At 57.0% G+C, this 56,553-nt stretch carries 55 protein-coding genes, 2 tRNA genes and 2 pseudogenes (1 of these 59 only partly in view); 35 read left to right on the forward strand and 24 right to left on the reverse strand.

Annotated features, from left to right (window positions below; translation table 11 throughout):
* Window positions 1-140: 140 nt before the first annotated feature.
* Window positions 141-671: a GIY-YIG nuclease family protein gene (locus ACIQAL_RS06430; RefSeq protein WP_401143778.1), complete on the forward strand. Its 531-nt coding sequence runs from the start codon at window positions 141-143 to the stop codon at window positions 669-671.
* A gap of 145 nt (window positions 672-816) precedes the next feature.
* Here ACIQAL_RS06430 and ACIQAL_RS06435 read toward each other — a convergent pair whose 3' ends face one another.
* The 3 genes from ACIQAL_RS06435 to ACIQAL_RS06445 form a co-directional block, all read right to left on the reverse strand.
* Window positions 817-2,400 carry a hypothetical protein gene (locus ACIQAL_RS06435; RefSeq protein WP_401143781.1) on the reverse strand — a complete coding sequence of 528 codons (1,584 nt, stop codon included), beginning with the start codon at window positions 2,398-2,400 and terminating at the stop codon, window positions 817-819.
* Window positions 2,401-2,413: 13 nt separating this feature from the next.
* Window positions 2,414-3,514, reverse strand: a complete 1,101-nt coding sequence (locus ACIQAL_RS06440) for a hypothetical protein (RefSeq protein ID WP_401143784.1) — start codon at window positions 3,512-3,514, stop codon at window positions 2,414-2,416.
* Window positions 3,515-3,790: 276 nt separating this feature from the next.
* Window positions 3,791-5,125 (reverse strand): MFS transporter, encoded by a 1,335-nt coding sequence (locus ACIQAL_RS06445; RefSeq protein WP_401143787.1) that lies wholly within the window; start codon window positions 5,123-5,125, stop codon window positions 3,791-3,793.
* 257 nt (window positions 5,126-5,382) lie between these two features.
* Between ACIQAL_RS06445 and ACIQAL_RS06450 the strand changes: the two genes are divergently transcribed.
* Window positions 5,383-6,513, forward strand: a complete 1,131-nt coding sequence (locus tag ACIQAL_RS06450; protein WP_401143789.1) for a DUF3800 domain-containing protein — start codon at window positions 5,383-5,385, stop codon at window positions 6,511-6,513.
* A gap of 577 nt (window positions 6,514-7,090) precedes the next feature.
* Window positions 7,091-8,236, forward strand: a complete 1,146-nt coding sequence (locus ACIQAL_RS06455; RefSeq protein ID WP_401143793.1) for a hypothetical protein — start codon at window positions 7,091-7,093, stop codon at window positions 8,234-8,236.
* Window positions 8,237-8,558: 322 nt separating this feature from the next.
* Here ACIQAL_RS06455 and ACIQAL_RS06460 read toward each other — a convergent pair whose 3' ends face one another.
* Together ACIQAL_RS06460 and ACIQAL_RS06465 are read right to left on the reverse strand one after the other, a co-directional pair.
* Window positions 8,559-8,906 carry a hypothetical protein gene (locus ACIQAL_RS06460; RefSeq protein ID WP_401143795.1) on the reverse strand — a complete coding sequence of 116 codons (348 nt, stop codon included), beginning with the start codon at window positions 8,904-8,906 and terminating at the stop codon, window positions 8,559-8,561.
* A 95-nt stretch (window positions 8,907-9,001) separates the two neighbouring features.
* Window positions 9,002-9,433: a hypothetical protein gene (locus ACIQAL_RS06465; RefSeq protein WP_401143798.1), complete on the reverse strand. Its 432-nt coding sequence runs from the start codon at window positions 9,431-9,433 to the stop codon at window positions 9,002-9,004.
* 405 nt (window positions 9,434-9,838) lie between these two features.
* On the opposite strand from ACIQAL_RS06465, the gene ACIQAL_RS06470 reads away from it, so the two are divergent.
* The 4 genes from ACIQAL_RS06470 (at window position 9,839) to ACIQAL_RS06485 (ending at window position 14,322) form a co-directional block, all read left to right on the forward strand.
* Window positions 9,839-10,633 (forward strand): NYN domain-containing protein, encoded by a 795-nt coding sequence (locus ACIQAL_RS06470; protein ID WP_401143801.1) that lies wholly within the window; start codon window positions 9,839-9,841, stop codon window positions 10,631-10,633.
* 189 nt (window positions 10,634-10,822) lie between these two features.
* The gene (locus ACIQAL_RS06475) at window positions 10,823-11,623 is read left to right on the forward strand and encodes a TIGR02391 family protein (RefSeq protein WP_401143804.1); all 801 of its coding nucleotides are present in this window, start codon (window positions 10,823-10,825) and stop codon (window positions 11,621-11,623) included.
* Window positions 11,624-11,727: 104 nt separating this feature from the next.
* Window positions 11,728-12,561, forward strand: coding sequence for an HNH endonuclease (locus tag ACIQAL_RS06480; RefSeq protein ID WP_401143807.1), 834 nt, complete (start codon window positions 11,728-11,730; stop codon window positions 12,559-12,561).
* 1,308 nt (window positions 12,562-13,869) lie between these two features.
* Complete coding sequence (locus tag ACIQAL_RS06485) at window positions 13,870-14,322, forward strand: hypothetical protein (protein ID WP_401143810.1); 453 nt, start codon at window positions 13,870-13,872, stop codon at window positions 14,320-14,322.
* A 167-nt stretch (window positions 14,323-14,489) separates the two neighbouring features.
* Here the strand turns inward: ACIQAL_RS06485 and ACIQAL_RS06490 are convergent, their stop codons facing one another.
* The 3 genes from ACIQAL_RS06490 to ACIQAL_RS06500 form a co-directional block, all read right to left on the reverse strand.
* Window positions 14,490-14,909 (reverse strand): hypothetical protein, encoded by a 420-nt coding sequence (locus ACIQAL_RS06490; protein WP_401143813.1) that lies wholly within the window; start codon window positions 14,907-14,909, stop codon window positions 14,490-14,492.
* Between the two features lie 76 nt (window positions 14,910-14,985).
* Complete coding sequence (locus ACIQAL_RS06495; protein ID WP_401143815.1) at window positions 14,986-15,675, reverse strand: hypothetical protein; 690 nt, start codon at window positions 15,673-15,675, stop codon at window positions 14,986-14,988.
* A 52-nt stretch (window positions 15,676-15,727) separates the two neighbouring features.
* Entirely contained in the window at window positions 15,728-16,114 is a 387-nt protein-coding gene (locus tag ACIQAL_RS06500) for a hypothetical protein (protein WP_401143818.1), read from the reverse strand.
* Between the two features lie 286 nt (window positions 16,115-16,400).
* Here ACIQAL_RS06500 and ACIQAL_RS06505 point away from each other — a divergent pair, with 286 nt between their 5' ends.
* Both ACIQAL_RS06505 and ACIQAL_RS06510 read left to right on the forward strand, forming a co-directional pair.
* Window positions 16,401-16,748: an XRE family transcriptional regulator gene (locus tag ACIQAL_RS06505; protein WP_401143821.1), complete on the forward strand. Its 348-nt coding sequence runs from the start codon at window positions 16,401-16,403 to the stop codon at window positions 16,746-16,748.
* Window positions 16,749-17,663: 915 nt separating this feature from the next.
* A pseudogene (locus tag ACIQAL_RS06510) lies at window positions 17,664-18,971 on the forward strand (ATP-binding protein); the annotation flags it as partial.
* A gap of 75 nt (window positions 18,972-19,046) precedes the next feature.
* Here the strand turns inward: ACIQAL_RS06510 and ACIQAL_RS06515 are convergent.
* Both ACIQAL_RS06515 and ACIQAL_RS06520 read right to left on the reverse strand, forming a co-directional pair.
* A complete protein-coding gene (locus ACIQAL_RS06515; RefSeq protein ID WP_401143824.1) occupies window positions 19,047-20,069 on the reverse strand; it encodes an alpha/beta fold hydrolase in 1,023 nt (340 codons plus the stop codon).
* 249 nt (window positions 20,070-20,318) lie between these two features.
* Complete coding sequence (locus ACIQAL_RS06520) at window positions 20,319-21,032, reverse strand: SDR family NAD(P)-dependent oxidoreductase (RefSeq protein WP_401143827.1); 714 nt, start codon at window positions 21,030-21,032, stop codon at window positions 20,319-20,321.
* Window positions 21,033-21,338: 306 nt separating this feature from the next.
* Between ACIQAL_RS06520 and ACIQAL_RS06525 the strand changes: the two genes are divergently transcribed.
* The 12 genes and pseudogenes from ACIQAL_RS06525 (at window position 21,339) to ACIQAL_RS06580 (ending at window position 33,534) form a co-directional block, all read left to right on the forward strand.
* Complete coding sequence (locus ACIQAL_RS06525; protein ID WP_401143830.1) at window positions 21,339-22,241, forward strand: HD-GYP domain-containing protein; 903 nt, start codon at window positions 21,339-21,341, stop codon at window positions 22,239-22,241.
* Between the two features lie 52 nt (window positions 22,242-22,293).
* Complete coding sequence (locus tag ACIQAL_RS06530) at window positions 22,294-22,869, forward strand: chlorite dismutase (RefSeq protein ID WP_401143833.1); 576 nt, start codon at window positions 22,294-22,296, stop codon at window positions 22,867-22,869.
* Window positions 22,869-23,696: pseudogene (locus tag ACIQAL_RS06535) on the forward strand (methyl-accepting chemotaxis protein); the annotation flags it as partial. The gene ACIQAL_RS06530 and the pseudogene ACIQAL_RS06535, both read left to right, overlap by 1 nt.
* A gap of 402 nt (window positions 23,697-24,098) precedes the next feature.
* A complete protein-coding gene (locus ACIQAL_RS06540) occupies window positions 24,099-24,806 on the forward strand; it encodes a methyl-accepting chemotaxis protein (RefSeq protein ID WP_401144528.1) in 708 nt (235 codons plus the stop codon).
* 91 nt (window positions 24,807-24,897) lie between these two features.
* Window positions 24,898-25,797: a LysR family transcriptional regulator gene (locus ACIQAL_RS06545; RefSeq protein WP_401143836.1), complete on the forward strand. Its 900-nt coding sequence runs from the start codon at window positions 24,898-24,900 to the stop codon at window positions 25,795-25,797.
* Between the two features lie 298 nt (window positions 25,798-26,095).
* Entirely contained in the window at window positions 26,096-26,428 is a 333-nt protein-coding gene (locus ACIQAL_RS06550) for a DUF485 domain-containing protein (protein ID WP_166595285.1), read from the forward strand.
* 82 nt (window positions 26,429-26,510) lie between these two features.
* The gene (locus tag ACIQAL_RS06555; protein ID WP_401143840.1) at window positions 26,511-28,343 is read left to right on the forward strand and encodes a cation acetate symporter; all 1,833 of its coding nucleotides are present in this window, start codon (window positions 26,511-26,513) and stop codon (window positions 28,341-28,343) included.
* Between the two features lie 23 nt (window positions 28,344-28,366).
* The gene (locus tag ACIQAL_RS06560) at window positions 28,367-29,389 is read left to right on the forward strand and encodes a carbon-nitrogen hydrolase family protein (RefSeq protein WP_401143843.1); all 1,023 of its coding nucleotides are present in this window, start codon (window positions 28,367-28,369) and stop codon (window positions 29,387-29,389) included.
* Between the two features lie 488 nt (window positions 29,390-29,877).
* Window positions 29,878-30,222, forward strand: coding sequence for a DUF485 domain-containing protein (locus ACIQAL_RS06565; RefSeq protein ID WP_401143846.1), 345 nt, complete (start codon window positions 29,878-29,880; stop codon window positions 30,220-30,222).
* Entirely contained in the window at window positions 30,219-31,892 is a 1,674-nt protein-coding gene (locus ACIQAL_RS06570) for a cation acetate symporter (protein WP_401143849.1), read from the forward strand. Before ACIQAL_RS06565 ends, ACIQAL_RS06570 begins: the two co-directional genes overlap by 4 nt.
* Window positions 31,893-31,960: 68 nt before the next feature.
* Entirely contained in the window at window positions 31,961-32,515 is a 555-nt protein-coding gene (locus ACIQAL_RS06575; RefSeq protein ID WP_341964065.1) for a cytochrome b/b6 domain-containing protein, read from the forward strand.
* 2 nt (window positions 32,516-32,517) lie between these two features.
* Window positions 32,518-33,534: an NAD(P)H-dependent flavin oxidoreductase gene (locus ACIQAL_RS06580; RefSeq protein WP_401143851.1), complete on the forward strand. Its 1,017-nt coding sequence runs from the start codon at window positions 32,518-32,520 to the stop codon at window positions 33,532-33,534.
* A 53-nt stretch (window positions 33,535-33,587) separates the two neighbouring features.
* On the opposite strand, the gene ACIQAL_RS06585 is transcribed toward ACIQAL_RS06580, so the two are convergent.
* Complete coding sequence (locus ACIQAL_RS06585; protein WP_401143853.1) at window positions 33,588-34,475, reverse strand: LysR substrate-binding domain-containing protein; 888 nt, start codon at window positions 34,473-34,475, stop codon at window positions 33,588-33,590.
* A gap of 115 nt (window positions 34,476-34,590) precedes the next feature.
* Between ACIQAL_RS06585 and ACIQAL_RS06590 the strand changes: the two genes are divergently transcribed.
* A complete protein-coding gene (locus tag ACIQAL_RS06590; protein WP_401143855.1) occupies window positions 34,591-35,256 on the forward strand; it encodes an MOSC domain-containing protein in 666 nt (221 codons plus the stop codon).
* Between the two features lie 237 nt (window positions 35,257-35,493).
* On the opposite strand, the gene ACIQAL_RS06595 is transcribed toward ACIQAL_RS06590, so the two are convergent.
* Window positions 35,494-35,883, reverse strand: coding sequence for a hypothetical protein (locus ACIQAL_RS06595; RefSeq protein ID WP_401143857.1), 390 nt, complete (start codon window positions 35,881-35,883; stop codon window positions 35,494-35,496).
* Window positions 35,884-36,566: 683 nt separating this feature from the next.
* A complete protein-coding gene (locus ACIQAL_RS06600; RefSeq protein WP_401143859.1) occupies window positions 36,567-36,911 on the reverse strand; it encodes a YggL family protein in 345 nt (114 codons plus the stop codon).
* A 285-nt stretch (window positions 36,912-37,196) separates the two neighbouring features.
* Here ACIQAL_RS06600 and ACIQAL_RS06605 point away from each other — a divergent pair, with 285 nt between their 5' ends.
* From ACIQAL_RS06605 to ACIQAL_RS06615, 3 genes are all read left to right on the forward strand, one after another.
* Window positions 37,197-37,787 carry an NADPH-dependent FMN reductase gene (locus ACIQAL_RS06605; protein ID WP_401143861.1) on the forward strand — a complete coding sequence of 197 codons (591 nt, stop codon included), beginning with the start codon at window positions 37,197-37,199 and terminating at the stop codon, window positions 37,785-37,787.
* A 329-nt stretch (window positions 37,788-38,116) separates the two neighbouring features.
* Window positions 38,117-39,583, forward strand: coding sequence for a D-alanyl-D-alanine carboxypeptidase/D-alanyl-D-alanine-endopeptidase (dacB, locus tag ACIQAL_RS06610; protein WP_401143863.1), 1,467 nt, complete (start codon window positions 38,117-38,119; stop codon window positions 39,581-39,583).
* 222 nt (window positions 39,584-39,805) lie between these two features.
* Window positions 39,806-40,438, forward strand: a complete 633-nt coding sequence (locus tag ACIQAL_RS06615; RefSeq protein WP_401143865.1) for a DUF5666 domain-containing protein — start codon at window positions 39,806-39,808, stop codon at window positions 40,436-40,438.
* Between the two features lie 69 nt (window positions 40,439-40,507).
* Here ACIQAL_RS06615 and ACIQAL_RS06620 read toward each other — a convergent pair whose 3' ends face one another.
* The 3 genes from ACIQAL_RS06620 to ACIQAL_RS06630 form a co-directional block, all read right to left on the reverse strand.
* Window positions 40,508-40,852, reverse strand: a complete 345-nt coding sequence (locus ACIQAL_RS06620; RefSeq protein WP_401143867.1) for a 2-oxoacid ferredoxin oxidoreductase — start codon at window positions 40,850-40,852, stop codon at window positions 40,508-40,510.
* Between the two features lie 93 nt (window positions 40,853-40,945).
* Window positions 40,946-41,503, reverse strand: a complete 558-nt coding sequence (locus ACIQAL_RS06625; RefSeq protein ID WP_401143869.1) for a DUF4174 domain-containing protein — start codon at window positions 41,501-41,503, stop codon at window positions 40,946-40,948.
* Between the two features lie 242 nt (window positions 41,504-41,745).
* Window positions 41,746-41,822 (reverse strand) — tRNA-Val (locus tag ACIQAL_RS06630).
* Between the two features lie 211 nt (window positions 41,823-42,033).
* Between ACIQAL_RS06630 and ACIQAL_RS06635 the strand changes: the two genes are divergently transcribed.
* Window positions 42,034-42,381 (forward strand): hypothetical protein, encoded by a 348-nt coding sequence (locus tag ACIQAL_RS06635; RefSeq protein ID WP_401143870.1) that lies wholly within the window; start codon window positions 42,034-42,036, stop codon window positions 42,379-42,381.
* A 160-nt stretch (window positions 42,382-42,541) separates the two neighbouring features.
* Window positions 42,542-42,766 carry a hypothetical protein gene (locus ACIQAL_RS06640; RefSeq protein WP_256665182.1) on the forward strand — a complete coding sequence of 75 codons (225 nt, stop codon included), beginning with the start codon at window positions 42,542-42,544 and terminating at the stop codon, window positions 42,764-42,766.
* Between the two features lie 88 nt (window positions 42,767-42,854).
* Here ACIQAL_RS06640 and ACIQAL_RS06645 read toward each other — a convergent pair.
* A tRNA-Val gene (locus ACIQAL_RS06645) sits at window positions 42,855-42,931 on the reverse strand.
* A gap of 205 nt (window positions 42,932-43,136) precedes the next feature.
* Between ACIQAL_RS06645 and ACIQAL_RS06650 the strand changes: the two genes are divergently transcribed.
* Window positions 43,137-44,420 (forward strand): NAD(P)/FAD-dependent oxidoreductase, encoded by a 1,284-nt coding sequence (locus ACIQAL_RS06650; RefSeq protein ID WP_401143872.1) that lies wholly within the window; start codon window positions 43,137-43,139, stop codon window positions 44,418-44,420.
* A gap of 247 nt (window positions 44,421-44,667) precedes the next feature.
* Here ACIQAL_RS06650 and ACIQAL_RS06655 read toward each other — a convergent pair whose 3' ends face one another.
* On the reverse strand, window positions 44,668-45,354 hold the full coding sequence (locus ACIQAL_RS06655) for a cysteine peptidase family C39 domain-containing protein (RefSeq protein ID WP_401143874.1): 687 nt from the start codon (window positions 45,352-45,354) through the stop codon (window positions 44,668-44,670).
* A 228-nt stretch (window positions 45,355-45,582) separates the two neighbouring features.
* On the opposite strand from ACIQAL_RS06655, the gene ACIQAL_RS06660 reads away from it, so the two are divergent.
* Complete coding sequence (locus tag ACIQAL_RS06660) at window positions 45,583-45,762, forward strand: hypothetical protein (RefSeq protein WP_401143876.1); 180 nt, start codon at window positions 45,583-45,585, stop codon at window positions 45,760-45,762.
* A 94-nt stretch (window positions 45,763-45,856) separates the two neighbouring features.
* Here ACIQAL_RS06660 and ACIQAL_RS06665 read toward each other — a convergent pair whose 3' ends face one another.
* On the reverse strand, window positions 45,857-46,621 hold the full coding sequence (locus ACIQAL_RS06665) for a TerC family protein (protein ID WP_401143878.1): 765 nt from the start codon (window positions 46,619-46,621) through the stop codon (window positions 45,857-45,859).
* 129 nt (window positions 46,622-46,750) lie between these two features.
* Here ACIQAL_RS06665 and nhaR point away from each other — a divergent pair, with 129 nt between their 5' ends.
* On the forward strand, window positions 46,751-47,647 hold the full coding sequence (gene nhaR, locus ACIQAL_RS06670; protein ID WP_401143880.1) for a transcriptional activator NhaR: 897 nt from the start codon (window positions 46,751-46,753) through the stop codon (window positions 47,645-47,647).
* Here nhaR and ACIQAL_RS06675 read toward each other — a convergent pair.
* Both ACIQAL_RS06675 and ACIQAL_RS06680 read right to left on the reverse strand, forming a co-directional pair.
* The gene (locus ACIQAL_RS06675) at window positions 47,644-48,801 is read right to left on the reverse strand and encodes an MFS transporter (RefSeq protein ID WP_401143882.1); all 1,158 of its coding nucleotides are present in this window, start codon (window positions 48,799-48,801) and stop codon (window positions 47,644-47,646) included. The genes nhaR and ACIQAL_RS06675 overlap by 4 nt on opposite strands.
* Before the next feature lie 189 nt (window positions 48,802-48,990).
* The gene (locus ACIQAL_RS06680; protein ID WP_401143883.1) at window positions 48,991-49,509 is read right to left on the reverse strand and encodes a DUF1993 family protein; all 519 of its coding nucleotides are present in this window, start codon (window positions 49,507-49,509) and stop codon (window positions 48,991-48,993) included.
* 119 nt (window positions 49,510-49,628) lie between these two features.
* Here ACIQAL_RS06680 and ACIQAL_RS06685 point away from each other — a divergent pair, with 119 nt between their 5' ends.
* Entirely contained in the window at window positions 49,629-50,297 is a 669-nt protein-coding gene (locus ACIQAL_RS06685) for a YceH family protein (protein WP_401143885.1), read from the forward strand.
* 327 nt (window positions 50,298-50,624) lie between these two features.
* On the opposite strand, the gene ACIQAL_RS06690 is transcribed toward ACIQAL_RS06685, so the two are convergent.
* Window positions 50,625-51,437, reverse strand: a complete 813-nt coding sequence (locus ACIQAL_RS06690; protein WP_401143887.1) for a shikimate 5-dehydrogenase — start codon at window positions 51,435-51,437, stop codon at window positions 50,625-50,627.
* A gap of 226 nt (window positions 51,438-51,663) precedes the next feature.
* On the opposite strand from ACIQAL_RS06690, the gene ACIQAL_RS06695 reads away from it, so the two are divergent.
* Entirely contained in the window at window positions 51,664-52,017 is a 354-nt protein-coding gene (locus ACIQAL_RS06695; protein ID WP_341964040.1) for a hypothetical protein, read from the forward strand.
* 277 nt (window positions 52,018-52,294) lie between these two features.
* Complete coding sequence (locus ACIQAL_RS06700) at window positions 52,295-52,477, forward strand: hypothetical protein (RefSeq protein WP_341964039.1); 183 nt, start codon at window positions 52,295-52,297, stop codon at window positions 52,475-52,477.
* Window positions 52,478-52,594: 117 nt separating this feature from the next.
* Here ACIQAL_RS06700 and ACIQAL_RS06705 read toward each other — a convergent pair whose 3' ends face one another.
* Window positions 52,595-53,155, reverse strand: coding sequence for a hypothetical protein (locus tag ACIQAL_RS06705; RefSeq protein ID WP_401143890.1), 561 nt, complete (start codon window positions 53,153-53,155; stop codon window positions 52,595-52,597).
* A 284-nt stretch (window positions 53,156-53,439) separates the two neighbouring features.
* Here ACIQAL_RS06705 and pbpG point away from each other — a divergent pair, with 284 nt between their 5' ends.
* Window positions 53,440-54,375: a D-alanyl-D-alanine endopeptidase gene (gene pbpG, locus ACIQAL_RS06710; protein WP_401143892.1), complete on the forward strand. Its 936-nt coding sequence runs from the start codon at window positions 53,440-53,442 to the stop codon at window positions 54,373-54,375.
* Window positions 54,376-54,564: 189 nt separating this feature from the next.
* Entirely contained in the window at window positions 54,565-55,023 is a 459-nt protein-coding gene (locus ACIQAL_RS06715) for a DUF2214 family protein (protein WP_401143894.1), read from the forward strand.
* A 294-nt stretch (window positions 55,024-55,317) separates the two neighbouring features.
* Here ACIQAL_RS06715 and ACIQAL_RS06720 read toward each other — a convergent pair whose 3' ends face one another.
* On the reverse strand, window positions 55,318-56,553 hold the 3' portion of the coding sequence (locus ACIQAL_RS06720) for an Nramp family divalent metal transporter (RefSeq protein ID WP_401143896.1). Its footprint extends 84 nt past the window's final position; the window shows 1,236 of its 1,320 coding nt (coding positions 85-1,320); its start codon lies off the right edge, out of view; the stop codon is at window positions 55,318-55,320.

Consider the following 56,553-nt stretch of genomic DNA (forward strand, 5'->3'; position numbering starts at 1 on the left):
GGAATCTAGGCACGTCCGTGACACTTACTGGGTATGGAGGCGGCAAAATTAGCTCTCTCTCATAAGCTCGCTCACACACCGGCCAATAAGCCCTCAAGGGGGAGAAAGAGAACCGCGACTACGTTTACGAGTATCGGCGCGTGCCGGAATTCGCGGAACTTGAGGGCCGCCTGGTCCTTGATTACAAAAAACCACGGGCCAACTATCTCTTTCTGGAAACCTGCTTGAAAGGCATGACACTCTCGTCGGTGTACGAAACGCCTCTCACGGTAGGCAAGTTTCCTGGTTTCAAGGAAGTGGATGTGACTCATAAGGAGTTGAAGCTAATCGTGAATCAAGGGCTGGAGTCTTGGCAGACGGCCCTCAGCGGCGTCGCTGGCGTGTATCTGATTTCAGACAATACCAAGGGCGAGCAACAGCTCTACGTTGGCTCTGCGACTGGTACAGGCGGTTTGTGGGATAGGTGGGTGACCTATTCCAAGAATGGCCACGGAGGCAACACGCGCATTACCGATTTGCACAAAAAACGCGGTGATGGCGTCGCAGACAATTTCCGCTTCAGCATTCTGGAGATTGTAGACAAGCACACCGGCGTGGATGAGATGAAGCTCAAGGAAATCCACTGGAAGCAGAGGCTTTTGCCTCGCGACAGCGGGCTAAATGGCAACTGAATCTGCACCATCACCTCAAACTGCCCGCCGCACGACCATTCTCGAAGAGAGTTGAATGACATGCTGCGGGCTATCTATTTGTGTCGCCTAGTCCCCGAGATCTGGCTGGTAAACGAAGAGACATGCTGGCCCTACGCGACCTTCTCTACGCCTTGATAAAGTACATTTCGATATCTTGGATGATCGCGAAGGACCGTTCGACGTTCTCATCAATCGTAGCGTTCAAACCCGCGACAACCGCCTTAGAGCGCTCAGTCCTGATGACTCCCAACAGATCCATTTTGTCGATCAGGTAGCAGACGAAGGTCATACAAAATGCCGTCAGAGCGCCAACCAGAACGGCAATTAGGATTGAAGCGATAGGAACAAACATTGGGACGCTAAGTATCAGTTTCTCGACCATCTCCTCCAACGCCACGCCTCCGATCACTACCCCACCAACCGCGAGAAGCTTCATGGCTTCGTGAGCGGCCTGGTCGAAGGTCAGTCCCTCAGGCGGGAATACCATCACCTTGAGAGCCTTGAGGAGGGAGAAAACACCCTCCCGAATCATCCTGACTGCTCTCTTACCAGTCGTTACAAACATGTTGATCAGCATCGTTACGGCGTTGGAAACGAAGCCAGATATGAAACCGCCCGAAAAACCTACGATGAGGTTTTGCCATTTTGCGGCCACCTTTTCACCTACGCTTCTCAGCCGTAGGATCAGTTCATCCAGCACCGTGTCTTTCTGCTTGCCGTTCTGATAAAGATCTTTGATTTCTTCAAATGAGCTGGAAAAAATCTCCACCATCAATATGCCGAACGCCTGCTGACTACCCATTTTCAGGCCTTCGTTGACACCTGTGACAGCCGCATTTTTCGCATAGAACGCCGATTTTTCTGCTAGAGACGGCGCATGCTTTTCTGCTGTCGCCTTCCCCTTTGCTACGGCAGCGTCGAACTGCTCCCGTTTGATTTTGAATTCGACCTCGTTCGTGACTGTACGACCATCAGATTTGCGATCCGCCCATTCAGGCTTGTCATGATCCCGCATCGACTGATTGATCGAACGTGCCGTCGACACCATGTTGTCCGTATCGGTGGCAAAGTCCGCCTTTTCGGTGTCGGAGAGCATGTACCCTCCTCTCTTATGAAACGCAGAATTGGCAATAACGTGGTCTGGACTGGAGTTGGAAGCTTTGATTCTCTCGCCGGTGTACCCATCAGTCAGGTAGGCATCCTGGTCGAGTTGGCTTTTGGTGAAGGTGCTACCAACAGAGTTCTTCCCCTGACCTTCGAATCGCTTGCCATCGCTATTTCGCGATCCTGTGTAATCCGTCCGCCGGTACTCATCCTCAGTTCGGGCGTAAATCTTCTGCTCGGCGTTGTGAATGGTCGTTACGTTCCCGCCCACTTTATCGTGGACCGCGATGACCTTACCAAGCCCTAACGGACCAGCAATAGCACCAATCACATCTCGCTGACATTTACTAAGCATGTCTTCAAGACGAGCTGAGTCAAATCCTGCCTCCAGCTCTTTTAAGAGCTGATCGGCCTCCGCAGAGTTGTCACTGGTTTCGAGAGACAGCGCCGAGAGAAAACTCATGGACGTCAGTCTTGAGAGATCGGCTTCAGCACTTAGCAGCTCAGCAACGGCCTCTGGAGCAGCCGCATTGTGGATTAACGGCCTCCCGCCTACAGCAGATTTAAGCGCTTGCTGCTTTTTGAATAATTCAAGTTTGCTCATTGAGATCCCATCCTTAGGCGGTTTTCAATTGATTCCACGCCTGCATAAAGGCATCTTCCTGGGAGTCGACGGTGCCGTCAGAACGGACTACCAAATTGATAATGTCGTCGAAGATCGACATCCCAATTCCCGACTCTTTCGCCAAGGCAAAAGCTTCAGGCAGCGTCGGAGGAGTCTCGTACAGGCACTTGATGTCGGCGATCACCGAATCGGGCATTTCAGCGGCGGACAGGCCTGAGATGAAAAGCTCAATGCTCTCCTTCTCTTCATCACAAATCACTCCGTCGCAGTTCGCGGCAGATATCGCGACAGCGTGCATCGCAACGACGCTATCAAAAAACCGACCTGCATCGGTCAGCAGTGTGAACACCTGCTCAAGCTTACCCCGCAGCTCTTGGACCACTACTGCGTTCTCGGCTTTCCCCGTTTCATAACCCTTCTGGAATCCCCGCTCCCGAGCGGCGCTTTCATCACCAAGGTGAACCCCAATCACAGCCCCGGCTACGCCTGCCCCTACAGCGGCGGCGACAGCACCACCGCTTGCGAGAGAACCTGCAAGCGTGGCCGCGCCCAACAAAGACCCGCCCCCGGTAAATGGCACCGCGGCCACGGCGGCAACACCTACGACTGCCCCGCCTGCGACGGCCCAATAATTCAGCGAGCCGTCTTCATTCTCAAGCTTCGTAGCGAGATCGCTGACGTAATCATGCGAAGCTTCATAAGCATCCGATGCAGCTTCAGTTACGGACTCAGTTACATTGGATATGGTTTCAGAGGTAGCTGCGTACGCGTCAGTAGCGACATCTACGACCTTGTCGGCTACATCAGAGACGACCTCTCTTGTCGACGAATACGCATCAGATACGATTTCTGCGGCAGACGAAACGGTATCGACAGTAGCGTCATAGGCGTCAGAAATCTTATCTGCCACCTTGTCGCCCGCCTCAACTACGGTTTCCTTGGCAGCGTCGTATGCCCTGGATAGAGCATCACCTATTGAGGAAAAGATATGGGTCGTACCTACTCGGACAAACAGGTCAGGAGTGGCATCCTGCTCACACAAAGCGCTGTAAAAATTTTCTGCCGTCTGACAATAAATCCTTCTAAACATCATCAACCTTCCTTCACAGCATTGGCCTGAGTGAGCAACAGCGCGAGACGCGATTAGGACCGGGTCGAACGCGCGAGCGATTACCAACGAATCGGCAGAAGGCTGAAAAGATTTAGGGATGATGAAGCAAATTGCTATCAGTAAAAGACGATGGTGCAGGTTGTATGCTGGTCACCACTCGCCGGCGCTTGGATCTATGAATCAGAGCGTAGGATTGGCAAGCCGCAGAGGGCCTACTAGCATCATTTCGTACCCCGCTCCCATCTAGTTGATCGTCGACTAAGGGACCCTAAGCTCAACGTTCTCTGCCGTAGTAGACGGCGCTTCTTTGCTGGGCGCGCGAGCGAGGTACAGCCCTAGCAACCCGCCAACAAACAGAGCTACCGCAACCATTAACAACGCTGAGTCGTAGCTCTGAGTAGCGTCCTTGATCCACCCCATCACAGGTGGCAGACCTAGCCCGGCGATATTGGCGATCGAGTTGATGAGAGCGATCGACGCCGCAGCCGCAGCTCCAGATAGGTACTCGGTCGTAGTGGCCCAGAAAACTGGCGTGGCCGCCCAATTTAAGCCTACCGCGATTACCAACATTGCATAGGCCAGCCACGAACTACTCGTGGCTACCGCAGACGCCAGAAGCGCACCTGCGATCATGAGTGGCAGCCCCAGATGCCAGGCACGCTCGCGCTTACGATCGGAATGAGTGCCGTTGAAGTACATGAAGATGCATGCAAACAGAAATGGCAGCGCAGACAGAGCGCTGACGGTAAAAGACTCTTGGCCGGAAACTGACTTCACAATTAACGGCAGAAACAGGGTTATGCCGATCGTGCCGAATGCTTGGAGTAGCCAGAAAAGGCTCAATAGCCAAACCTGCCGACTACGGAACGCTGCTGACCAGCCCGCATGGTGCGAGATCGGAGTTGCGGCCTGCTCGGCAGCGATTGTCTGGCTCAACCATTCCTTCTGGTCGTCCTGAAGCCAGTGCGTTGTCGCCGGACTATCTGGCAGGTAACGCAGAACAACGATCCCAAGAATGACAGCTGGCAACCCTTCCAATAGGAACAGCCAACGCCAGCCACTGATGCCGAAATATCCGTCTAGATGTAAAAATGCGCCTGAAAGCGGCAGCCCAATCACAGAGGCCAAAGCAGCACCGATGTAGAAGAAGGACATTGCTTTTGCGCGGTCGCTGCGCGGGTACCACTGTGAGAGATAGTAAATGATCCCTGGCGTGAAGCCAGCTTCTGCCGCGCCCAATAACAGTCTCATCCCGTAGAGCTGATTGGCACTCTGGACGAATGCAAGTCCTGCGGCAACGATGCCCCAAGTGATCATGATTCGCGCGATCCAACGTCGGGCCCCGACCCTGGTAAGGATCACGCTGCTAGGCACTTCGAAAATGATGTAGGTGAGGAAGAACAGCCCTACCCCGATGCCATACATTCTGGCGGTTAGCCCCAGCTCGGCGTTCATTTGAAGCGCAGCAACTGAGATGTTCGATTTGTCGATATAAGCGACCATGTAGAGCAACATCAAAAATGGAATGAGCTTGATGTTGAGTCGTTTCATGGTGCTGGCATGCAGGCCTGAATTCACGGACGGCTGTTGCATATCGCCTCTCTGTTTTTGTTATGAGACTTCTGGGTCGTGTGGCTCCACCATAGACGACCAATCGCAGCAACTCAACATATGACTATTAATCCCATATATTGGGATCTGGAATTTTGAATTTCAGTTGGCTTTGAGTTCTATTCAAAGGCTCAACACTGCTCGCATGTATGCAGTGCAAGCCATAGGCTATCATTCAGAAATGCCTCGCCTGATCGCAGTCAAAGCAACCCGTGCAGCTTGAAAACAAGGAATGTGTAATGAGCAAAATTTACCCTATTGAAGATGATGTCCCGCTACCTCTTAGTGACGACAAAGAAAAGCCAAAGAAGAAACCTTTAACCAAAGATGAAAAGATTGAAAAGGAGAAGAAAGAGCTTCTAGCTTCTGTGGCTGCCGCTGACTTCTCTTCTTTGAAACCCAGAGTTGCATATATACTAAATCTTTACCCCCACACTCGAAACAGCGACATCTCGCTCTCTTTGAAATACTGGGAAATATTCCAACCGGATCTTTACAAGGAAAGCGGAATTCTGCCGAAGGATTTGTTCAAGCTGGAAAGGCTCCATTACATAGTTCGTGCTCGTGCCAAAATACAAAATGAATATGAGCTGTTTTTAGCGGATACCGAAATCAAAAAAAGCCGCAGAAGAAATGAAGAAAAAATGGAAGGCGCGGTCATTGATGACTCACCGCCGGTCAAGAAAGTGCATATATTTTCTGATGAAACAGGAAAAACCCACAAGTTCGTTATGGTCGCATCTGTGTGGGTTCTCAATGGCAGAGCGGTATTCGCCACCAGCAAAGCAATAAATGACTGGAAAGCGAAATCTGTCTGGAAAAATAGAGAGATTCATTTTACAAAATTCGGCAAAAGCGATTACGAGACACTTAAATCGTATCTAGGGGTCATTTTAGAGAATCGTGAATATCTAGGATTTAAGTACATAGCGGTCGAACGGGCCAAAACCAATCGCCCGATCGAAGAAACAATTCTCAAATTGCATGAGCTGATGCTGGCACGTGGCGCAGCTCATGAGCTGGAAAACGGAAGGATAGACCTACCAAGAGAGGTTGAGGTAACTGTGGATGAAGAGCAATCGCTAGACTCGTTTGTGATTTCCGACCTAAGAGACCGTATCGGAGAAACCTTCCATAAACGGTATGAGCATAAGCTTCAACTGACTTCATTGCAGACTGCTTCATCCAAGAATAGCGCTCTCATTCAGTTGTCAGATGTCATCGCTGGGGCGATAGGTCGAGTTCTTAACCATGATGGAGAACGTAATTTCAAAGACGATATGGCTGACCTCATTATCCAGATGCTGGATCTAAAAATTGAAGAAGGCGACCTTGACGGACTCGATTCTGCGGCAAGATTCAACGTCTAAGGCTTCTGACAAGGCATGCCCATAAGCCGGGCATGCCTGCCAATGCCTCGACCCGCCCAGCGCCTTTAGGTCCATTCGTCTGTTCGGATTCGAGCACGACCCAGAGATCATTTCTCCAGATCTACCCAAAGAAGTGCGTACCAGGCGTCTTAGCCACATTACAACGAGGCATGCCGATACCCAGCGTTGGTGGAATCGCTACGCAGGCTCGCCGACATCGCTGGCTACTACAGGGCGGTGCGTACAGTTACTATAACTGGCGCAACTTGGCTGTCTTACCTCCTAGCCACGATGGTCAATTATTGGCTGCGCCGAATCGGCTAGGTCTCCCCTGCACATCTGCAACCTTGCTGGCATACGTTCGGATCTGACCACTCCACATTATCTATAGAGGACACCCTCCATCTATCCAGGCTCTTTTAATTGGTTGACACCTGATCTCACTGGTTCTGTGCCCTCATAAGCCCTCTCTACTCTTCCAATAGCCTGAACGGAGAAGTGCCTCTCCTCCGCTCGTTGACTGGCACTCTGCTAGCACCTACGATTCTCGTCCTTTAGCCGTCATGGAGAGATCGTTGTGGCTGATTCCAAGGTAGGAATGGTTTTTAAGTCGGCTGTGATGTGGCTGCTTTTTGCCGTGTTTGTGATCATTGGCTTGGTAGGCATGTTCGCGAGCGTTTTATCAGGCGCGATCATGCTCATCGCAGCCTGTATTTTTGTGCCTCAAATCAATCGCTCGATTGAAGAAAAAACTAACGTGCCCGTCACACCAGGCATGCGAACTGTGATCATTTTGGTGTGCCTTGGCTTTTTCATTTACACAAGTAACAACGCGATGGACGCCGACCGTGCTCAGCGCCAAGCCCAAGAAGCAGTTGCTAACCAGCAAAAGGCCGAGCAAGCCCTAAAAGAGAAACGCGAGTACGTTGCGGCCAATAAGGACGCGATCCTCGCAGAAATGAACACCCTGATCGTCAAGCAAGATTACGCCGCTGCTACTGCGCTGGGATCGAAGTATGGAAATGCCGGTAGCTACGACATCGACCAAGCGCTGTCGAAGGTATCTGCCCAAAAAGCAGAGGCTGAGAAGCAGCAGAAGAAAGCCACACTGCTAGCCTCGCTCAGCGGGCTCAAGCAGGACGATTACAAGGCCCAAGCGTCAACGTACGCGCAGCTCGCAGCAATTGATCCGTCCCACCAGTCCAATGCTGATAAATACTCAAAAATCGCTGAGCAACGGGCTCAGGAAGCCAAGGCACGCGAACAAGCCGCAGCTGAAAGGTCCCTGAAACAGACCATGGGCCTGATCTGGGACTATGCAGAGAATGAAGACAATATGTCCGGGAAATCTGTACGCCGGGCGTATGTTTCTTCCCTTAACACTGTGAATTTCAGATTTCCGTACGAGGGTACTCAGCGAGCCACCCTCACGATCCGTAAGCACCCTCGCTGGGGTACATCCGTATACATATCCATCGATAAAGGCCAGTTCGTCTGCGGCTACGATGACTGTGATGTCCGTGTGCGATTCTCTAAAGGCAGTGCTCAGCGCATGACTGCAAGCGAGCCTGACGATCACAGCTCGAACATCTTATTCATCAGCAATACATCGTCTTTTATTGGCCAAGCTCGAAAATCAGAAAAGGTCTTCATCGAAGCTGGTTTCTACCAAGAAGGCAATAAAGTCTTTGAATTCGACATCTCAGGTCTGGATTGGAAATGAGTGCTCGTCTGACGATGGGGCTTTTACGCTGCGAGGTTGAGATCAGGCGAGCTGAGAAGCCAGCGACATTACCCGCTCCTCTCGCTGAACCTCTGCCCCTACCCCTTCTGGGAGCTTTCGGCCGTAACGGCCGGTTTAGCTCTTCGTACTGACAAAAGTTTATTCTACGAGAGGTGCTTCTCGCACTGACCGCAGAGCTGCTCACTCAAGACCCACCTGGGCAGCTTCCAGGACGGATGCGCCTTTGGTCTGCGTCTCACACATCCGGATAAGGGGCGAGTCGAATCTCGCAGAGAATGCCCCCCCTTACGCTACACAAAATTTATACGTCGACTTCCTCAAGCCTGAAAAAACGGCCACCTACGCTGAGGGCAGGAAAAACCTTACATGTGGCATAGGGTAGGCTGTACTGGACGCTCGCCCGCCGAATATCGAACACATACTCACCCCGCCTCCTCCCGTATGCTTGTTCACATTGAAGATCGGTCAAAGTGCCTACGCGTTCGCCATTCGCCTCTGCTGTGGCAATGATGAACTCACATATGGTCTCAGGCTTCTCGTCAGCTATCTCGCCCGTTTTTTCGAACCGCCGCTGACTGGAAAAACTGCCACCCCCGGAGGATGTGCCGATCCGGTTGAACACAACCTCTACGAGGGTTACGAGTTCCATCACATGTCTCCTCCGCCGGAGCGCACGATCGATTGCACTCCATGGTGGCAGTAGAAAAAAAAATTGAAGATCGAGCGCATCGCGTCGTTCAACGCTTAGGCATCCTGCTGCTTCTGCAACTGGAGTTTCCCATCCACGTCCTTCACCAGCCCACTCGCCAAGAAAAGCGGCATCAGTCGATTGCGGATGCTGCCGTCGACAAATTGCTCGACCGTCGACAGTTGTAGTTCACCTGAAATATCCAGGTCTGCTTTGGTATAAGAGAGCCATGCCTTTTTCAAAGCTGCTAGGACATCGCTACCCGAGGTGATCGCGAAGCGACGATTTACCTGCCGGCCATCGATCTCAAACGTGTGTTGGTGGTCGTAGCCTGTCTCTACACCGCCAGCCGATTTGCAGCGAATACAGGTGCAAGGTCCAGCCACAAAGGCGTCACCGACCAGCTTGTTGAAGTCTCGGACCGGTTTAAGCGACAGGCGCTTATCCACCTCAAACAGGTCGCCGGTCATTTTTTCCTCTGAAGTCAAAATCGTTCCCTCTGTGTGGAATGTGTTTGTTGGCACGGCACAATATCAGCCGATTTCTGTTTGCAGCTATTTTCTGCACGCGTCCTGAATCGCAGATCCATGTAGGTGGGCAGTCAGCGATTTTTGTCAGGCGCTGGTTGCTACTCTTTTCTTACCCCGGGATCGGTCCGGTTTACATTGCGGGCTGAAGGCCGCGCATTTTCTCGCGCATCGGGCACCCACTCCAGTCAGATTACGGAGCACTACCTCCGTTTTTTGAGCATCAATTCCTGGCCGACATCTGAGTTCGGATGCAGGAAACCGATGACATCAAAGCCTACTTCCCCGCCCAGTCGGATGCCTCATCGCCCTGCGTTAAAGCCGCCTTGCCGAGGATGATCCCATGATGCCATAGTGACATTTCTAATGGACTGGAAGGTGGTTGCTGTGGAGTCAAAAAGGATTGCTTTACTCATCGATTGCGACAACGTAAGCCATGCCGCTATAGGGGGCGTACTCGATGAGTTGGCGAAATATGGAATGGTCAACATCAGGCATGCGCACGGGAACTGGAGTTCGCCGCATTTGGCAGGATGGGTCGAAAAAGTCCATCCCTACGCGATACGCCCGATGCAGCAATTCGCTTTCACCAAGGGCAAAAACGCCACGGACTCGGCGATGATCATCGATGCGATGGATCTGCTCTACAGCAAGAACGTCGACGCATTTGCCCTCATGACCAGTGACAGCGATTTTACCCCGCTCGTACTTAGGCTATTGGAGAGCGGTCTGCCGGTCTACGGATTTGGGGAGAAGAAAACCCCGAGACCATTCGTGGATGCGTGTTCCCTGTTTATTTATACCGAAAACCTTATGGGCGACGAGCAGGATAAGGCGACGGAAGATCAAGCGTCTGCATCTCCTAAGCGTTCTCGAAACGAGTTACGCAACGACACCTCACTGGTTCGACTACTCAGAACGGCAGCAGAAAAGACAGCCGACGATGCAGGCTGGTCGCACCTCAGCCAAGTTGGTCAGTACATCCGCAACAACAGCTCATTTTCAGCTGTGAATTACGGGTATCGAACCCTGGGCGATCTCATCCGAGCTTCAGATCTGTTCGACACTGATATGCGTCACGGAGGAACAGCGATGTTTATCAAGTCAGCTCGGCGAACTAATCCGACGCAAAACACGCCGGCTGAACGCGTCAACGCGTAGAGCTTGAGCTGATGGATAAGCAACAGCGATCACGCACAAACGCGCTGGACCTACTCGCCGATGCAATACGGTGCACCCACACCCTGAGTGCCACATTCACCAAAGCCAATCATCGTAAATCGGTCGGTTGCTTGGTTGCGATTTGAACGCCGCGCGACAGGCTCACCTCATCATGATCAGCGAGGCAACATGGCGCTATTTTCTCAGGACCAGCTAGAAGCGATTGCAAACGCCCTAGGTGATACAGGAGCGGGTCTAACTGGCAGGGAAATCGAGTTTCTCCTCGCCTCCGCCAAGATGAGTGATCCTGGCGCAATTACGAAGCGCATTAGAATCTATAACGCGTTCGCCGAAAGTCAAAACACCAAGCGCGATCGAAGCCATGTGCTGGCGTTCATACGGTTCGCCATGAAACCTGCCCGATACAGCCAGTCGCCAGAGCGATTCGAACCCATGCGGGCACTTCTCAACCAGGCCTTGGCATTTGCATCTCTCCAAGTCGATCAGGCAGGGAATCTCGTGTCCGCGGACGCGGTACACACCCTCCCTGAAGCTCAACGTCGAGCCCGTGACCTTCGTGCAGATCTGGAAGGCCGAGGTGTGCATCCAGATGTTTTGGAGTTCTGCCGTGCAGAGCTTTTGGCGGACAACTACTTCCACGCCGTTCAAGAAGCTGTGAAGAGTGTTGCCGCAAAAATGAGAACACGCACCGGTTTGACCGACGACGGAGGAACGCTGGTGGATCGCGTGCTCGGAGGCGAGCCTCCTCTTCTAGCAATCAATCCGCGTTCTACGGTCAGCGAGAAAAGCGAACAGAGCGGATTCGCAAATTTGGTCCGAGGCACCTTCGGAATGTTCCGTAACCCCACAGCACATGAAGCTCGCATCCACTGGGAAATGACTAAGGAAGACGCCGAGGATTTGCTCACCATCGTTTCACTTATCCATCGGCGCCTAGACAAAGCGCATATGCCATCAAGGGTGGTTTGATCGATTGGGGCTACGTCAAAATCCCTGCTTGCGCGATTCATCGAAGACATCTGCGCCGGGCGCGGATTGAGCTTTCAACACATAAAATTGATAAGGAGCGAGTTATGGTTTCGGTGGAGCGCTACAAGGCCGCGCTGAGCGAGCTAGCAAAAGAAGACTCCAAACTGATACAGAACGGATTCGCAATGCTCAAAGCTAACTACAGATCGCCAGGCCGATTGATCAGCGCGACGCGATTGTCACTCGCCGCAGATGAGAGCTACACCGCCTACGGCACGGCCAATATTCAGTATGGGTATTTTGCTCGTCGAATTGCTGAACTCATGGACCACACGCCAGATGTTGTCGTCGAAGGGGACCTTCGGTGGACTTACACGCTGTGCAATGCCCATGCAGACAAGGACCGCGATGGGCATTTTCAATGGATTCTGAGGCCAGAAGTGGCTACGGCCCTGGAGCAACTCGGCTTGGTTACAAAAACCAACGACGCTGATGCTTGGGATGACCTACAGGCTGCGGAAGCTGACGCTCTGGCGCTGCCCATAAAAGACCGCATCGCTTACCAGAAAGCACGAATTGGACAAGGTAGGTTTCGTGACTCGCTTATCAGCTATTGGGGTGGCTGCGCAGTCACTGGATGCAAGGTGCTCGAAATACTGATCGCTTCGCACATGAAGCCCTGGCGCGATTGTGATTTCTATGAGGCCACGACTATGCCCAACGGCCTTCTACTTCTTCCGAATCTGGACGCGGCCTTCGACAAGGGGCTCATCACCTTCGAGGATGACGGCCAGATAAGACTGTCGCCTCAGTTGAAATCGTCGACCTCCGAGATCCTAGGCATCAAAGGCGATATGCGCTTAGTCAAGGAACTCACTGACTACCACCTCCCATTCCTACAGTACCACCGAGCTGAGGTGTTCAGATCGAATCCATAGCTTACTTCCGAGTTAGCGGGACACGAAAGAAAGCGGGTGTAATCGGCCGTACCAAGCGTCCTTCCACTGTGCGCCGGGCCGCACAATACAAGCCGCACCGGCCGCTCGGAATATTCGGCCGCATCGGCCGGAATGGCCCCAGATTTCTTTTCCGGGTTTTATGCTGTAGGCCACGGCCGAATGAATGGCACGACATAAACGTCTGGCGGACAAATTTTCAAACCTTGGTTTCAGGCGATGAACCTTCCCTGCCAATTTCCTACAAGGGCTTGCATCGTTATAATACGTCCACTGCATTCCTTTTACGGGGCACTCTATTTGTTCCCAAAATGGTGCAGAATCACTCAAGCACTAGCTGATTCATGATTAAAAACTCATACGCGGCTGGGAGTAAAAGCGTCAATTGAATGATCTACTGGCTGCACTGGTTGAGTTTATATTCCAGGCAATTTGCTTCCCTATCGGCTGGCCTTTGATGAAGATCTTCACTTTAGGGAAGTATCCCTCTAAAGGCTCTTGGTTTTCAGAAACCCCTTCAGCCCAATGGACATCTGCGATTGGGCTAGCCGTTTTGGTCGGCGCGCTGATGGCAACGATGAAGCAGTTCGGGCTTGCTTAACAAGAAAGGCTAAGCAGTAGATCAACACGCTTGCCCAAGAGGAAACTGACAAATAGCGCTTGAGCGGCCACTGATGTTGCTGGTCGCAGGGTGACCAATGCATCAACGCTGAGCGCAGCTGCCTTGGGAAAAGCGACAGCAATCTCCCTCGCCTCTAGGTTCAGGTTCCTCGAATTGAAAGGCTAGACCTGAATTCGGTTAACCGTCCTCGCCATAAACACAACGGTCTCGGCCTAGGTGATGGGGGAAAGGATCCCAGGCGATACAGCTCGGCAGCCCGATCACTGTACCGAGCTTGTGACTCGGCAAATCACCGGATCTCCCCCTATGTTCAGGACCAGTATCTCATCGAAAAGACTGAAGCGCTTTCTACGGCAGGCATTCTTTATCATGAGGCCGCTACTCTGACTAACGAATCCAATGGCCTCTAAGCACTTGACTTTAAAGAATCAAAAATCACACTGACAGAATTTAAATACTTAACACTTTAATATATGAATATCGCATCAACGCTTTCTATAAAAATTTCAACAACGCCCTTGACAACATCGCCGGCGGGCTGCTTTTATTTACACACAGCATCCAGTACCAAATCTAAATTCCAGATGAAAACTGCTAACTCTCGGTGATCGAAAAATCATGAGATAGCCAGTTGATCATCTAACGACTGACGAACATAGGAGCTACTCATGATACCCCAAAAGCTACCAATCAGCAGACACGACTTGCATTTAAAAAAGATGACCTCCGTAGCAAAAACCCTGAGAAAACTAGCACCAGAAATCGAATCCCTTGGTAAATCAATGAATATAGTTGCAAAAGTACTGGGATATCAAAATCTCACTGATCTTCAAAATTCAGCTCTGCCTGTATTAGAAACCAACTATACGCAAGCTGAAATTGATCTCTACATTGCAAAAAAAACATTCAAAATAGCGTACTTTCTTAATACAAATGACAACATGCGCTGTTTGCAGATAGCACGACAAATGAAACTCTATCTTTTTGAATCGCTCAGGGTACGTTCAAATGAGCGAGTTGAACACTCGACCGATGAACAATTGGATTGTTCGGCACCGGATCAAGGTCCAGTAATCCCGATCATAATAAAAAAGCGCAAGCGCCTTTTGCTCAGACCGTAATGCAGTAGCACGGCTCGAATTTAAGAGTCTCAAGATGACTTGCGATGAACGATCAAGAAAGCAATATGTTGACCCCGCTCGTTATATTCGGCCGGATCGGCCGGAATGGCCCCAGCGCTTTTAGCTCAGAAACGTACCGCTTTCCTTGGAGACTGATTTCAGACGCGTCAACGCTCCTCTGGGTCTGCCTGGACGTTGTACTCTCGCAACAAATCATTGACGGCTCCTACTACCCTTGGCTCTCTGATCAACTCCAGGCTTGTGTATGAAACAGCAACGGCAATCTTCATCGCCTCCGGCGACAGAATCAGCGGATCAAAAGGCCAAATTTGGATTTGGCTCACAGTCGCGTCCCTAAACGCGAACGTCTCGACCTCGGTGATTGACGACGAGATTTGCCCCCAGCGCTCAAGGCTCACGCCATATGTCTTTTGAGGTCGGTCAGCGAGCATAGTGTGCTTCTCTAAAAAGCTGTCGCCCACTTCAGTAAATCCTGCCGAATCAAAATCCTTCACATAAACATCTGCGAGACGCGGCGATGACACGCACGCGCGGAGTACTCGCCATGGGGTGCGACCGTCATCCAACGTGTACTCCTCACTGAAATGCCGGAGGAGTCGCCGCAGAAGCTGTGGATGATTCGCCATCATGAGGCTTGAGCTATCAGTCACTTTCTTGCCCGCCTTTGCCAAGCCAATCGCGCTCAAGCACCTGAAGCAATGCGGTTAGCTTCCGGTACTCAGCTAGGGTCCTGAGTTCGCTGGGCGCCTTGTTGTCCAACTCAGGATTTCTTTGGCGCCACCAGCCCTCGGTCATCTCCGAATGTACTGTATAGAGGTCCAAGACTCGGACGATCACATCAGTCCGAATGTCGGCGATCGCCTGCTCTGCGCTGTCTGCTACAGCCTCATCGGTAAGCTGCGAAATCGTGGAATCGAACAAGACAGTTCGCGTGTAGCTAGCCCAACGCCCATCTGCATCGCCGCTCAGAATATTTCCCGCCGTGGTCTCCACCAAATAGCGCGGCAGTCCTCGTCCCGGCTTGAGACGTGTTATCCGATTTACGCGCCCTAAGCCGTACACCCCGTCTTCCGCAGACCCAGCGTCATTTGGGGACAAAACTTGGATCGTATCGATTGATACGCCCTTCTCCTTCCCACTCAACACTCGGTCGAGCAACACAAGGCTGGGAGTCATCATCATTCGATGCTCTGGGAAATCTGTAGGACGATCGCCCAGATAGCAGGCTTTCGCGCAGAACAGTCTGGCGTCCAAAGAATGTGAGACGTGATCGTAGAAGGTGTCGCTAGTGACACCACCACCTAAGGGGGCTTTCGAGTGAGTTTGAAACACGGTATTAGTCCTCTTTGCTTACAGGTTGGAATTGCAGTGGTACTAGGTGTGCTTAGCCAGGGTTATCAAGGCGGCATTGATCGCACAGCACACGAACCCAGCCTTTTGGCCCTCGCGCCATCACCCCTTTATTCCCACACAGCTCGCAGGTTACGTAAGACATAGCGACTGCTGTGTCGATTACACCATTGCAGTAGTCATCAGCACCGGAAAACGTGCATCTCAGAATTCCCATCTTGTGCTTGATTTCGGTAGCGACGATCTGTGGTCGGGCTGTGGCGTCGACGCGAAACTGAAGCTGCCTGCACATAGCAGCTATCAAGGGAGCCCAGCCATCTCCACAGTCAATCCCCCACAGATAGTCATCAGGGTCTGATTCCTTGATATTGAAAATTTCAGGAAACTTTGACAGCAGGGTTCTCTCAAGCTTTTCGTTCACTTGGGGCTCCTATAAGGACAATAACATTGACACTGACCGAGTTAACTAAAATTAAGGCATACAAAGTACATGCCCTCAAAGCAGATAACTGCATTACAGGCTGAAAGATGGAGTAACACGAGAAGCAAAAGTTGCTGACATCAGGCCACCTTAAGGCAGCAGTCGGTTAATTAACAAATACGCTACATGACTTTCTTCTCGAATTCAAATAGTAAAACACCCTATAGGGAGTCGCAAGTTTTTTCGATATCTGGCCCTATGCTTGCTTTTGCGGGCATGAGACACGATGGAATCAGCAGACGAGGAGCTACGCCAAGCCTTGGGTATCGCTTTGAGGGAAGTACGCTTACGCAATCATCTGTCCATCCTGGAGCTTTCCCAGCGCGTTAGCGGGCGTTCCTACCTAGGCGCCGTTGAACGTGCCGAGAAATTGCCCACTGTGGGGAAGGTGGATGAGATATCGCGCAGCATGGGCATGCATCCCCTAGCCCTCCTGACGCTTGCGTACCTTCGAATCGAGCAGAATACACCTGAGGAGATGATGGCCAGGATCAAATCAGATTTGGAAGCAATTGAGCTTTGGGGTCCTTGGGGATTTGGAAGCGAAGCCGTCGCAAGCGACAGTGAAGACTGAATCAGAGCGAGGAGAAGGTGGCGATGCTGTGGGACCGGGATAGCTTCTCAGCGCCCGCTTTCAAATGGCTTTGGGCGAACTGGGGGGTTGAGCGTCAGGACCTGACCAAGCCCTCAGCGCCGTACCCATAATATCGGTGAAAGTATCTTGGCAAATCTGAGGTGAAAACTCGGTTGTACATGCTGCAATATTTCTCCGGGTTCAGCGAAAACGCCTGTTAGTAATCGGCCAGTTCCCCACTATGAGTCAGTATGCATCTAGCCCTCTCCTAAGACCTTTACAACAGCCGGCATATGAAAACTGCCACACCAGCAACAACCACCATTAACTCGACGTTTCTAGACTCTCAACAATCACGTGCGCGTCTTCTATTGAGCGGGCTATCACTAACAGATCGTCAAGCTGGCACGGGGCGAAAAACGAAACATCTACATCTGGAAAGGTAGAGTCCGGGACAAATGTGCAAGTCAGAATTCTACACTTAACGCTCACCGCATCAAGAAACAGAAAAACATCTCTTAGGCATTCAGCTCTAAAGTCAAATTTACGCATACAAAAACCATTATATTGTTTTATTTACACCAAACATAATACAGAAAATATTATTAAAAACAACCAAACTTTCGCATTGTTAATTTATTTATATTTAAAAACAAAAGCGAAACAATGGTTAAAAGAGTCACAACTTGTAGAATATGATTGACATCATCGGAACGCACTAATGGAGAATCCAGCGTAGGGTCACTCCCCAGCACACAGGCAACATGATGGTTTTTCTTGACTGAATGACAAATCTGAGGAGGTCGAGTGACCCGCGTATCTGGGTACAGAAAACTCAGAAAAACGTAGCGATAAGATAATGAAGATCAAGAGCTGAAGATTTTTTTGACGAATGCTTGTCGTAAATGGCGAAATGCGCGCATCGAGTCGGGTCGCCTGACCCTCAGCCCTGAGCGGGCCAATCTTCGGCAGTTGGTAGAGTCGGTGGTCCGGGTTTTCGACGGTCTTGCGCGGCAAAAAAGCCTTTCGCTGCAACTGGACCTGGACAGCCGCATCAACATCGATGTGCTCATCGATCCCCTGCGCTTCAAGCAGATTCTTTCCAACCTCATCAGTAACGCAATCAAGTTCACCCAGCAGGGCCAGGTCCGCATCAGCCTGCAAGCCGAGGACTCCGCCACCGAGCAACAGGTTCGCCTGCACGTGGTCATCCAGGACAGCGGCATCGGCATTACACGGGAGGATCAGGCCCGGCTGTTCGCGCCCTTCGCTCAGGCCGACAACAGCGGGCAACTGGCCCGAACCGGCGCCGGGCTGGGACTGGTCATCTGTCGCAGTCTGTGCGAAATGATGGGCGGCACCCTGACCCTCGACAGCGAGCCCGGCCAGGGCACCCGCGTGCACATGATGTTCGACCTGACGCCTCTCGACCCGCTGGCCAACCTTCCCGTGGTCAAGGAGAACAGCGAGCATGACACCGCGACGCTGGACATTCTGGTGGTCGACGATCATCCCGCCAACCGTCTGTTGCTCTGCCAGCAACTGGTGTTCCTGGGGCATCGTTGCGAGGTGGCCGAACAGGGGGCTCAAGGGTTGGAGCATTGGCTGGTCCGACACTTCGATCTGGTGATCGTCGATTGCAACATGCCCGTCATGAATGGGTACGACCTGACACGGGCAATCCGCACCCACGAACGCGAGGGTGATCAGCAACCGTGCACCATTCTCGGCTTTACCGCCAATGCACAACCCGAGGAAATCCTGCGCTGCCGCGAGGCCGGCATGGACGACTGCCTGTTCAAGCCGATCAGCCTCACCGCACTCAATGATCGGCTGTCACGAATCGGGGTCGGGCAACGCTACCGGGGGCTCAAGACCGAAAATCCACCGTTCGACATGGGCAGTATCCTGGCGCTGACCGGCGACCGTCCGACGATGATCGAACACCTGATCAAACAGTTGATCAGCAGCTGTCGTGACGATGCCCAAGAGCTGAACGACGTGAGCACACGGGGCAATCGCCAGGAGATGCGCGACATCGCACACAAGATCAAAGGCGCCGCGCGGATCATCAGCGCCAGTGAGGTCATTGCTCTTTGTGACCAGCTTGAACACGCCTGTGACGATGAAAGCCCGCCGATCACGCTGAAGGATCACGCACAGGCATTGAGAGGCGCACTGATGAGGCTCGAACGCGCATTGCTTCAGCACCGCCAATCCTAGCGGTGAGCGCTGAGAAACGAATACAAAAAAGGGAAGCCCCCCAGACAGCGGCTTCCCTTTACGCACCTCACGCTATCAGTTGCGGTCCAGCTCGGTGAGCAGCGTCTTGTTGAACAGCACCGGATCTTCCATTTGTGGTGCGTGCCCTTTCCCAGGGAACTCCACCAGCCTGGCGCCCGGGATGAGCTTGGCGGTTTCTTTGCCCAGGACGTTGTAATGCCCGATCCGGGCTTTCACCTCGGGTGGCGCAATGTCGCTGCCAATCGCCGTGGTGTCGGCATCGCCGATCAGCAATACCGTGGGCACCTTGAGGCTGGGCAATTCGTAAACGACCGGCTGGGTGAAAATCATGTCGTAGATCAGCGCGGAGTTCCACGCCACTTTCTGATGCCCGGCACCCGCGTTCAGCCCCGCGAGCATGTCCACCCAACGCTCGTATTCCGGCTTCCAGTGGCCAGCGTAATAGGTCGCCTGCTCGTATTTGCGAATGCCGTCGGCATTAAGCTTCAGTTCACGCTGATACCACTGATCGACGCTGCGCCACGGCACCCCTTTCGCTTTCCAGTCTTCCAGGCCGATGGGGTTGACCATGACGAGCTTAGCGGTCTGCTCGGGGTAGCTCAGCGCGTAGCGAGCGGCAAGCATGCCGCCCGTAGAGTGACCGATGATGTCAGCGTTCTTGATGCCGAGGCTGGCCAGCAACCCATGGGTGTTGTCCGCCAGCTGATGGAAACTGTATTGATAGTGATCCGGTTTGGTCGAGGTGCAAAAGCCGATCTGGTCGGGCACGACCACGCGGTATCCGGCAGCGCTCAGGGATTTGATGCTGTCTTCCCAGGTGGCGCCGCAAAAATTCTTGCCGTGCATCAACACCGCTGTTCGACCGTTGGCGTTCGCTGTGGGCGGCACGTCCATGTAGCCCATCTGCAGGTGGGTGCCTTGGGATTCGAATGCGAAATAATGCAACGGATAAGGGTATTTGAAGCCTTCCAGATTTTCCCCGTAGCGGGACGTGGAAGCATCGGCCGCAGCGCCGGTGGACGCCGTAAAAATGAACGCACAGGCGAGCGCCAGGCGCGAGAGTTCTGATCGCAACATGAAAAGCCCTCTAAAAAAAGGCAGGCTTTCACCCGCTGGTTAAGACAGCGTTAAAACCTGAGGCCTTGGCCCGAAATGACAGCCGGGTGTGGCCCTTTCGAAATCAGGCGAGGCGGCGAGTTCCCGCCCCGCCCTTCATTCCGAAACCACCCCCGACTCGCTCTCAAGTGCGACACCAAACGCCGTGCTACGAGCCGCGCATTCAGAGCGGCGCCGCGTGATCCACGACCCGCGTCGACAAGCCGTCGATTACCAGCGACCGGCGTGCTGGCCGCCGTCGACGTTCAGGCGCTCGCCGGTGACGAACGCGCCGTTCTCCAGGTACATCACGGCGTCGACGATTTCCTGCTCTTCACCCATGCGGCCCATTGGGTGCAGTTTGCCAAGGAACTCATAATTTTCCGGACCGTGCATCGGCGTCTTGATGATGCCGGGTGCCACGGAATTCACGCGGATACCCTGGGTCGCGTATTCGATGGCCAGACCGCGGGTGACTGCGTCCAGACCCCCTTTGGTGATCAGTGCCAGGCCCGCTGGAATATCGGTCAACGCCTGGTTGACCAAGGTGGTCGTGATTTGAACGATGTGGCCGTTCTTGTGCTTCAGCATTTCCGGGATGGCCAGCTGGGTAATGTTGAAGAAGCCGTGAATATTGGTTTGCAGCATGCGGGCCAGGTCATCGGCGGTGTATTCCGTGAACGGCTTACCGATGAAGATGCCGGCATTGTTGATCAGCGTGTCGACACGACCGAAATGTTCAATGGCGGTGTCGATCAGCTTCTGCGCCGTTTCGCGGCTGGCGATGTCACCCGGCACGGCGATAACGCCGGTGTCCGACGATGGCTTGATGTTCCGGGAGTTTGCGATCACGGCAAAACCGGCATTACGATAGCCCGCGACGATTGCCGCGCCAAGACCTTGGGATGCGCCGGTGACGATGGCGACTTTTTGCGAATTGCTCATGGTTCTACTCTCCAAAAAGATCGGCGGGTCATTGCAGAACAGCCGTATTCAAACAGGGGAGTCGATTTTAGGTTCGCCGAAGGCACTTAAAAATTCGCCATCTTGTCTCAACGGCTGATAAAAAATGCACAGGTTCCGATGAGCTTGCCCGGCCTGTACCACAGCCGACCCACCAAAATTGCCACCTGCGCGCCGCCCCAAAAAAATATCTCAAAGGCCTGTAACCAAACGCTCTTCGCCAACGAAATGGGTGGCATAGCGGCACAAAGCCAGCCGTGCTCACTCCCCTTCGGAAGCCGATACCCCATGAAACTGATGCAAAAGTTGAACGACTGGCTGGGAACGCCAGTGCCCCCATCGCCCTCCGCCGACACGCCATTGTTGGCCAGCCTGTTGTCGATGGCCTGGTTGGTGGAAGCACGGGACCCCTACACCGGCGGGCATTTGTGGCGGGTTTCTCAGTATTGCGCGCTGCTGGCAAATAAAGCCGGTCTGCCCGCGACCGAGGTGCAGTTGATCGCGCTGGGAGGTTTTGTTCATGACCTGGGCAAGATCGGCATTCCCGATGCGGTGCTGCGCAAGGCGGGTCGGCTTGAGGAGCACGAATACGACGTCATCAAGACCCATCCCGAGATCGGCAAACGTTTACTGGAAACCCACCCGCTGGCCGGACTGGTAATGGATGCGGTCTGGTCCCACCACGAAATGCCCAACGGACGGGGCTATCCGCGAGGACTGATCGGCGACCAGATTCCGCGAATGGCCGCCATCACCGGCATTTGCGATGCCTTCGACGCAATGACCAGCGACCGGCCCTATCGCAAGGGCATGCCGCTCGATGATGCACTGAAGATCGTCGAGGACAGCGCAGGCAGCCAGTTTCACGAGGTCTATGCACATTTATTCGTCAGCCTGGGGCGTGAAGGTGGGTTGCAGCACATTTTGGGTCATACCGATGCCGGCATTCCGCTCAGGCGTTGTGAAAGCTGTGGCCCGACGGTCGTCGTGTCGCGCACCCATGGCGCAGGCGATCTGGTGTTCTGCCCGGCCTGCGAAATGGGTTACGAACTTTACCGGCCCGATCAGGGGAACCTGCTCAGGGTCCGTGGCACCGGCAAAAAAGGCACGGCTGACCAGTTGAAACCGGTCCCCGATCAGGCGTTGATCCAGCACCTCGCCCAACGGCTCACACCGTCGGTGGCCGCCTGATGTTCATCCACGCGCTGCACCCGAGTCGTGCAGTCTTTTCCGAGTATTCACGATGAGCGCAACGCCACAACGGCTGTTCAATTTTATCGCCGGGGAACAAGGGCCCTGGCAGATCCAGCGCCAGACAAATCGCACAGGGGCGCCGTTACCAGATGCCGCGCGCGTGTCGGTTCTGCCGGGCGTCGCAATTGAGGCCCCAAGCGTGTCCGTCTGGCACCTGCAAGGCATTACCAGCAACGAGCGCTACGTGACCCGCGATGAGAAAACCGCGCTCACTGCCCGCCAGCCCGATCTCGGGCGCCTCGCCGCCACCTGCGCGGCCTTGATCGCGCTGCGCAAGAATCCGGCGTGGTGGGCGCTGACCCAGGATGAGCGCCGAGGAATCATCGAAACGCAGTCCAACCACATTGCCATCGGCATGCGGTATCTCCCCGCCATCGCCCGACGCCTGTATCACTGCCGCGATCTCGCCATGGCTCAGCCCTTTGATTTCGTCACCTGGTTCGAATTTGCCCCGGCGGACAGCGCCGCGTTCGACGATCTGCTGGCGCGCCTGCGCGAATCGGTCGAATGGCAATTCGTCGACCGGGAAGTGGACATCCGTCTGGCGCAGGCAGGCCCGGCATGATGACGTCGGTCAGGGGCAAATTGATCGCCGGGTTTGGTGCGGTACTGCTGTTGACCGCGCTGCTGACCTGGAGCGCGCTGTACAACGTCAACCAACTCGCGACCCGCAGCCAGTCGCTGGTGGACAGCATTTCCCTGGACAGCCAGATCGCGAAGATTCGCCTTCAGGAGCATGACTTCGACCGCGCCATGGAGGCGTCGGCGGTTGAAGCCTTTCATCGGGAAATTGAACGGTTCGACCAGATCGTGGCCAGCGTCCAGAGCGATTCCGGTGACCGCGCTCTGGCGTCCGTCCAGCGCATCAAGACTGTGCGCGGTAGCTATCAGGACACGTTCAACCATTTCGTCGCGGCCCGTCGTCACGCTCAGGACGCTCAACACCTGATGACGCCGGTGATCGGCAAGATCAAGAGCCGACTGGAGCACGTCACCGGTGGACTGTTCGACGCGCTGGCGGGTGACCCTGTGCGCATCGGCGGCGCCCTTCAGTCCGCCGTGAAACTGCAATCACTGACCGCCACGTTGCAGGATCAGGTCGACAGTTACGTGCAGAACCCGACAGACGACGCGCACCGCATGCTGTCCTCCAGTGCTGACAGCATTCGCCAGCAGGGCAACGACTTGTGGGAGCAGTTGCCGAACGAAAACCTCCAGCAACTGTTGGAAGAAGCCCTCAGCACCGTGCTGGTGTATCAGGATCAGGTGGCGCAATTCCGTCAGGACATTCAAACCAGCCTGGAAGCCAAGGCGCAGATGCTTGCACAGGCGAAGGAATTGCAAACCCTGGGCGACACCCTTTATCGCCAGCATGTCGAGGGGCGTCAGGCGGATGTGCGTTTCGCGCAATGGTTCCTCTTCACCACCGCCACGCTGACGCTGTTGTTGGGACTGGGCGCCGCTTGGCTCATCACGCGACAAATCATCCCGCCGTTGAACCGCGCCCTGCTGCTCGCCCGTCAGATCGCGTCGGGGGATGTGACGGGCGAGCCCAAGACAGGCCAGTTCGGGTCGAGCGAATTCACCACCGGCAACCGAGACGAGATCAGCCAGATGATGACGGCCATGCAGGACATGGCCGAACAGCTTCGGCAAATCATCGGCCGGATTGGCGGCGGTGCCGAGCGCCTGACCTCGGCCGCGCAGGCACTGTCTGTCATCACCACGCAAAACGACGTGGGCGCCGGACAGCAACGGGAGCAGACCTCGCAAGTGGCCGTGGCCGTCGCAGACATGGTCGCCAGCGCGCAGCACGTTGCGCAAAACGCCCGAGACACTTCCCACGCCACCGAGGTGACGGAGCAACGCACTGTCGAGGGCGACCAGATCATCGCCCAGGCCTTGGTTCACTTCGATCAGTTGCTGACCCACGTGACGCAATGCAGCACGGCCATGACTCGCTTGCGCCACGACAGCGAACAGATCGACGGGGTGTTGGGCGTCATTCGCGAAGTCGCCGACCAAACCAACCTGCTCGCCCTCAATGCGGCCATCGAAGCCGCACGTGCAGGCGAAAGTGGACGAGGGTTTGCGGTCGTGGCCGATGAAGTTCGCAGCCTCGCACAGCGCACGCAGCAATCCACTCAAGAGATCGAGCAACTCATCCTGTCATTGCAGAACGGGGCACGGGACGCCACGGCGCTGATGGCGCAAAGCGAAAGCATGAGCCACTCCAGCGTGGAACTGGCCCGGGCCGCCGGACAGGTGCTGAGCGAAATCCGTGGCTCTGTGGCGTCGATTCACAGCATGAACCTGAACATTGCAGCCGCGGCGGACCAGCAAACCGAAGCCTCGAAACAGATCAGCAGCCGTCTGGTGCAGGTGCGCGACATCGCGGACGAGTCGGTGGAAAACAGCTTGAGGACGTCAGAGGCGAGTGCCGAGCTGTCGCGCCTGAGCATCGAACTCACGGCGCTGGTGCAGCGTTTCAAGGTGACCTGATCAGGCCAGACGCCCCGGTGATAAACGCCCTTGAGCTTGAGCAAGGGCCACTCGATAATGAGCCTCGCCTTTCTGCCGCCAGGACGTATCGATGAGAGCTGAAAATCTAAGCTGGGACGACCTCCGGATTTTCATGCACGTGGCCCGCTGCGAAAATCTGTCCAAGGCCGGCAAGCAGCTCAAGGTCGATCAATCGACGGTGAGCCGTCGGCTCAATCATCTGGAATACAGCCTCGGCTTCAGCCTGTTCGAACGCGGCAACACCGGGTTGCAGCTGAATGATCAGGGTGCCCGGCTGCTGGCGCAGGTCGAGCTGATGGGCGCCGGGTTTTCCGGGCTGCTGGACGAGCTGTACACAGGCACCAACGAAATCGCGGGCCGCGTCAGAGTCGGCACGATGGAAGGGCTCGCCTCGCTGTACCTCACCCGGCAGATTCCCAGGCTTCAAGCGCTGCACCCGAACGTGACCCTGGAGCTGGTGACGTCGACCCACCAATTGCAGGTCACCCGGCGCGAGGCTGACGTCTTCCTCGGCTTCTTCGAACCCAAGGGTCATGGCTTCCATTCCGAACGGCTGGCCAGCTTTGAACTGAACCTCTACGCCGCAGACGATTACATCGCCGAGAAAGGCTTGCCGGATGCGCAGAATCTGGCCGAACACGATTTCGTCGGTTACATCGAAGAGCTTATAGAAATCAGCGCCGTGCGCTGGCTGGATGACCTGATCGAGAAGCCGAACATCGTGTTTTACTCCAACAGCATGCTGTCGCAGATGTTCGCCGCAGCGGCGGGCGTGGGCCTGGTCATGCTGCCGTCGTTTTCTGAAGCCGAGCGCTTCGGCCTTCGGAAAATTGAACTGACGACCCCAGCCATTACCCGAGAACTCTGGCTGAGCGTTCATCAGGACCTGCGTTACATTGCCCGCATCAAAACCATGACCGCTTATTTGACCCGGCTGTTTAAAAACGACGAGCATTTCCGAAACGCTTAGTACAGGCCCGCCCCTTTCTTGGTGTTTTAAACGCAGCGCATTCAAACACGCCGCCCCGCCAACGTGCGCCCGATCGTCCCGCCCTTATCCTCAACCCGCTTTGAAGCAGTGCACTGGCAGCCCATCGAGCTGCCGTCAGCACTTCGCATTTTCAAATCGCACCAAAGCGTCGCACATCCGGTTTCAGGGCACTGAGATAGGGATGCAGGAATGCAACAGGCCTTGTGGCATTGCTGATTGGCGAAGCATTTCATTGATTTAGACTCGCCAACGTACTGCACACTTGCGAGGCCTGTTCATGAAACCTGAAAACATCTGGAACGCCATTTATGCGCACCCCGATTTCGCCGTATTGATTAGACGCCGAAGAAGGCTGGTGTCTCTTTTGATGTTTGTCAGCATGGCCGTGTACTTCGCGATCCCGGTCCTGTCCGCCTACTTCCCCGAGTTTCTGGCTTACAAGGTCATCGGCGCGATTAACGTCGGATTGATTTATCTCGTGGGTCAATACTTTTTCGGCGCCGCCATTGCCGTGCTCTACGCCTATCGCCTGAAAGGCATTGATCGCATGGCCGCCTCCCTCGTGACTGAAGTTTCCGTGAGATTCCAGGATGAACATGTCAAACATTAATTCCGCACGCCTCCTCCGCTCCCCTCACGCATCCGCTCATGTTTCAGGCAAGGCGAAACTTATAGCAGCGGCCCTACTTTCCATGGTTGCCACTCACAGTCAGGCCTCGACCTTAGTGTCGGACGGCAACCGGGCCATGACCTTTAGTGTGTTCGCACTGTTGTTCTTTATCACCCTGGCGATTACTTACTGGGCTGCGCGAAAGAACAACTCAGTCAAGGATTTCTACACCGCCGGCGGTGCGCTCTCCGGGAAAATGAATGGGCTGGCGATTGCAGGGGATTACCTGTCTGCTGCCGCATTCCTGGGCGTTTCAGGCCTGATTGCCATTTATGGGCTGGACGGCATCACCTACGTCATCGGCTTCTTCATCTCTTTCATCCCAGTCCTTTTATTAGTGGCAGAACCTTGCCGCAATCTGGGCAAGTTCACCCTCGGCGACGTGCTCGCTTTCCGCAACAGCTTCCGTGCCTCGAAATCTGCCGTGGCCCTATCAAGCGTGCTGGTGGCGCTGTTTTACATGGTCCCGCAAATCGTCGGCGGCGCCGTCATCATCGCCGCGTTGATTGGCATTCCGTTCGAGATATCGGTGGTGTCGGTGGGCGGTCTGATGTTGATTTACGTGCTGTTCGGCGGCATGCGGGCGACCACCTCGGTACAGATTCTCAAAGCCACCCTGCTGATCTCGTTCTGCTTCTTGCTGGTGGTGCTGAGTTGGGCACCCTATGGCTTCAACATCAGCGCGTTTTTCAGCGACCTTGTTGGCAACGCCGCCGTACAGAAACATGTGCTCGGAACGCTGCTGAACGGGGTGTCGAATCTGTCGCTTGAACAGGCCGGTCAACGCTTCATGGAGCCAGGCCTGTACCTGAAAAACCCGGTTGAGCAGATCTCGCTGAGCCTGGCGCTGGTGCTGGGCACGGCCGCCATGCCACACATTCTGATGCGCTTCTTCACGGTGCGTGACGCCCAGCAGGCCCGCACCTCGGCGCTGACCGCAATGCTGCTCATCGGTCTCTGCCACCTGTTCATCGTGGTGATCGGGTTCTCCGCCGCGCTGCACCTTGGTCCGTTCGCGGTGGTTTCCATGGACAAGGGCGGCAACCTCGCAGCGCCGATGCTCGCGCAATTCCTCGGGGGCGGCCCTGACAGCCTCGCGGGAAACCTGATGCTGGCCTTCGTCGCGGCGGTGTCCTTCGCCACCATCGTCGCCGTGGTTGCAGGCCTCACCCTCGCCGCCGCGTCCACCCTGGCCCATGACGTGTACGTCGGGGCGGTTCGCCAAGGCAAGGCCACCGAACGGGAGCAGACCAACGCCGCACGCATCGCGACCCTGGCCATCGCCGCCGTGGCCATTCTGGCGGGCATCTCCGCCAAGGGTCAGAACGTCGCGCAGCTCGTCGGCCTCGGTTATGCGGTGGCGGCGTCGGCGAACCTGCCTGCCCTCCTGCTGACGCTGTACTGGAAACGCTGCAGCACCGCCGGCGTGGTGGCCGGGTTGCTGGGCGGGACGATCCTGTCCATCGGACTGGTACTGGTGTCGCCGAACATGACCTACCCGCTGATGCAAAAACAGACGGCGATCAGCGCGGCGACGGCGGCCAGCACCAAGGTCGAGAAAATCGACAACGGCACCCTGCAAGCGACACCGGAAGAACGCGCCAAATGGGTCAGCGATGCCGCCGCGCAGACGGCCATCGCCAACGGAATTCCAGCCTCGGCCACCAGCCTTGTCGGCCTGAGCGAGCCGTTGATCCAGCTTCGCAACCCCGGCCTGATTTCCATCCCGTTGGGCTTCTTGCTGGTGGTGCTGTTTTCGCTGTTGTTCCCGAGCCAGCTCTCTCAGTCGCGCTGGGTTGAATTTTCCGTCCGGCGCGAGACCGGGCTGGGCGTCGCCGAAGCGGCACATCACTAAATCGTTTGAATAAGGTAAAGGTCATGGCACTCCCCACTGTCAAAGTCGCCGCCGCGCACGCCGCGTCGGTTTACATGAACAAGGCCGCCTGCGTCGACAAAGCCTGTTCGTTCATCGCAGAGGCCGCCGCCAACGGCGCGGAGCTCGTCGTGTTTCCGGAATCGTTCATCCCCGGTTTCCCGGTCTGGGCAGCGCTCTGGGCCCCCATCTACAACCATGACTGGTTCCGTCTGATGGTGGAAAACAGCGTGATGGTCGACGGCCCGGAAATCACCGCGATCCGTTCCGCAGCTCGTCGCCACAAGATCATCGTGTCGTTGGGTTTCAGCGAATCGACGCGGGCAAGCGTGGGTTGCATCTGGAACTCGAACGTCCTGATTGACGAGGAAGGCAAGGTCCTCAATCACCACCGAAAGCTCGTCCCGACCTTCTACGAAAAAATGGTTTGGGCACCTGGCGACGGCCACGGCCTGCAGGTCTCGAACACGCGTATCGGCAACATCGGCGCACTCATCTGCGGCGAAAACACCAACCCCCTCGCCCGCTATTCACTGGCAGCCCAGGGCGAGCACATTCACATTTCTGCATGGCCGGCGATCTGGCCGACGCGCAAACCGGGAGGCCAGAACTTCGATAACCTGGCGGCAAACCGCATTCGTGCGGGCGCTCACTCGTTTGAGGCAAAAGTGTTCGGCATCCTCAACGCGGGCTTCGTCGATAATTCGATGCTCGACCTGCTGAAAAAGAGCGGCGACCCGGTGGCCATCGACGTGCTCGACAACAGCCCCCGAGCCGCGACACAGTTTCTTGACCCGACCGGTGCAACCATCGGCGACACCCTGCAGAACGAAGAGGGCCTGGCCTACGCCACGTTCAACCTCAACGATTGCATCGAGCCGAAGCAGTTTCACGACATCACCGGCTACTACAACCGCTTCGACGTGTTCGACCTGATCATCGACCGCCGCCGCATCAGCCCCGCGACGTTCAAGGACACCGATCCGGCAAGTCGGCCGAACCTGGAGGCGTTGCCAGCGCTGGATTGATCATCCGCGGGACCTCTGTACATTTTCGCTCAGCCATTGAGCGGCATTTCAGAATGGTTCTGAGTGCGTAGCGGATTAGGCTGCCCCGGGCGTCCCGCGACGTGATGCCCGACCGCTCACGCTTCCCGGCGACGCCCCGTTGCACCCGCGTTAACCCATTCTCCGGGCTGTCGCCAGCGTTCAACTGACGCAACTGGCCACGGGCCTGAATGAGGTGCTCAAGAGGTTCGCCCTGTGACGGCCGCTCTGCGCTTTCGATCAGCGCCACGGCGGGGGCGGACACTTGATCGCTACCCCACCGCTTCATACCCCCCCCCCCGCACGTCTCGATTCACGAAAACAGATCGATAGCATCTCGATTAATTAATTTACATGATGCATACACGGGCTTACGTTGACCTGGCACTCAAACCGCAACCAGTGGCAGATTCTCATCGGATCTGAGGTTGTGGAACAACAATAATTTTCCACTGCACCACGGAGTCATCGTGAATAACAACCATGAATCAATCCGTATCCGTAATCATCCCCGTTATCAGGAACTGGTGTCCAAGCAGCGAAATTTCGTTGCGATACTGACAGCGGCCACACTGGTCCCCTACTTCAGCTTCATACTCGTCGCAGCCTTTTCCCCTCACCTGCTTTCCCTGAAACTCTCCCCCACCAGCATGATCAGCATCGGCTGGCCGCTGGGAGCCGCCTTCATCATTCTGGCTTGGCTGTTCACAGGGCTTTACATTCTTCGCTCGAACGGCGAGTTCACCCGACTCAACGCCGAGCTTCGCGAGTCCGCCCAAGTCAACGCTGCACTTCGCGAAGGAGCCCTGGCATGAACGCGCTCACTCGTGGCTTCATTTCGTTGGCCGTGTCAGGCCTGTTCTCCACGGCCGTTTCAGCGGCGGAGGCACTGCAAAACGTCGAGAAACAGCCGATCAACGTGACGGCCATTTCGATGTTTCTGGTGTTCGTCGCGGTCACCCTGGGGATCACCTATTGGGCAGCCTCGAAAACCCGGTCGATGGATGACTTCTACAACGCCGGCGGCGGGATCACCGGCTTTCAAAACGGCCTGGCGCTCGCTGGGGATTACATGTCGGCGGCCGCACTGTTGGGCGTGACCAGCATGTTCTTCTTCAACGGTTTTGACGGAGTGCTGTATTCGATCAGCTTCTTCGTCGCCTGGCCGTTGCTGCTGTTCCTGTTCGCCGAACGCATCCGCAACCTCGGACGCATCACCATTTCCGACATCGCTTCGTTTCGCCTGGACCGGGACCGCATCCGGACATTGACGGCATTCGGATCGTTGACCGTGGTGTGCTTCTACCTCGTGGTGCAAATGGTGGGCGCGGGGCAACTGATACAACTGCTGTTCGGCCTGCCCTATCACTACGCAGTCATCGCGGTCGGGCTGTTGATGGCGGTGTACGTGACGTTCGGCGGCATGGTTGCCACCACGTGGGTGCAAATCATCAAGGCCGGCTTGCTGCTCATCGGCGGCACGCTGCTGGCGATCCTGGCGATGAGCAAATTCGGTTTTTCATTCGAGTCGCTCTTTCAAAGTGCCGTCGCCGCGCACAAGGACGGCGAGCATATTCTGCTGCCGAGCAAGCTGGTGGCTGATCCGTTGGCGCTGATTTCGCTGTCGGTCGGGCTGGTGTTCGGGACGGCGGGCCTGCCTCACATCCTCATGCGTTTCTTCACCGTCCCCGATGCTCGGGAAGCTCGAAAATCGGTATTCGTGGCAACCGGTTTTATCGGCTTCTTCTACCTCATCGTAGGCATCCTGGGGTTAGCGGCCATCGTCATTGTCGGAAAAGACCCGGCTTTTTATGAAGGTGGCATCGTCGGCGGCAAGCTGATCGGCGGCAGCAACATGCCTGTCATGCACCTGGCGCAGGCAGTGGGTGGCGATTGGCTGCTGGGGTTCATCTCCGCCGTGGCGTTCGCAACCATTCTGGCCGTCGTTTCAGGGTTGACCATGGCGGGGACCTCGGCGATTTCCCACGACCTCTATTTGATGGTCTACAAAAAAGGCCGCGCCGGGGCCAGTGATGAACGCCGCGTATCGAGGATTGCATCGGTGGGGATCGGCATCGTCGCCGTGGTCCTCGGGATTTTGTTCAAGGACCAGAACATCGCGTTCCTGGTCGCCCTCACCTTTGGCGTCGCAGCTTCGGTCAACTTCCCGATCCTTGCGCTCTCGATGTACTGGAAAGGCCTCACCACCCGTGGTGCGCTCATCGGCGGCGTTGCCGGTCTGGTCAGTTCGGTCACGCTGGTGATCCTGTCCCCTGCCGTATGGGTCAAGGTGCTCGGTCATCCCGATGCCATCTTTCCCTTCGACTACCCCGCCATCATCTCGATGAACGTGGCGTTCTTCTTCACTTGGCTCGGTTCCGTTACGGACCGCAGTGTCGCGGCGCAACGAGAGCGAGGCGCGTTCGACGACCAACTGGTCCGTGCCCGAACGGGTATCGGCGCCGCTCAGGCCGTCAACCACTGACGCGTCGGCTTCACCCCATTCAATAGCGCATCTCTGTCCTTGGCTGCTCGGGCCATCAGGAGGCTGTCATGCAACTGCGAGATACCGGTTTACGCTTTTCGCCCATCACTATCGCGCTCCACTGGCTGGTCGCCTTCACACTGCTGGCACTGCTGGGCCTGCAGATCCAGATCGCGTTCACCTCGGATGAGGCCGCACGCGCCTCGTTTTCTCACCTGCAAAACCTGGTGGGGCTGATCCTGTTTCTGGTGTCGATCTACCGATTCTGGGCACGGGTCACGTCTTATCACCCGTTGCCGGTCGGGACACCCAACCCTATCGAGGTCATCGTCAGCCGCTCCGTGGCAGCCGGCCTGGCGCTGGCAATGGTGCTGCTGCCCATCGCCATCTGGGCGTCGAGAGCCGCGGGGGGTGAACCGACCGTCCTGCCTGGCGGCCTGTCGATTCCGGCGCTGCTGCCCACGAGTCCAGGGCTGAAAAGCCTGGTGGACGTGCTGTTCAACATTGGCGCCACGCTGTTCGTGGCAGGGCTGGCGCTGCATCTCTTTGGCGCCATCAAAAATCACTTCCTGCTGAAAAACACCACGCTGAAACGGATGCTCGGAAAACATGTGGAGTTATGACCATGAATGAAGTCACATTTTCAGGCAATGCATTGACGCAACTCTGTGGGGTGCAGTACCCCATTTTTCTCGGCGGTATGGCCGCCATTTCCAGCCCGCCACTGGTGGCGGCCGTGGCCAACGCAGGTGGAATGGGGGTGCTGGGCGGCCTACGTCTTCCACCCCTGACTCTGCGCCGCTGGCTTCAGGAAGCCCGATCGCTCACCGACAAGCCGTTCGGGGTAAACCTCGTGCCTCAGTTCGGCGGCCCCGACGTGTTCGAGGCGCAATTTCAGGTGGTGCTCAAGGAGAGACCCAGGCTGCTGTCGTTGTTCTACGCCGAAGCCTACGCCGCCGACATGATCCCCCGCGCCAAGGACGCAGGGATGATCGTGATGGTACAAGCCGGTTCCGTGGCGTTGGCGAGAAAAGCCATCGCCAACGGCGCCGACATCATCATCGCCCAAGGCAGCGAGAGCGGCGGCCATTTGAATCGCGGCACCATCAGCATCATGTCGCTGCTGCCTTCGATCATCGAGGTCGCGCAAGGTCGGCCCGTTTTGGCAGCCGGTGGCGTCGTCAACCGCGACGACGTGCGGGCGCTGATGTCCCTGGGTGCATCCGGCGTGACTGTGGGCACGGCGTTCGTGGCGACGGACGAATCGAACGCGCACCCGCTCTATAAACAGAAGATCGTGGAGGCGACCACCGACGACACCGAATACCGCATCGGCTATTCGTTCGGCTGGACATGGGGAACGCCGCATCGGGTGATCCCCAATCGCGACAAGTGGAACCTGCTTCGCCTGATCGGCGGCGGCGCCCGGGCCATCGACAAAGCCAGGATGGCAAAGAAACTGTCACTGTATGCGGGCCAGGGCGTCGGCAAGATTCACGGCGTGGTGCCAGCGGCAGAGCGGGTCGCGGAGTTGGCGCTGGGGTTGCCTTCGTCGGTCACGCGACTTCGGCAGGAAGTGTTTGAACTTCCTTACGCCCTGCATAACGAATCCAATATCGTTCGCCCCCTGGGTTGGCAATGAAACAATAAGAACGTCTGTTAAACGGCCCGGTCATTCCGGGCCGTTATTGTTCATCAGGCAACAGCGGCAACAGGAAGTTGATGTTGCGCCAACTCAATGAACGCGCTCATCGCGGAAGTCATCAATGAATCACTCCGACGCACGAACACGGTTGAAATATGTGCAAACTCGGGTGGCAGAGCATGACAATGAATTGAATGCCGCAAACTTGAACTTTCAGCCACGGCTTTCGGCAATAACGTCACCCCCATGCCCGCAGCCACGCATGACAAGATGCCGTCAAGGGTTCCCATTTCCATGATTTGATTAGGAATAAGCCCAACTTGGTAAAACCAGTTTTCAAGGGTCGAACGGTAAAAACAACCGGTGCGAAAGACCAGCACGGTCTGTTGGGGCATTTTCTCGATCAACGTCGCCAATGACGTGAACGCATGGCTGCTGACCAATACCAACTCTTCTTCGAATACGCCTTCCTGTACCAATGCCGCGTTCTGGTGATAGCCCCCCACAAACGCACCGTCAAGGCGATAACTTTCCACGGCCTTGATCAATTCCGAGGTCGTGCCCGTTTGCAGTGAAAGCTGAACAGAAGGGAAACTCTCACGGTATTTGGTGAGGATCTGTGGCAGGCGGATGGCGGCAGTGGTTTCCATGGACCCCAGACGGAGCAAGCCCACCGGCGTACCGGTGTCCATCAGCGCGCTGCGGCTTTCATCGGTCAATTGCAGGATGCGCCTGGCGTACCCCAGAAACGTTTCACCCGCAGCGGTCAGAACGACACCTGACTTCTTGCGAACGAACAGTTCCCGGTCAAGTTCGATCTCAAGCTCTTTGACTCGCATCGTCACATTGGATTGAACCGTGTTCACCTGCAAGGCGGCTGAGGTGAAGCTGCCCAAATCGGCCACGGCACAAAATATTTTTAGTTGACGCATTTCCATGACTATTGCCATCCATCATTAAAAGTGATGATTCGCATCAGGAGTCATTAGTTTACGGCGTTGCGCAAGGGTGAGTAAAGTCATTAAACCTTGCAAACGATAATGGGTTTACCTCATGACATTAGTGTCCAAAATAGAACGCATCTATGCTGGCGGGCTGGGTACACTTAAACCCGAAGGACAAACCACCGGCATGTATAAGCGACAAGTGTCTGGCGCTGTGCATGTACAGAAAAACGGCATCGTTGGGGACCAACATGCCGATACCCGCGTCCACGGCGGCCCGGAAAAAGCCGTGCATCACTACCCTGCCGAACACTATTCGAAACTGGCAGCCCGCTTCCCCCATTGTGTTGATGAATGCGTGCCAGGAAGTTTGGGTGAGAATGTCTCGGCCTATGATTTGACCGAAAAAACCGTATTCATCGGCGACATTTACCAGTTAGGCACGAGCATTCTTCAGGTATCACAACCTCGCACGCCGTGCTGGAAGATCAATCATCGCTTCGACACCGAACACATGTCCCTGTTTGTCGCCTCGGAGCGAATAACCGGCTGGTATTACCGGGTCATTCAGCCGGGTCTGATTCAAGAGGGGGATCTGATTCACCTGCTGGACCGAGCCGCTCACCGTTTTTCGATTGATGAGTTCTGGAACGTCCAGCTGCAGCATCGGCCCAACATCGACGATTTGCTCGACTTGCAGGCGACGCGCGGCTTGAACGAGGAATGGAAAAGGCGGCTGGCTGAACGTGCCAAATGGCTGCAAAAGCAGAGTTGAGTCAACGCGCAGAGGCGAGAAGTGACAGCCTTCCTGGCCTCATTTTTTGTGATTCAAAGGATCACAAATCATCATTTTACGTGAATGACCGTTTCTTCTAATTTACGGCATCCCTCTTCGGTTACACGCCTCGATGTTCTGGGACAATCGAGGTATTAACCACGCCAGATGACGTGCCGCTCCGGTTTGGCACGTCATCTTTTTTAATCCGCGATGAGCCGGTGTTCGCCCCTCCCCTTAGATCTCGGCCACGCAAAAACGAGCATGGATGACTCGGGTCGCCAGCTCCGATAACGCGAACGCCAATACCGCGAAACCGGCGCCGACGAGCCCCAGATTGTAGACTCCCACCAGCGGAATGAAGAAGGCACCGATCACCCCGGCCGCCGAGATACCGAGGTAGGTGAAGGACACGTTGAGGCCCAGCACCATCGCCGCTGCGTTGGGCGCGATGGAGACCAATCGGTGTTGTTGCGGCACCAGCAACCCCCATCCGCAGGCGCCCCAAACCAGGATCGCCACATCCGCGGTCCAGAGGTTCGCGCTGGTCCATGGCAGGGTCAGCAAGTCGAGGATCATCAGGGTCAGCATCACGATCAGCACCTTGCGCTCCCGCCAGCGCTGCAACAGTGGGCGCCAGCAGCGCGTACGACACCGCGAACACCGTCAACATCTGCGCCGCGGCGCCCGCGGATACGCTGAACGCGAGCGCGATCTGTGGCAACAGCCCTGCCACGATAAAACCGCCGGTGCCCAGTGAAAACATACTCGTCGCCAATGCCAGCAGGCGCCGATCCATAGTGGTACTCCTCGGTGGAGGGGGGATGAACCACTGAACGAACGCCGGGTGTATCCAGTGTTGTACGTGAGAGAGGGCCGCGGATATCGCAGCTGTCAGGATTAGGGGGCTTGCCTGCGCGTCACGGGAAGCTCGATGTCCGTTAGCGCCATGTCATTGAGGGAGTTGGCCAACGTGCAGTGCGCGCTAAGGCGATGTCGCCAATCCGGGCTCCCCTGTGGCGCATGTCATTTCAAGGGATCGAACTATGACCGCTCATGGCCTCGGTGATAATCCGGCGAGACCGCGAAGGACCTTGGATCAAAACGGGAAGATGGAGCGAGCCCGTTGCCTGAGGGGCATCGGGGCAATTTGGCTAGAGCTAGAAGAGAGGGGTATGGCGCGGGCAAGCACTTGACTGACAGGGCGCACGGCAGGATGAAGGGTGTTTCGCCCGGATCGAGACAAAAAAAAGCCACCCGTCAGGGTGGCTTGATCGAGACCCGGCATTAAAAGCCGGATCAAGGCGCGATCACTTTGCAGCTTCGATCGGCTTCTCCGGGTACCAGGCGTCAATCAGCGGGCTCACTTCAACCTTCACGAGTTCGCTACGGCCTTTGAGCCAGGCTTCAACGGTGGCGCGCTGCTCTTCGGTGACGGAGCCGCGGTTGGCCAGGCACACCAGGCCATAGTCATCACCACCGACATAATCCAGACCGTTGGCGTCCATCGCGTCGGAGAGGAAATCGTCCAGGAACGCGTCAATCGCCTCGTCGGACAGGTCCTCCTTGAATTCCAGATTCAGTTCAAAACCCAACTCTTGAAATTCATCCACGCAGAGCTTTTTGCGCAGGCGGCGGGAGCGATTGGTAGCCATGAAATAATCCTCTAGGTAATTACGGCGCGGAGTCTACCAGAGTCAGGCGTCAGGATGGCTGGTGATCTTTGACGCCGCGACGCACTGCCTGCTGCTTGCGGCCTGCCGCGTTTGAATAGGCGCGCACGGGTCACCTGAACGGTTGCCGATCTGCATGCTTGCTTCTCTCATGGTCTATAGCTTCGTAAAGCCTTGCCCGGGGTCATCCGCGTCAAACCTTGGGCAGGTCCAGTGCTGGAGTTCAGCGTTACACATTCGCCAAGACCCATGATTCAGGAGCACCCCATGCCGACCCCATCCCCCCTCACCGTCGCGGTTCTCTTAGGCTCGGTTCGCAGTGACCGACAAGGCATAAAGGCCGCTCGACTGCTCCTGACCGCCCTCGAAGCGCGAGGACATGAAGCCGTTCTCGTTGACCCGATGGTCACGCGCCTTCCGCTGCTGGACCGCATGTACAAGGAATACCCCAAAGGGTCCGCACCTGCCGATCTGGAAAACCTGGCCGCGCTTTATCGCCGTGCCGACGGTTTTCTGCTGGTGAGTGCCGAATACAACCACGGCGTCCCCCCTGCATTGAAAAACCTTCTGGACCATTTTCTGGAAGAGTACTTGTGGCGGCCTTCTGCGATTGCCTGCTACTCGGCAGGTGGTTTCGGCGGCGTGCGAGCGGCGATGCAGCTTCGAATGATTTTGGGGGAGCTGGGCATGCCGAGCATTCCAAGCCTCTTTTCCATCCCGCGCATTGGCGAGGCGTTGGCCGATGACGGTCAACCGAAAGATGAGCGGACGTTGAAGCAGATGGACAGGTTTCTCGATGAGTTCGAGTGGTATGCCGAGGCGTTGCGTCGGCAAAGGGATCAGGGCACACCTTATTGACGCGTGCGCTGAGCCGGGATGCTTGATTTCCTCCGCCTCTGCCAAGACAAGAAGCCCCCTGAAAGGTGGTTTTTCACGGCCGCCGATTTCGCGAAAACAGACAGAAGCCTGTCGTTTCACGTGACAATTCGACAAGATTTGAAAAAATAGGGCGGTTTGACGGCTGTCCCCCGGCGCAAGTCACGAAAGCTTGGGGCATAATGCCGCACTGTCACCGGGCGCTATTTTTGCCTGTTGGGCCGGGACACTTTTCAGTCGCGGCCGTTTTCATGTCACGAGGGAATCCATCCCCTCCGGTTGTCCCTCTTCATTGCAGTAGGGTTTATTGAATGATCAAGTCTTTGCGTCCGTTGTTTTTTGCCACCCTGCTTCTACCGATTTCGCTGTCTGTTGCCGCTGCCCCGATCAACACCGCATTGCCCCCCAAGGTTCAAGAGGCCCTCAAGGTCGCCAAACTGAACAACGATGCCCTCTCCCTGGTCATGCTTCCGCTGACCGGCCCGGGCACCCCGACCGTGTTCAACGCTGACGTCTCGGTGAACCCGGCGTCGACCATGAAGCTGATCACCACCTACGCGTCGCTGGAAATGCTCGGCCCGACCCATCAGTGGAAAACCGAGTTCTACACCGATGGCACCCTGAGCAACGGCGTCCTGCGCGGCAACCTGTTCCTCAAGGGCGGCGGTGATCCGAAGCTGAACATGGAAAAACTCTGGCTGTTGATGCGTGACCTGCGCGCCAATGGCGTGCAGCAAGTGACGGGCGATCTGGTGTTGGACCGCAGCCATTTCATCCAGCCGCAACTGCCGGTGTTCGATGACGACGGCAACGACAAGAACAAACCGTTCCTGGTCCGCCCCGATTCGCTGATGGTCAACCTCAAGGCCCTGCGTTTCGTGACCCGCAACGATGGCGGCAAGATTCTGGTCTCGGTCGAACCGCCTATCGCAGCCATTCACATCAATAATCAGGTCAAGGCGCTGTCGTCGAACAAATGCACCGGCGACGTGCTGTACAACCCGGTCCCTGAGGCCGATGGCGGCATCACCGTCACGGTGTCCGGCCAACTGGGCGACGGCTGCAACTCGCAGACTTACCTGTCGCTGCTCGACCACCCGACCTACACCGCCGGTGCCGTGCGCGCCATCTGGCAAGAACTGGGCGGCACCATTCTCGGCAAGGACCGTCTGGACGTCGTGCCCGGCAGCGCCAAACTGCTGGCCAAGGCCTACTCACCGGACCTCGCGGAAATCATTCGCGACATCAACAAATTCAGTAACAACACGATGGCCCAGCAACTGTTCCTGAGCCTGGGTTCTGAGTTCCGCAACGAGGCGGATGGCGATGACGCCAAGGCCGCGCAACGGGTCATCCGTCAGTGGCTGGCGAAGAAAGGCATCACCGCGCCGCATTTGGTCATGGAGAACGGTTCTGGGCTGTCCCGTGCTGAACGGGTGAGCGCTCGTGAAATGGCGCAAATGCTTCAGGCCGCATGGAACAGCCCGTACCAAGCCGAGTTCATGAGCTCGTTGCCGCTGGCGGGCATGGACGGCACCATGCGCAAACGCCTGAAACGCACCGCGCTGCGGGGTGAGGCGCACATCAAGACCGGCACCCTGAATACCGTTCGCGCCATCGCCGGATTCAGCCGTGACAGCAATGGCAACACCTGGGTCGTGGTTGCGATCCTCAACGACGCCCGCCCATGGGGTGCCTCGTCGATTCTTGATGAAGTGCTGGTGAGCATGTTCAACCAGCCAAAACTGGCCAACACGTCCATCTCGCTGCAACCGTAATAAGCGCTTCGAGCAGCGCGCTGTCGTGTCTCGCGACGGCGCGCCTGAATCCCCTCTCTGCTCTGCACGCCTCGCGCGCCCATGGGCGTCTGTGCATGTTCCCGCGCCATGCCCTGAAACGCCTCAAGCGCAGGCTGCCAATTCTGACAGTGATGTCATCCACTTCCTGTGCGGGTAACGCTAAGCTCGGCGTTCTGATTCACCACACAGGATTGCGACACCATGAAGATCACAACAGTCAAGCGACTGCGTGACACCCTGCTGATTTCCAGTCTGTTGGCATCCGCCATGCTGATGGCCGGACCCTCTCAAGCAGAAGATGCCAAGCCGACCCGCGTGCGCGGCGCAATCACCGCGATTGACGGCGATGTACTGAAGGTTCACAGCAACCGCAACGAAGACCTGCAGGTCAAGCTGACCAAAGACACACAAGTGCGCGGCGTGACGCTGGCACAGGTCGCCGATATCAAACCGGGCAGTTACGTGGGTTCAGCCGCCGTTCCCCAGGCCGACGGCACGCTGAAAGCGCTGGAAGTGCACGTGTTCCCGCCGGAAATGGCCGGCACAGGCGACGGCCATCGGGCGTTCGACCTGGGCAAGGACAGCACAATGACCAATGGCTCGGTGGGCGATCTGGTGACCAGCAACGGCCGCACCATTACCGTCAACTACAAGGGTGGCCAGAAGAAGATCGTAATCCCGGATGACGTGCCCATCGTCAACCTGGTGCCCGGCGACCGCAGCCTGCTCAAGCCGGGTGTGAAGATCATCGTGCAAGCCCAACCGGCAGCGGACGGTTCGCTGAGCGCACTGTCGATTTCTGCTGGTGAGAATGGCGTGACACCGCCGATGTGAGGCACTTACGCCGCTTTGATTCTGGCCGGATGGCCAGAATCAATAGCGCTTAAACAGCGTTTCAGCACCTCACAAGCACGTCGCCACCATCGCTCCACGCTGGTCCACCGCCTTGCCGCCGGGTTTGGCGTAGAAGCTGATTGCGGTGGAGCCGCCCTTCGCACTCACGTCTGCGAAATACTCGCCTTCGGTGGTGTACACCGTGAACTCCCCAAGCTTGCCCTGCTCCATGAAGACATCGGCGACATCACCGAACAGCTGCAAATTGCCCCAGCTGACCTTGATGCATTCGGCCACCGCAGCGGCAGGTTTCTGGCTCGCATACACCTGCGCAGGCCCGGCCGAACGCGTTTGATTCAAGCCCATGCACCCCGCCAGCAGCGCCAGCGCCACAGCTCCCGCCCAATGTTTCATGACAGTCCCTTCGATAAAAAGGACCGATCTTACCAGTAAGCGTAAGCCTGCCCTACTGACATGATGCGCATTGCCAACGCCGGACGCGCTGGATCAGTCATCCAGTCCAGCGGGGGGCGCGGCAGGTGCCGCTTTACCTGCCTTGCCCGGTTTGCCATTCTGCGTCGCGGCTTTGGGCTCCGCCGCGGGCGCGACCGGTGCAGCGGCTGCGGCCTCTTTCTCGGCCATCGGCATCTGGTCGATGGTGCTGAAAATTTCCTTGGGATCAATCGCGCCTTTGTGATCGATCTTCTTCTCGCCGTCCTTGCCCACCAGAATCACTTGTGCCTGGTTCTTGTCCAGCACGCCGAGTTTCAATTCCCGAATCAGCGCCATGGTCGACTGCGCGTCCATGTCCTTGCCGTTCCGTTGCCCGACCAGAGAGACGATGGTGTAGAGCACCATGTTGCGCTTGGCGAAGGCTTCTTTATTGGCGGGCTCATCGAGGCTTTTCTTCAGCTTCACCAGCGTCGGGTCCTCGGAACGGGAGGCGATGATGATCAGCGGACGCGACTTGCCACGCTCCTGCGCCAACGGGGTGTCTGCATCAGCTGCCAATAGGGGACCGGCAACAGCCAACAGGACGGCAAGGGTCAGCGACCGAGTAAACATACGCACCTCCTTTCGATTTCCATGCACTGATGATCGCGCATCGTGGCAAAAGGTCCAGCCGAGAGACTGAAAAATCAGGATTTTTTTCTGCGTAAGGGTTTGAGAAATAGAGAAGAAATGCCTGAAGCCACCGGTACACCTGAGCCGGAGCTTTTGGAGGAACGTAAAAAACACAGACAACAAAAAAGGGTGAGTCTCTCGACTCACCCTTTTCGCGACCGCCCAGCAGAGCGGATTTTGTTTGGTAGGCGCGATTGGACTCGAACCAACGACCCCCACCATGTCAAGGTGGTGCTCTAACCAACTGAGCTACGTGCCTGCTGTGGGTCGGCATTCTACGGATATTCAAATGTGTGTCAACGTCTTTTTTCACGTTAACCCTATGAATATGCGAATTTTTTGCAGAGGCCTCGCGGACGCGTTTCCACCACGCTCCGATCCGTCCCATGACCGTTGGTCGCCATGACGGCACTCTGTTCGATTCTCAAGAGCCTAAGTCAAGACAGGACCCTAGACATGGAGATCTCCCGATGAACAAATCATTTGCGGCACTGGCGCTGGGTTGTGCGCTGGCGTGTGGCTCGATGGCAGCGTTGGCTGGCGCGGCGTCTCCATCCGTAGGACCACCGCCCTCGCAGACGGGCCAGGATCCACGGATACAAGGCGCGGACATCGAACGACAAGGTACTGACATGGACCCAGCGAACCCGGCAAACGGCATTCGTCGCGGCATGAACACCGGCGCGATGAGCAACGGAACCGGCGGCAGCAATGACGTCGATTTGCCAGGCGGCTCTACCACCGGAAGCGGTTCGTCGGGCAGCGGTTCCAAGGCCTCGTCAGGCGGCTCGTCCAGCGCAGGCGGTGCTGGCGGCTAACCAATGCCAACCTCATGAAAAGGCGCCCGATCGGCGCCTTTTTCATGGCCGGAAAAAAGCCGGAACTGTCGTATCATCACATCCCTGTTACATCGCAGGGGTATTAAAGGCACAACCTCTCGCCCTGCCCTGTCGATAGCTGGGGAACATGATCGTGGGAATGAAAAAATCAGCGCTGGAACTCAAGCGCGACCTCAACGCCATCGCCGGCAACCTTGAACGCACGGCCGGAGAAATCAGCCGTTTGGCCGAGCGTATCAACGATGTAGACGTCGTGGCGGTGCTGCACCTGATGAACCAGCAGTACAAGGACGCGGATCGGTTACGGGCGTATGTGGATGAGATCAAGGCGGGACGTATTACGCGGGGCAAGGCCGAGACCTAGCGTGTTCAGGCTCGACACGTTCGACGACAAAAAAGGGCGACCCTCTCGGATCGCCCTTCTCATGACCGCCCAGCAGAGTGGATTTGTTTGGTAGGCGCGATTGGACTCGAACCAACGACCCCCACCATGTCAAGGTGGTGCTCTAACCAACTGAGCTACGTGCCTGCTGTGGAGCGGCATTCTACGGATATTCAACAGCCTGTCAACGGAGTATTTTTTATAACCGGCTGATAACTATCGTCTTTTGCAGAAATCCCATGCGGAGTGGCACATATATAAGACACCTAGCGGCCTCTTTCCCGCTGGTGACCGCCATTTATCTCAGGTAGGATCGCCCCATTCGTAAAAAATATTAAACAGGGGCCACAGGATGACGAACACCGCTTACCCTCAGTCTTATTACGCCGCGTCCGCCAATCACGCCCCTGAACGTCCGTCGCTGCAAGGTGAGGTGGAGACGGATGTGTGCGTGATCGGCGCCGGTTATACCGGGCTGTCGAGCGCGCTGTTTCTGTTGGAGAACGGCTTCAAGGTCACGGTGCTGGAAGCGGCCAAGGTGGGCTTCGGCGCGTCGGGCCGGAACGGCGGCCAGATCGTCAACAGCTACAGCCGGGACATCGACGTCATCGAGCGCACGGTCGGCGCAAGACAGGCGCAGTTAATGGGCGAGATGGCGTTTGAAGGCGGACGCATCATCCGTGAACGCGTGGCCAAATACCAGATTCAGTGCGACTTGAAAGACGGCGGTGTGTTCGCGGCCATCACCCCTAAGCAAATGGGTCATCTGGAGGCGCAGAAAAAACTCTGGGAGCGCTATGGCCATACCCAGCTGGAGTTGATGGACCAACGCCGCATCCGCGAAATGGTGGCCTGCGATGAATACATCGGCGGCATGCTGGACATGAGCGGCGGCCACATCCATCCGCTGAACCTGGCACTCGGTGAAGCGGCGGCCGTGGAGTCGCTGGGCGGCGTGATTTACGAGCAATCGGCCGCCATCAGGATCGACCGTGGCGCCAGCCCGGTGGTGCACACCGCCCAAGGCAAGGTGCGGGCGAAGTTCATCATCGTTGCGGGCAATGCTTATCTGGGAAATCTGGTACCGGAACTGGCCGCGAAGTCGATGCCGTGCGGTACGCAGGTCATCACGACCGAGCCGCTGAGCGAGGAGCTCGCAAGCACACTGTTGCCACAAGACTACTGCGTCGAAGACTGCAATTACCTGCTGGATTACTACCGTCTTTCCGCTGACAAGCGCCTGATCTTCGGCGGCGGCGTGGTATATGGCGCGCGCGATCCGGCGAACATCGAATCCATCATCCGTCCCAAAATGCTCAAGGCGTTTCCGCAGCTGAAGGACGTGAAAATCGATTACGCGTGGACCGGCAATTTCCTGCTGACCCTGTCGCGCCTGCCACAAGTCGGCCGTCTGGGCGACAACATCTATTACTCGCAGGGTTGCAGCGGCCACGGGGTGACGTACACCCACTTGGCGGGCAAAGTGCTGGCCGAAGCGCTGCGCGGACAGGCGGAACGCTTCGATGCGTTCGCCGGACTGCCGCACTACCCCTTCCCCGGCGGGCAGCTGCTGCGCACGCCGCTGACGGCGCTGGGTGCCTGGTATTACAGTTTGCGGGACAAGTTGGGGTTCTGATCACCCCACGCGGCAAAAGGTCTCGGGGGCGATGAGATGCCCCCTTTTATGACGCGTTTTCCACTGTGAAAGCGAAGTCATTCTGGGCGGCAATCCGACGAAAGATCTTTCAGGCGCTGGAGGGGCATGGTCCTGCACGAATGAATTCGCTCCCACAGGTGTTCTGCGGTGTGCCGGGCTTCTTGCGACCGACCTAACCCCTGTATCCAAAATGCCCATCACCGGCGTGCTGGCGTAGGCCGCATTCTCAATGCGCGGCATTCAACGCCTTCACCGCCTCACCCGCCGCCTGCTCCTGCCCCGCCTGCGCGAGATCATTCGCAGCCTTGAGCCAACGTTCGCGATCCACCGGCGATGGCAACTGACGAGGCCCCTGCACCAAAATCGCCCAGTTGCCCGCGTTGTCCCAGTCCGAAGTGAACTCGTCGAAACTCACGGTCAGGCGACCCAGCCCGGTATAGATGAGCATGTTGCGCTTGTTCTGGTTGAACCCGACAAGCACGCCATAGCGTTGCTCTTTCCACCACATCGAGCCTTCACTGAACCGCACCATCACCGGATAACCGGCGGACACCTGTGCCAGCAGATCAGGCAGTTGATGATCGACCGGGTACACCACGAAACCGTATTCGCGCGCCACGTTCGTCATGCTCTGTTCCAGGATTTTCTCCGACGCCGGCAGCTTCAACGGCTTTTCCAGCAAGCCGGGCGTGGTCTGCACGCCGTGCACACTCAGCATGCTGGCCAGCGCGAACGGTCCGCTTTGGTAGGACTTGCCCCGGAAGAACGGCACCGAGTTGAGCTCGACCCGGTCGGGCAGGCTTTTGTAGACGGGCGGATAACCCGGCTTGTACGCGTGAGGGTCGGCACACCCCGTCAGCATCAACGTCAAGGCCAGACCCCACCACATCCGTTTGCTTCCAGAGACTTCCATTCGAGACATTCTTCACTCACTTGTCAGGTGCCGGGGCAACCTGCAACCCGGCCTGGACGCCGATCATAGAGCCGCCGACGGTCCGGGTATAGCCTCTCTGCACAGTCGGTGGAACTGGATAGAACAAATCGGTCACAGAATTCCTACCACCGGTCAATTTTCAGCAACAACCCACGTACTAGACTGTCGATTACTGAGAGAACGAAGAGCGCAGAGCCGGAGGAACACATGAGCCTCGGAATGACCATTGTGATGTTGATCGCTGCCTGGCTGGCTGTGGCCGGTGCCATGCTGTGGGGAGTGATGCGGATTTCCCGCCGTCATCACCCGCATTATAGAAACTCAGAAACCACCCCAAAATCCGCGCCCATGAATGCGCGCAAACCCCGTCATGCCACGGCGCATTGACGCCCGTCCGACCTGATCGGATCACTAAAGAAAGCCGAAAAAAAACGGTCGGTGATGGTGTTCCCATCCCGACCGTTTTCATTGCGCCCGCCCTTTAGCTTTTAGCTGCCGCTGCCTGCGCGTCGAGCTTACGCTGCCGGGAACGACGCACCAGCATGTTCAGCACTTCGATCAGCGCCGAGAACGCCATCGCCGTGTAGACATAGCCCTTCGGCACGTGAGCGCCGAAACCTTCGGCAATCAGCGTCATGCCGATCATGATCAGAAAGCCCAGGGCCAGCATGACCACCGTCGGGTTTTCGTTAATGAACTTCGCCAAGGGCTCGGACGCCACCAGCATCACGATCACAGCGGCAATCACAGCGATGACCATGATCGGCAAATGCTCGGTCATGCCGACGGCGGTGACGATGCTGTCGATAGAGAACACCAGGTCCAGCATGAGGATCTGCCCGATGGCGGCCGCCATGCTCATCACGACGGTTTTGGAAATCGCGGCCTCTTCCTCGGTCTTGATGTCCATGCTGTGATGAATCTCGGTGGTCGCCTTCCACACCAGGAACAGGCCACCGGCGATGAGGATCATGTCTTTCCACGAGAACACCTGGCCGAACACGTCGACGACCGGCTCGGTCAACTGGACAATCCACGCCACCGTGCTGAGCAAGCCCAGCCGCAGAATCAGCGCCATGCTGATGCCGATGCGGCGCGCCTTCGTGCGCTGATGAACCGGCAGCTTGTTAGTCAGGATCGAGATGAAGATCAAGTTGTCGATGCCGAGGACGATTTCCATGACCACCAGCGTGGCCAGGGCGATCCACGCGGTGGGGCTTGCAGCCAGTTCTAAAAGGTATTCCATGTGCCGGTATCCATTGGGTCGCGTTGATGAGACAAGGCGGCATTCTAGGGACTGAAACACTTCAGTAAAATTCGTATTTATCAGGCGTATACTTCGCTTTTTACGAAGTGTCTGTGCCGAGGCGAATTCATGCTCAACTACCGTCAATTGCACTATTTCTGGGTGGTGGCCAAGACTGGCAGCATCGTGCGTGCCTGCGAGCAACTGAACCTTACGCCGCAAACCATCAGTGGTCAGCTTAGCCTGTTGGAGCAAACCTACGGGGTGGAGCTGTTCAAGCGGGTGGGACGCCAGCTGGAGCTAACGGAGATGGGCCGCATCGCCCTGCCCTATGCCGAGCAGATGTTTCAGCTTGGCGGCGAGCTGGAAGCGTTGCTGCGGGCGCAGCCAGATGAACAACAAATCCTGTTCCGGGTCGGTGTCGCGGACGTGGTGCCCAAATCCATCGTTTACCGGCTGATCGCTCCGACGATGGAATTGAGCGAGCCGATTCGCATCACCTGCCGAGAAGACCAACTGGAACGCCTGCTGGCCGACCTCGCCATTCAGCGCCTGGATCTGGTGATTTCCGACAGCCCCATGCCTTCGCATCTGGACATCAAGGGCTACAGCCAGAAACTGGGGGAATGCGGGGTGAGCTTCTTCGCCACGGCTGCCTTGGCGCGCACCTACGGCCAGGATTTCCCCCACGGCATGCAGGGCGCGCCGCTATTGATTCCCGGCCAGCAGACCGTGGTGCGAAGCCGATTGATGCGCTGGTTCGCCGAACAGAACGTGCAGCCGAGGATCGTCGGCGAGTTCGATGACAGCGCGCTCATGAAGGCGTTTGGCAAGTCCGGCAGTGGCATCTTCATCGCACCGAGCGTGATCGCCGATGAAGTGATGGCTCAGTACGACGTCGAACTGATCGGCCAGACCGATGCGGTGACCGAGTCGTTTTACGCGATCTCGGTCGAGCGCAAGGTCAAGCACCCCGGCATCGTCGCCATCACCGAAGGCGCGCGACGCCAGTTGTTCACCGACTAAGCGTTGCAGCCGACGGGGCGCGGCTTGAAGGTCATCAGCAGCAGGGCCAGCAGAATCGACAACAGGATGATCCCGGCCGCCGCGAAACCCAGGTTGGCCAGGCCGAGATGGTCGATCACCCGTCCACCGACGATGGCACCGATACCGATCCCCAGGTTCGCCCCGGCAATGTTCAGCGACGCGGCAAATGCCGGGGCTTCCGGGGCGGCCTTCATCAAGCGGACATGGCTGACCAGGAACAACGCCGCCTGCGTCACGCCCCAGACTGCAAGGGCCAACGCCAGGGCTGGCAGTGAATGCATGCTCGGCGCCACCATCACCATGCCGCCAATCATGAACGTGCAGAACGTCAGGCTGGCGATCAGCGGATGCCGGTCCACCAGGCGCCCACCCAGCGAATTGCCCAGCAGGCCCACGGCGCCAAAGCCCATCAGGCACCAGCCCACCACGGTGCCGTTGAACCCGGCCAGGCGTTCCAGCATGTCGGCCAGGTACGTGTAGGCCGTGAACATGCCGCTGAAGACCAGCACCGAGAGCAGCACGTGGCCCTGCATGATGGGGCTGCGCAGGATGCGGAACTGACTGCTGAACGACGCCTGATCCTTGTGCATGCTCTTCGGCAGATAGATAAACAGCAACAGCGCCTTGGCGAAGGCCATCACCGCCAGCACCACGAACGCGGTGCGCCAGCCGAACCCGTCGGAAATCAACGTGCCCACGGGAATCCCGAACACCGTGGCGCAGACGATACCGAAGCCGATCTTGGCGATCGCCCGTCCTGCGTGATCGGGGCCGACGATATCGACCGCCGTTTCACTGGCCAGCGCCCAGAACACCGGCAACCCGAGCGCCGGAATCAGCCGGGCTACGGCCATCACCCAGATATTCGGCGCGAACGCCGCGACCACGTTGGCGACGCCGAACATGATCAGCACCGAGATGAACAGACGCTTGCGCTCGAAGCGCGAAAAGTACGCGGTCAGGAACGGGCCAAAGCACGCCACGGTGAAGGCGAACAGGGTCACCAGCAGACCAGCTTGCGGGATCGTCACGGCCAGGTCGCGAGCGATGGCAGGCAACAGGCCAACGATGACGAATTCTGTGGTCAGCACGGTAAAGCCAGCTGCCGACAACAGGTAAATAGGGAAAAACATGAAATCTCCAAAAACGACAAAGAGACCAGTCCTTGCGGAGCGGCCAATCGGGATGACGTAGTGCGAAGCGCGGAGAGTACCAGACATCGGCGCCAGAGTCGGTCGACCGGCGCACAAAAACAAAACCGCCGCCCGAACAGATCGGACGGCGGCCGGATTCAGAGGTTCAGCGCAGGCTGACGGGCTGTATCAGTAGGTGCCCATGTAGTCGCGCTTGCCCACTTCCACACCGTTGTGACGCAGCAGGTCGTACGCGGTGGTGACGTGAAAGAAGAACTGTGGCAGCGAGTAGTGCAGCAGGTATTTCTGAGTGCTCATGCGTTTTTCTTTGTCGGTGCCTGGGCGCAACACGATTTCGCGCTCTTCGTGACCGTCGACCTGTTCAGGGGTGACGGTGTCGATGAAAGCCAGCACTTTGGTCAACAGGGCTTGCAGGTCGGCGAAGGTGACTTCGGTGTCTTCGGTGTCTTCGTACTTCGGCGGCTCGATGCCCGACAGACGCGCGCTCGCGCCCTTGGCGAAATCGACGGCGATCTGTACCTGGCGGACCAACTGGAACATGTCCGGGAACAGACGCGCCTGCAGCAGTGCGTCTGGCTGGATGTTTTTCGCGGTGGCGTGGGCTTCACCCTTGGCCAGCACGGCGCTCAGCGCGGTGAGCATTTGCTTGAAGACAGGAATCGAAGCGGCGTACAGAGAAAGGGTCATGACAGTTCCTGATGGAGTGAGTCGCATTGGGGAGGCATGAGTGACATGCGAACGCGGCTTGTCTTTTACCTCATCCAGCCCCTACCCTCATAGCCTTTTCAACACACAGGGAACGGGCCATGTCCACCGAGCTGGATTCCGATAACGGTCGCGACGACGCAGACACGCTGCAGTTGAACAGCACCGAAGTGCGTATTTTGGGCTGCCTGATCGAGAAGCAGGCCACCAACCCTGAAACCTACCCCTTGACCCTCAACGCACTGGTCCTGGCCTGCAACCAGAAGACCAGCCGCGAGCCGGTGATGAACCTGACGCCCGGTCAGGTCGGCCAAAGCCTGCGGGCGCTGGAAAGCCTGCAATTGACACGTCTGGTGATGGGCAGCCGCGCCGATCGTTGGGAACACCGGGCTGACAAGACGCTGGAGCTGGTTCCGGCACAGGTCATCCTCACCGGCTTGTTGCTGCTGCGCGGCCCGCAAACCGTCAACGAACTGCTGACTCGCAGCAACCGCATGCACGATTTTGAAGACACCGACGCGGTGGTCCATCAACTGGAGCGCCTGATCGGTCGCGGGCTGGCGGTGCTGATCCCGAAACAGGCCGGGCAACGGGAAGACCGTTACATGCACGCGCTGGGCGATCCGGCAGACATGGAAGCCATTCTTGCGGCGCGGCAGACTCCGGTGGAGCGTTCGAGCGGCGCGGGTTCGGCGCTGGCGGAACGGGTCGAAGCGCTAGAGGCGCGGATTAACGAGCTGGAAGAGCGGCTGGCGAAGCTGGAGGATTGAAACGGCTACAGATAGCCGCGACTTGATTGTCTGACCGATCTGTCTCTGTCGCCTGGTCGGCCGCATCGCGAATGAATTCGCTCCCACAGTTGAGCTGCGTCAGATCCAACATCTCGATGCGCACGGATTCCTGTGGGAGTGAATCTATTCGCGAAAGGTTTTTCAGGCGACACCCATGCGGTGAATCTACTGGCCCCAATCGCGAATGAATTCGCTGCCACGGTTGAGCTGCGTCAGACTCAACATCTCGATGCGCACGGATTCCTGTGGGAGCGAATTTATTCGCGAAAGGCTTATCAGGCGACACCCATGTGTTGGCTGTACGCGTCAGCCGCGAGCAAACGCCGCTGCGGCTTGATATTGCTCATCGGTGGGGCGGACGCCGGTGTAGAGCACGAACTGCTCCAGCGCCTGAATCGCGGCGACTTCATCCCCTGTGATCAAACGCTTGCCCGCTTTTTCCGCCGCGACGATAAAAGGCGTACGGGCCGGGGTGGCGACGACGTCGAACGCCGTGTCGGCGGCTTCAATGGCCGCTTTCTCGAAGGCCAAGGCATCCGCCTGATCCCCGGCCATCCCCAAGGGCGTCACATTGACCAACAAGCGCGGCCGCTCGCTGCCCAGGTCCGCTTGCCATTCAAACCCGCAGGTCTTCGCCAGCGCCCTGCCCGCCTGTTCATTACGCGCCACAATCAGGCCATCGGTGAAACCGGCATCCCGCATCGCGCAGGCTACGGCTTTCGCCATTCCACCGCTACCTCGCAAAGCAAACCGGGTACGTGGCACGGCATGGGTATCCACCAACTGAGCGATGGCAATGTAATCGGTGTTGTAAGCCTTCAGATGCCCGTCGGTATTGACGATGGTGTTGATCGACTGAATCGCCGCCGCCGATGAGTCCATCTCATCGATCAACGCAATGCTGGCCTCCTTGAACGGCATCGACACACCACACCCGCGAATGCCCAGGGAGCGCATGCCCGCGATGGCCGCCGGCAAGTCAGTCGGTGAAAAGGTCTTGTAATAAAAGTTGATGCCCAACAGTTGATACAGATAGTTATGAAACCGCACCCCAAAGTTGCCGGGGCGCCCGGCGAGGGACATACATAACAGCGTTTCCTTGCTTGCAGTCACTAACATGAAATCTCCCGAACGGTATTCGTTAACGCCCTGAGAAAGGCGTAGAATTCAGTTGCTTGCGGCATTAACCGAAGCATTTGTCATCAAAGTCACCGAATACCTTACACAAAATTTACGCAGCGGCTTCGCAGATTTCCGGAAAGTCGCTGTCTGATCAGTTATCCCGTGGCAGTGCCTGAGCATAACGCAGGCTCGCGACAACGGGACTGAACACCGAGGAACAGTCATGATTCGTCACATCCCCAAGGTTGCCTTGTTGTTAGGTGCCCTCGCCCTCGCAGGTCAGGCTGAAGCCCATGGCGGCGGCCCAGGCTGGGGTGGAGCGGCAGTGATCGGCGCAGTCGTCGGCGGCGTGGTGGGTGCAGCGGTGGCTTCCGGCCCTGTGTACGCCGCACCGGCTCCGGTGTATGCAGCGCCAGCGCCGGTGTACTACGCACCGCCGCCACCGCCTGTTTACTATCAGCCGGCCTACGTGGTTGAGCGTCCCGTCGTTTATGGCCCACGCTACTACGGTCCGCCACGCTACTACGGCCCACCACCGGGCTACTACCACGGTTATCACGGTGGCGGTCGCTGGTAACAGCGATGCCCTGAATCCAAACTGCCGGTCTTCGATCGGCAGCCTCCCGAATACCAGACCCCGCCTAACCGGCGGGGTTTTCGTTTCTGCTGAGTGTCGACCGTGGCGCTCGATTCTGAAGGGGTCACAGGTTTCGGATGAGAACGGATGCACAATTCCTGTGCCCCGGCAGCAAAAAAACTGACCTGTCACTCATCAATGACGACTATCGAGAGCGGTGATTTCTGCTGATCGGGATCGCGCCGTAAAGTAGCGCCATAGATTGATGGAGGCACTTATGACCAAGGTTCAGATCATGTCGGTAGTCGGCAGTGCAGTTCCCGCATCGCTTCGCGAACGTGGCTTGCTGGCCTGCTGGTACCTGGTCCAGAACGGCGAGCCGGTCAGCGGTCCTCTGCCCTCGTTGCCTGCGGCCCAAGCCCTGTCCCAGCAATTTGAAACCCGCAAGCTCAACAGCTGAACTGAATTCGTTATTCCCTGAATCGTGCGTTGCTCCGCACTTCCCTTTGGCCCGCATCCCAGATGCGGGCTTTTTTTTGCGCGGGAGACGCCGGCGGCATCCGCCTGTTTAACAGAATCAAACCCGCTCAGCCTGGGTCGCATTCACCTGGCAGCGATGTGCCAATTTCTGCAACCGTTTTTCCAACGCCCCGAGGACGACCCGGTCCGAACGGCCACTTTCCAGTTCTTCGATCATCTCATTCGCCACTAACCGCAGTTCATGAGCGATTACGACACGGTCGTCGTTCTGGTCCAGCTTGTGCGACTCGAACAGCCGGTGCAGGTAATCCTCAAGCGTGCGCTGCAAGCGGTGCCGATCCGCCGCCCGCAAATGCACGAGGTTCACCGTAATTTTCGCCAGCAGCTCATTGAGTTCGCCACACAGGTACTGCATCCGCCGCGCATAGCCGGTTTCGCGATCCCGCAATTGCTTGCGCTGCAACGCCAAGTCCTGACGTTTCTGAATCGCAGGCACCGTAATCGCCATCATCAGACCGACGATCAGGCCGATGGCCTGAATCCAGCCCGCCCAGTCCGACGGCCGCACGAACAAGCCCGCGACGAGCAAGAGCACCGCAACGATGGCCGCACCGAACACCAACGACGCGTAATCCTTGCTGATAAACCCTTTGGGCATTGCACAACTCCTAGGTCATTTGAGGGATAAACATCAATGGCGTCGAATGCTAATTCGTGACTGGCCGCAGTGCCATGAATATCGACACGCCCACCGCAAATACAGGTTTTTTGCTCCCTTAACCTGAACGGATGCCATACAAGCGGTTTTTAATACCAAAACGTCCTATGCCGGCCATCGACATAGTTAGAAACATGCTCCTAAAATGCGCCCATCTTGTTGTCGCTCTTGAAAAAAGTCCGACTGTCCACCCCCTCTCCATTCTTTTTAAGTGAGCTTCGCTCTTGAACATTCGCACAACCCTCATCGGCCTGTTTTTTGCGCTCACAGGCTCGGCACTTTCCACCGGTGCCCTTGCGAACGAACCCGCTGCTTTCAATCGTGACCCGGCCAATCTTCATCTGGCTTCCGGCAGCGCCATGATCACCGATCTGCAAACCGGCCAGGTCCTGTACTCCAGCAATCCCGACGTCATCGTGCCGATTGCTTCGGTCACCAAACTGATGACCGCCATGGTCACCCTCGACGCCAAGTTGCCGATGGACGAGATGGTCAAGGTCGACATCTCCCAGACCGCCGAAATGAAAGGCGTGTTTTCCCGCGTGAAACTGGGCAGCGAACTCAACCGCCACGACATGCTGCTGATTACCCTGATGTCGTCGGAAAACCGCGCAGCGGCAAGCCTCGCGCACAGCTACCCGGGCGGCTATCCGGCGTTCATCAAGGCCATGAACGCCAAGGCCAAGGCGCTGGGCATGAGCCACACCGTGTACATGGAGCCGACCGGTCTGTCGGTGTTCAACGTGTCCACCGCCCGCGACCTGACCAAACTGGCCCTGGCGGCGCGCAACTACCCATTACTGCGTGAGCTGAGCACCACCCAAGAGAAAACCGTGAGTTTCCGTAAACCCAACTACACCTTGGGTTTCAGCAACACGGATCACTTGGTGCGCAAGTCCAACTGGGACATCAAGCTGACCAAAACCGGCTTCACCAACCAGGCCGGGCATTGTCTGGTGCTGCTGACCAGCATGGCCAACCGTCAGGTGTCGGTGGTGATTCTGGACGCCTTCGGCAAGTTCACTCACTTCGCGGACGCCAGCCGTATGCGCCTGTGGATGGAGACCGGTAAGAGCGGTCCGGCACCGGAAGTCGCGTTGCAGTACAAGAAGGAAAAGAATCTGGTCATGAAGCAGAAAGGCCTGCAAGCGTCGGATTGATTCGACGCTTCGCATCATCGGATTTGCCCTCAATGGCGTTCGCCAGAACGCCACCTTGCCCCCTTCCCCGGCAGCGCTAAGCTGCGGAACTGACAACAGTTTCATCAATCCTGCCGCGCATAACGGCCGCGACCCGCTACGCTTGAGGTGTATCGGCTTGTTTCGGATACCGCTCGGGGGAGTAGCACCATGGTCGTCAAGTGGATAGTGGCTGCGTTGCATCTGTTGGCGTTCGGTTTCGCGCTGGCGGCGGTTCTGGCAAGGGGGCGGGCACTGCGCAGATTGCGCACGGACGATCCCCGTTCCTTTCGCGACGTGTTCGTGGTCGACAACATCTGGGCGGTGTCAGCGGGGATTCTGCTGATCACCGGCGCCTTTCGTGCGTTCGGCGGGCTGGAGAAAGGCTCGTTCTACTACCTCCATCAACCCTTGTTTCACCTGAAAGTCACGGCCTTCGTGGCGATTCTGGCGCTGGAAGTTGTGCCGATGTTCGCCCTGATCAAATGGCGCATCGCGTTCAAGAAACAGCTCCCCATCGACACCTCCCGCTCACGACGTTTCGCCCGCATCAGCCACATGGAAGCGGCGTTGATGGTGATTATCGTGATCGCGGCGACGGGGATGGCGCGAGGGATTTTGTTGAGTTGAAAACGCTACGAAGCAAAAGCTCTGGTCGCGCCACCATTCTGCTTCTGCCGAAGGCGTGGGAGCTGGCTTGCCTGCGATCTGACGGGAACCGTCAGTGAAATCAGCTAACCCGGTGTATCAGCATGATTGAGTCATCAGGTCTTGCTGTTGCTTCGCAACAGATCGTAGGCAAGGTGGAGCGCCACCCCGGCACTCCCACGGCCTGCGGCCAGAAGCGGATCGAGGTATAGCCATCATTTCGGGCCAGAATCAAAAAACGTGGCACCGGATCGAACGCCGCAAGCGCCACCAAACTCAACTCACCCAAAACACCATCAACATCACGTTCGCCAGCGAGATCAGGCCGAACAGCCCCCACGCCAGGACCTTGGTCACGGTGTTATTGGCAAACGGCCCCATGAGCTGTCTGTCGCTGGTGAAGCGGATCAGCGGCCACAAGGCGAACGGCAGTTGCAGGCTGAGGACGACCTGGCTCAGCACCAGCATCTTGCCCACCGCCCCGTCGCCGAACCAGATCACGCCGGCCAGTGCCGGAATCAGCGCCAACGCCCGCGTGATCAGGCGGCGTTGCCAGCACGGGATCTTGGCGTTGAGGAAACCTTCCAGCACCACCTGACCGGCGATGGTCCCGGTGAACGTCGAACTCTGCCCCGCCGCCAGCAGCGCAACCCCGAACAGCACACTGGCCAGGGCGCCGCCCACCAGCGGATCGAGTAGGTGGTAGGCGTCCTGAATTTCCACCACGTCGGAATGGCCGTTGCCATGAAAGGCCGCCGCAGCAAGGATCAGGATCGCTGCGTTGATCACCAGCGCCAGGCTCAGGGACGCGATGGTGTCGACCCGCGCATAACGAATCGCACTGGCCTTGCTCTCGACAGAAGTGCCGTTGACCCGGGTCTGCACCACTGACGAGTGCAGATAGAGGTTATGGGGCATGACGGTCGCGCCCAGAATGCCGATGGCGATGTACAGCGGTTCTTGCTGACTCAACACGTCCCACGACGGTTTCAACCCGGCAACCACGTCCGGCCAGAAGGGTTTGATCAGCACCAGTTCAATAAAGAAGCAGGTGGCAATGGTGGCGATCAGGCCCAGAATGATCGCTTCCAGACGACGAAAATTGGCGCCCTGCAACGCCAGCACAATCACCGTGTCGAACGCCGTCAACGCCACGCCCGTGGTGATCGACACGCCGAGCAGCAGGTGAAAGGCCAGCGCCGCGCCCAACACTTCCGCCAGGTCCGTCGCGAGAATCGACAGCTCGGCCAGAATCCACTGCCCCATGCCCACACGACGGCTGTAGCGTTCAGCCGACAACTGCGCCAGGTCTCGGCCGGTGGCGATCCCCAGACGCGAACACAAGTTCTGCAACACCATCCCGGACAGGCTCGCCAGCACCACCACAAACAGCAGCGCGTAACCGAAACGCGACCCCGCTTCGATAGCCGTCGCCCAATTGCCGGGGTCCATGTAGCCGATGGAGATCAGCAGGCCCGGCCCGACGAACAGCATCAGCTTGCGCAGGAACGA

Origin of the sequence: Pseudomonas sp. NPDC088368 (assembly GCF_044753445.1) — a bacterium.
GTDB lineage: Bacteria > Pseudomonadota > Gammaproteobacteria > Pseudomonadales > Pseudomonadaceae > Aquipseudomonas > Aquipseudomonas bambusae.

Bases quoted from the DNA above. Each gene is read 5' to 3' on its own strand.
- ACIQAL_RS06435 (WP_401143781.1), bottom strand. From the start codon at position 2,400: ATGAGCAAACTTGAATTATTCAAAAAGCAGCAAGCGCTTAAATCTGCT.
- ACIQAL_RS06440 (WP_401143784.1), bottom strand. From the start codon at position 3,514: ATGATGTTTAGAAGGATTTATTGTCAGACGGCAGAAAATTTTTACAGC.
- ACIQAL_RS06445 (WP_401143787.1), bottom strand. From the start codon at position 5,125: ATGCAACAGCCGTCCGTGAATTCAGGCCTGCATGCCAGCACCATGAAA.
- ACIQAL_RS06450 (WP_401143789.1), top strand. From the start codon at position 5,383: ATGAGCAAAATTTACCCTATTGAAGATGATGTCCCGCTACCTCTTAGT.
- ACIQAL_RS06460 (WP_401143795.1), bottom strand. From the start codon at position 8,906: ATGGAACTCGTAACCCTCGTAGAGGTTGTGTTCAACCGGATCGGCACA.
- ACIQAL_RS06470 (WP_401143801.1), top strand. From the start codon at position 9,839: ATGGACTGGAAGGTGGTTGCTGTGGAGTCAAAAAGGATTGCTTTACTC.
- ACIQAL_RS06475 (WP_401143804.1), top strand. From the start codon at position 10,823: ATGGCGCTATTTTCTCAGGACCAGCTAGAAGCGATTGCAAACGCCCTA.
- ACIQAL_RS06480 (WP_401143807.1), top strand. From the start codon at position 11,728: ATGGTTTCGGTGGAGCGCTACAAGGCCGCGCTGAGCGAGCTAGCAAAA.
- ACIQAL_RS06485 (WP_401143810.1), top strand. From the start codon at position 13,870: ATGATACCCCAAAAGCTACCAATCAGCAGACACGACTTGCATTTAAAA.
- ACIQAL_RS06505 (WP_401143821.1), top strand. From the start codon at position 16,401: ATGGAATCAGCAGACGAGGAGCTACGCCAAGCCTTGGGTATCGCTTTG.
- ACIQAL_RS06515 (WP_401143824.1), bottom strand. From the start codon at position 20,069: ATGTTGCGATCAGAACTCTCGCGCCTGGCGCTCGCCTGTGCGTTCATT.
- ACIQAL_RS06520 (WP_401143827.1), bottom strand. From the start codon at position 21,032: ATGAGCAATTCGCAAAAAGTCGCCATCGTCACCGGCGCATCCCAAGGT.
- ACIQAL_RS06525 (WP_401143830.1), top strand. From the start codon at position 21,339: ATGAAACTGATGCAAAAGTTGAACGACTGGCTGGGAACGCCAGTGCCC.
- ACIQAL_RS06530 (WP_401143833.1), top strand. From the start codon at position 22,294: ATGAGCGCAACGCCACAACGGCTGTTCAATTTTATCGCCGGGGAACAA.
- ACIQAL_RS06540 (WP_401144528.1), top strand. From the start codon at position 24,099: ATGGTCGCCAGCGCGCAGCACGTTGCGCAAAACGCCCGAGACACTTCC.
- ACIQAL_RS06545 (WP_401143836.1), top strand. From the start codon at position 24,898: ATGAGAGCTGAAAATCTAAGCTGGGACGACCTCCGGATTTTCATGCAC.
- ACIQAL_RS06550 (WP_166595285.1), top strand. From the start codon at position 26,096: ATGAAACCTGAAAACATCTGGAACGCCATTTATGCGCACCCCGATTTC.
- ACIQAL_RS06555 (WP_401143840.1), top strand. From the start codon at position 26,511: ATGGTTGCCACTCACAGTCAGGCCTCGACCTTAGTGTCGGACGGCAAC.
- ACIQAL_RS06560 (WP_401143843.1), top strand. From the start codon at position 28,367: ATGGCACTCCCCACTGTCAAAGTCGCCGCCGCGCACGCCGCGTCGGTT.
- ACIQAL_RS06570 (WP_401143849.1), top strand. From the start codon at position 30,219: ATGAACGCGCTCACTCGTGGCTTCATTTCGTTGGCCGTGTCAGGCCTG.
- ACIQAL_RS06575 (WP_341964065.1), top strand. From the start codon at position 31,961: ATGCAACTGCGAGATACCGGTTTACGCTTTTCGCCCATCACTATCGCG.
- ACIQAL_RS06580 (WP_401143851.1), top strand. From the start codon at position 32,518: ATGAATGAAGTCACATTTTCAGGCAATGCATTGACGCAACTCTGTGGG.
- ACIQAL_RS06585 (WP_401143853.1), bottom strand. From the start codon at position 34,475: ATGGAAATGCGTCAACTAAAAATATTTTGTGCCGTGGCCGATTTGGGC.
- ACIQAL_RS06590 (WP_401143855.1), top strand. From the start codon at position 34,591: ATGACATTAGTGTCCAAAATAGAACGCATCTATGCTGGCGGGCTGGGT.
- ACIQAL_RS06600 (WP_401143859.1), bottom strand. From the start codon at position 36,911: ATGGCTACCAATCGCTCCCGCCGCCTGCGCAAAAAGCTCTGCGTGGAT.
- ACIQAL_RS06605 (WP_401143861.1), top strand. From the start codon at position 37,197: ATGCCGACCCCATCCCCCCTCACCGTCGCGGTTCTCTTAGGCTCGGTT.
- dacB (WP_401143863.1), top strand. From the start codon at position 38,117: ATGATCAAGTCTTTGCGTCCGTTGTTTTTTGCCACCCTGCTTCTACCG.
- ACIQAL_RS06615 (WP_401143865.1), top strand. From the start codon at position 39,806: ATGAAGATCACAACAGTCAAGCGACTGCGTGACACCCTGCTGATTTCC.
- ACIQAL_RS06620 (WP_401143867.1), bottom strand. From the start codon at position 40,852: ATGAAACATTGGGCGGGAGCTGTGGCGCTGGCGCTGCTGGCGGGGTGC.
- ACIQAL_RS06625 (WP_401143869.1), bottom strand. From the start codon at position 41,503: ATGTTTACTCGGTCGCTGACCCTTGCCGTCCTGTTGGCTGTTGCCGGT.
- ACIQAL_RS06635 (WP_401143870.1), top strand. From the start codon at position 42,034: ATGAACAAATCATTTGCGGCACTGGCGCTGGGTTGTGCGCTGGCGTGT.
- ACIQAL_RS06640 (WP_256665182.1), top strand. From the start codon at position 42,542: ATGAAAAAATCAGCGCTGGAACTCAAGCGCGACCTCAACGCCATCGCC.
- ACIQAL_RS06650 (WP_401143872.1), top strand. From the start codon at position 43,137: ATGACGAACACCGCTTACCCTCAGTCTTATTACGCCGCGTCCGCCAAT.
- ACIQAL_RS06655 (WP_401143874.1), bottom strand. From the start codon at position 45,354: ATGGAAGTCTCTGGAAGCAAACGGATGTGGTGGGGTCTGGCCTTGACG.
- ACIQAL_RS06660 (WP_401143876.1), top strand. From the start codon at position 45,583: ATGAGCCTCGGAATGACCATTGTGATGTTGATCGCTGCCTGGCTGGCT.
- ACIQAL_RS06665 (WP_401143878.1), bottom strand. From the start codon at position 46,621: ATGGAATACCTTTTAGAACTGGCTGCAAGCCCCACCGCGTGGATCGCC.
- nhaR (WP_401143880.1), top strand. From the start codon at position 46,751: ATGCTCAACTACCGTCAATTGCACTATTTCTGGGTGGTGGCCAAGACT.
- ACIQAL_RS06675 (WP_401143882.1), bottom strand. From the start codon at position 48,801: ATGTTTTTCCCTATTTACCTGTTGTCGGCAGCTGGCTTTACCGTGCTG.
- ACIQAL_RS06680 (WP_401143883.1), bottom strand. From the start codon at position 49,509: ATGACCCTTTCTCTGTACGCCGCTTCGATTCCTGTCTTCAAGCAAATG.
- ACIQAL_RS06685 (WP_401143885.1), top strand. From the start codon at position 49,629: ATGTCCACCGAGCTGGATTCCGATAACGGTCGCGACGACGCAGACACG.
- ACIQAL_RS06690 (WP_401143887.1), bottom strand. From the start codon at position 51,437: ATGTTAGTGACTGCAAGCAAGGAAACGCTGTTATGTATGTCCCTCGCC.
- ACIQAL_RS06695 (WP_341964040.1), top strand. From the start codon at position 51,664: ATGATTCGTCACATCCCCAAGGTTGCCTTGTTGTTAGGTGCCCTCGCC.
- ACIQAL_RS06700 (WP_341964039.1), top strand. From the start codon at position 52,295: ATGACCAAGGTTCAGATCATGTCGGTAGTCGGCAGTGCAGTTCCCGCA.
- ACIQAL_RS06705 (WP_401143890.1), bottom strand. From the start codon at position 53,155: ATGCCCAAAGGGTTTATCAGCAAGGATTACGCGTCGTTGGTGTTCGGT.
- ACIQAL_RS06715 (WP_401143894.1), top strand. From the start codon at position 54,565: ATGGTCGTCAAGTGGATAGTGGCTGCGTTGCATCTGTTGGCGTTCGGT.